Source organism: Streptomyces coffeae (genome assembly GCF_016741875.1).
GTDB classification, from domain to species: Bacteria; Actinomycetota; Actinomycetes; order Streptomycetales; family Streptomycetaceae; genus Streptomyces; species Streptomyces coffeae.
Window position 1 is genome coordinate 1 of the sequence record NZ_JAERRF010000032.1, and the last position, 56,165, is coordinate 56,165.

Genomic DNA, 56,165 nt, shown 5'->3' on the forward strand with positions numbered 1-56,165 from the left:
TGAAGCCTTCTACAACGCACACCGCCCGCACAGGGCCCTGAAGCAAACCGCCCCATGCCGCCCGCTACCCCCACCCCTCACGCAACAAGCCCAACTCGCCCACCTGGAAGTCAGCCGACGAGACCGACTCAGCGAACCCTCCACGCATACCAACACGCGGCCTGACCTGCACGGATAATTTATCGGCACCCACAATGTCTCGCTACGGCGCTACAGAGCCGACTACTGCGCTCACGCCCTGGGAGTGCCCCGTCTGCCGCCCGGCGCAAAGGGGCTTTACCCCGCCTTGGCGTGGCAAGCCTCAGGCGACCGGAGAGCCCGAGTGATCACTGGCCTGCGAAGACGGCCGCCCTGCGTCGCCAACGTGGTCGGGCCTCCCCTGTCGCATGGGGAGCACGAAGCCGTGCTCCCACCTCGAAAGGGGGTCGGGAGCCATCAAGGGGTTCTTATGCCTCTCGATGGCGAGGGCATTCATACCGGCAGGGCGACCTCGGCGGCCTACGGTTGACGACGGCCCGCGGCGGCGCGGTACCGCGCGGCAGATCGACCGGATCGGGTGACGGACGAATCGGACGGGGTTGACCCATCTGCGAGTTGGGAGCACGAGGGCTCCCAGAGGGCTCCCCATCGCTCCCAGTCCGGGAACGACAAAGGCCGCCCCCGCTACCCGCGGAAACGGCCTCCGACCTGCGAAAACGCTGGTCGGAACGACAGGATTTGAACCTGCGACCCCTTGACCCCCAGCAGCGCGGCAATTCTCATTGTTTGCTCCACTTTAAGACTCTCGGCAGACCTGGCACACCGTCAAGCTCCATACGACGCCATACGCAGCAATCGTCAAGCGCTACGGAGTGCACCATGTGCCATCTGGGACCAACCAGGTCGCAGCCCAGCGCAGCTGCCGAGCCTTCGAGCCAATTACGGAGCCGACTCCATCATAGGCACCCGCAACCTCACTTGAGCAGTGCAGAATGCCCGATCCCTTCCGGCGATGAACCCGGCCACACCATCACGCCCTCGACAGCACCGACTGGCCGGAAGATTCCACTCCGCAATGATCAAGAAGGTGCCGCGCTCTCCGCAAACCCAATCCAAAGGCTCCGTCCACTGCAGCGGTGACTGAAGCAGTCAACCCCCATTACGCTGCCTTTGGGAATAGGAGTCGCACGGTTTCCCACCTGGGATCATCGTTTGGTTGTCCACAGTCCTCCGCAGGCCACGAGAGGAGATGGTGTCCGGGTGCCTCGCCGCGAAAACTACATGACGCCTGGCGACGAAACACCCCGTACGCTCCCGCCAGAGATCGCTGAGTCCGAGTCAGTCATGGCGCTCATCGAGCGGGGAAAGGCTGAGGGACAGATCGCCGGCGACGACGTACGCCGGGCCTTCGAGGCTGACCAGATTCCGCCGACCCAGTGGAAAGACATACTGCGCAGCCTCAACCAGGTCCTCGACGAGGAGGGTGTGATGCTGATGGTCAGTGCCGCAGAGGCACCCCAGCGCACTCGCAAGAGTGTCGCAGCGAAGAGCCCGGCGAAGCACACCCCCACCAAGACCGCTACGGCTGAGAAGGACACCACATCCACCCAAACCTCGCACCTGGCTGAGGCCCCAGGCGTTACGGGCGACAAGGTCATCACTAGCCATAGCCACAAGACAGTCCCAGCCGAATTGTCTGACCTCAGCACCCACGAGGACACGCCTGCCGCCTCATTGGCGCTATCGACAGGCCTCGAGTGGATCTTTCGTGAATTGGGGCCTCCCCCTGGCAAGCCGCTACACAAGAACGACTCCAAGACCGGAGGGGGTGGAAATCAGCCATGACTGATCAAGCATCGCAGCAGCCAGACAGCCTCGAGATCGCGCTCCAGTGGGCAGAGCTTCCTCCCGAGCATCTCAAGATCGCATTGCAGGCACTCGAACCGGAACTTGCCAGACAACACCAGCTCAGGCTATTACGAGCTCAGTTGGAAGCCCAAGAGGCGAAGGAACGAAGGAGTCACCTCTTGTACCTCGGCGGGCTGGTCGGCGGCTTCTTCATCGTCGTAGCAATGCTCACCGGTGCCGTGATCGTCGGCACCAAGGGCCTGCCATGGCTTTCAGCGATGCTTGCAGGGCCAAGCGTACTTTCGCTAGCCGGGCTATTCGTGTTACGCCGGACCGAGTCCGATTCGGCCCGGCACGTCGCAGCCGCACATGGTGCTGCCCTCGACACTGCTTCACAGCCTGGGGCTGGCAGCAACAGTGGGCTCGTGTAGTGACTCCGCCGTAGTTACGTTCGCGGTGGGACCAGACCAGTGATATCGCCCTGAGCCATCCGACCAGGAGCTATCAGGGGCCGCCGTCCAGCCGGGTCACGACCCGCCGTAGCGGCGCGCGGGCCGGCCGTGCCGGACCAGCACGGTGACGGTGGCCGCCAGGAACAGGAGCTGGGTGGCCGTTCGTGGACCGAGCTGGTCCCACCAGGGGACGTCGCCGCCGGCCGCGTACACGTTGGCAGGGAACATCACGACCAGCAGCAGGCCGAGCACGGCAGCCGACGCCCGGGTCGTCTTCGACCACAGCAGCCCGATGGCGCATGTGAGTTCGGCGATGCCGCTCAGGGTGACGAGCAGCCCGGGGAAGGGAAGGGCCGGCGGCACCATCGCTATGAGCTGCTCGCGCATCCCGATGAAGTGCGCGCCGCCGGTGAGGGCGAACATGGCGGCCAGGCCGCCGCGCAAGGCGACGGCCGGGCGGCGGAGCCGTGCAGCTCCGAGCGCCCCGACGAGCAGCAGCAGGCCGGTGATGGCGGCGAGGGTGAGGAGGGGTTCCACGGATGGCCTCCCGTCTCAGCCGGACTCACCGGTCACCGCGGCGGCCGACCTGCCAACCGTCTCCGGGTCGATCTGCTGGATCTGGACGACGACTCCGTCCGGGTCGGTGACGCGGATGCTGCGGCCGAAGTCCTCGTCGACGAGGTCGTAGGCGTAGCCGGTGCGTTCGAGCCGCAGCGCGACCTCCTCCAGCGGCTCATCCGTCGTGAAGCCGAGTTCGGCGGTGCCGGGCGGGCGCCCCTTCGACACCGCCGCGTCGTGGATGCCGACGGCGCCCGCGGCAGCGGTCAGCCGGACCCAGACAGCTGCGCCAGGCTCCTGCCGGACGTCGAGCCCCAGCCCGGCGTAGAAGTGCCTCGACGCCTCGACGTCGGCCACATACCTGATGGGAAGAACGGTCAGCATGGTGTACCTCGCTCTGATGTCTCCGAGTGGTGCGGACAGCGTCCCGCGGGGCGCCCTGGTGGGCGTTGTACATTCGCCGGGAGCGACGCGATCCGCCGACCGGAGGGGGCAAGATGACGCAATCCGTCATGCTCGACGCGTTGGACCGTCGCCTGGTCCACGCGCTTCAGCTGGACGGACGGGCGCCGTTCAGCAGGATCGCCGCCGTGCTCGGGGTGCCGGAGCGCACCGTGACGCGCCGCTACCACCGGCTGCGGTCGGCCATGGTCGTCCGGGTCGTGGGACTTGTCGACAGCTCGCGCATCGGCATGCTCGACTGGTTCGTCCGCGTCGACTGCGCACCCGACGCGGTGGACGCGCTGATTGCCGTCCTCGCCCACCGAGATGACACCTCGTGGGTCGCGGCGCTCGCCGGTGGAAGCCGTCTGGCCTGCATGGTCCGTACTCCAGGGGCAGGGGCGGCCGGCGGGCGTCCGTTCTTCGAGCACCTCGCCCGTACCCCGGGGGTGAGGGACATGGAGGCGAGCTGCGTCCTGCGGCCGGTAGCCGGGGTTGGAGGCTGGGCGGGCCGGACAAGCGCCCTGAGCAAGGCCGAGCAAGCCCGGCTGCGCCGGCTGGCGGCATTGGATGACCGGGAGGTGCGGCAGGAGGCCGCCGGCGAGCCGGTCGACAGGGGCGGGCCGGTCGATTGGGACGAGGCCGACTTCCGGCTGGTGGGCGAGCTGGCCAGGGACGGCCGGGCGGACGTGCGACGGCTGGCAGCCGCCACCGGGTGGTCGGCCTCGACCGTGCGCCGGCGCATCGCACGGCTGCGCGCCACCCGAATGCTGCACTTCGAGGTGGACGTGGACCCCGCCCACTTCGGCTCCCCCATCGAGGCGTTGCTGTGGTTGGAGGTGGCGCCGTCGGCGCTGGGCACGGTGGCCGATGCGTTGTCCCACCACGCGCCGGTCGCCTTCGCCGCCGTCACCACGGGTCCGGCATCCGTCTTCGCCATGGTTCAGTGCCGCGACACCGGCGTGCTGTACGACTACCTCGCCCGCGAGCTGAGCGGTCTGCCGGGCATCGGCCGCACGGAGACAGCCCTCGTGCAGCACCGCACCAAGCGGGCGGGCCCCCTGCTCATGCCGACCCCGCCAGCAGGGCGCGCACGAAGAGCCTGAAGCCCCTACGGAGCCTGAAGTGGCCGGTACTCCCTCTGAGTCGCGTCACCACACAGCGCAGCGCATTGCTTTCTCCCTCCAGGGCCCGCCCCGCAATTCACCCCAGACCGTCGAAGTCAGCGTCCGTGCTGCGGCCCCCTGCCCACCGCCTCCACCAACGGCCCCGCAGCGGATGCCTGCGGTTGCCAGCCCAGCTGCACCTGCTGCAACTGACACCGAAGGACAGCCATGCCCCGCCGCATGCCCGCCCGCGTCCGCACCGCCTACGGAGATGGCCGCAACCCGCCTCGCCGTACAGCCCGCCGACCGCTGGCACCACCTGAGCCGGTCACACATCCTCTCCCAGCCCTGGCCTTCGCCGTCAGTGCTGCGGGTCGAGTGGCTGGACCCGCCGAAGCGGCGCTACGTACGCGGCACAGGGCGAGTTGAGGAGCTGAGTGGCCGTGCTGCGGCAGCTGGGCAGGGAGGCGTTGGAGCGCCGGGGGACAACGCAGCCGCCGTTATCTCGAGGTTGAGCCTGCCCCTCGCCCAGATACTGCCGGGAGGCGGTGTTGAGGGCGACGTAACAGGTACTCCGCTCCTCGGCTTCTCCGCTGGCACCGCGACCTCTTACGCCGCCGCCACGCCAACGCCTCCCGCCCCAAACGGCCAGGACGACCACCCACCCACCGCAGCATCCAAACCCTCATCCTGCGCATGGGACGAGAAAACCCGAGCTGGGGATACAGAAGGATCCACGGCGAACTCGCCACCCTCGGGGTCAAATTAGCCCCCTCCGCGGTATGGGAGATCCTCCAGCGCAACGGCATCGATCCCGCACCCCAGCGCGACCGCCAGACCTGGACCACCTTCCTCCGCGGCCAAGCACACGCAATTCTTGCAGGCCGGCCTGTGATGCAAGGCGAGCCGCGCTCGAGCCGGGCCCGCCGCTTCCTCTCCCTGCATCCAGTCGAGTGGCCTGCCCGCGGCGAGTGCGAACGGATGCCAGGGCCCGGCAGTTCGCCTGGTTACCGTGCGTGCATGAATCCGGAGCAAACTCGTCTCGCCTTGGTCCTCAATGGGGGAGTCAGCCTCGCGGTTTGGATGGGGGGAGTGACGCACGAGTTGGACCTGTTGAGGAGGGCATCCCGCGGTCTCCAATCCGGCCAGCCGGAATCTGTCGCGAAAGCCGATCAGGTGTGCTTCGACCTCTGGCAACAGGTTATGCACCGAGCTCACACACACGTCCTTGTGGATGTCATCGCAGGCACGTCCGCAGGCGGTCTGAATGGCTCGCTGTTTGCCGCCGCCATCGGCCGGGGAACGGCACTGCCCAATTTGCGGAAGACCTGGCAGGATGCGGCGGCGCTTACGGACGACCGGCTGCTTGGGGCCCCGCCGTACAACAGCGTCCTCGACGGACGGTACTTCGAGCACGAGATTGGGAAGATCCTGCGTGGGATGGCCGGGAGCCCGTGTGCGGCCGAGCCGGTGACTCTCTTCGTCACCGCGACCGCGCTCGACGGCCTTCCGGAGTACCTGCGGGACGGCTTCGGCGGCCGGTTCGAGGTCGCCGACCACCGCCGGATCTACAAGTTCCAGCACGACCCGCATGCCGTGGTTTTCCGGAAGACCGGAGCCGAGTGCGATGTGTGGAAACCGCAAAGCGCCGGCCGCAGAGACTTCCTCGACGACCAGGTTCTGGAGCGGCTGCAGCTGGCGGCCCGTGCCTCCGCCGGCTTCCCGGTGGCCTTTGCGCCTGTGGACGAGTCGCCGCTGCTGCAGCAGAGAGTGCGGCCCGCCCCGGAGATCCCGAGCCGGAGGCGGGACCGGGCTAGCTGGATCGTCGACGGCGGGCTGCTGAACAATGCCCCTTTCGGGCCGGTTTTGGAGGCCATCGGGGACCGGCGTGTGGACGGGCCCGTGCGGCGCGTCGTCGTCTACATCGTGCCGTCAGCCGGGGTCACCCAGCGACATGTCGAGAGCAAGCTGCCCTGCAAGGCGACCGAGTGGCCGTCGGTGCTTGGCACAGCCATCAGCTACCCACGGGAGGCCGACTTCCGCTCCGGGGCAGCCGAGCTGCTGGAGCGGATGAACCGGCAGTCGTTCGACCGCCATCTGGAGATCTTCATCCGCCAGGTCGAACCGCCGAAGGACCAGGACGATCGCGAGGAGGACCTGGGCAGGCTCGCCGAATCCCTGTTCCGCGAGTACCGGAGAAGCCGGATCAGAGGCGCCGTATGGAAGGTACGGCAGCTGCGCGAGGAGGGACGCGGCGTACGCTCCCTGGTGGTCATCCCGCACGAAGACGTCGCCTCAATCCTCGGCAACGGCCCACGGCCCGCATGGGTGCCTGAATCCGCTGACGCCCTGAACACGCCGAAATGTGAGCCGTGGGTGTGGGGCGGCAGCGCGGCCGAGCGCCTGATGTGGACCCTCGTCAGCGACATCGAGCGAAGGCTCAGGGCTAGCGCCGCAGGGCCAGACTCCCCGCCATGTGCATCGAACGAGGAGGAGGCCGAAAGCCGCCGACGGAAGCAGTCGGCCCTGACCGGTGCTCTGGGCGAACTGAGTTCGTGCGTCAGAATTGTGCGATCTGTGCAGGACACCGTCTTCGGCCTGATCCGCAACGCGGCCGAGATCCGCGGCGATCCAGACGAACGCCTCGGTCCAGAGCACGGGCCCACCACTCTGCTGAACACGATTTACCAGGACCTCGGGCTCTCGGACGTCCTGGGCGAGCAAGTACGCAAGTCCATTGAGGCCTACAACAGCGCCGTCCATACGGCCGACGACGCCGGAGCAGAGCGCCGGATCGTGACAACGCTGCGCTCTTGCCTCATCGCGGAGGTCGCAGCGCAGGCCTTCGCCTCCCGTGAGGAACTGACAGAGCACACACCACAATTCGAGTTCCTGCGGCTGGGCCCCGACGACCATAGCCCCCTGTTTCCGCTGGACAAGTACGCGCCCCTCGGCGAACGCAAGCTCTACGGCATCCGGCTCAACCACTTCGGTGCCTTCGTGAAGCCCGAGTGGCGCGCCTCCGACTTCACATGGGGACGGCTCGACGCCTCGCACCACCTGCTGCGGCTGTTCATCTCGGACCACCAGCAACGGCAGCTCATCGAGACAGAGATGCACGAGGCCATTCTCCAAGCCGAGATCGGAAAGGAGCAGATGCGCCGCAATCTCGACGAGCTGGCCGAGCCCAAGGAATCCGAGCTGTTCAAGAACTACTTGGACACGAAGACCGGACGACACACGACCGGCAGGGTGGTAGAAGCGGTGCTGCGCATCCTGGTGGGTAAGGGGTCCCCGGTCAGCGGCGCCAAGGCCGAGGCCGGCAAGGTCATGTTCCGGCGAGCCTTCGGGCGCCGGGTCGAAGCATGGCAGTGGTTGGGGCCTTCCCGGCTGGTCTGCTCACCGGCGCGATGGCTGTGGTGGCGGCGGGTCAGGAAGGACCCGGCGATGACCATGCGGACGACGCTGTGGGCAGCCATTATGGCCTTCGTCTCGGCAATAGGCGGTGCCTTCGGACTGTCTGTCCTGGTCCGCTACTTCTGGAAGGATTCTTGGAGCTGGGCTATCCAGCTGGTCACGGCCGCAGCGGGCATGGCTGTACTCCTCCTCATGGAATTCGCCTTCACCTCCCTCTGCTGCTGGATCGCCAAGCGCGCCCAGCCGCGGACCACATCCGCGTCCTCGACCGACGATGAGTCCACCTCGCAGCCAGAGGATGCCGCCACCACAGCGTGACCTCGCCTCGCGAGCAGCGGTCATCGGCGGGTGTGGTTGAGGCGGTTGAACTTGGTCGTCGCGGCATCAAGGCTGACACCGAATCAGCCGTTAGGGCGCGCCTTGCGGATGCGTACTCCAGGCCGTAGGGGCGCTCCTGTTCGTCGTCTGGCGTTGTGGTTACCGGGACTCTTACAGAAAGCCCCGGCGTTCACGCCGGGGATGAATGCATCTCAGGACTGCTCTGACCTGCACTCTAGAGTGGGCGTTTTTGCTGCTCGATGTACTGACGGACGATCGCCAATGGTGCTCCACCGCACGATGCGGAGAAGTACGAGGGCGACCACAGGTGTCCGTGCATGATGGCGGGGTTGATGCGGCCGGTGAACTCCTGGCGTATCCGGCGGGCGGAGACGCCCTTGAGGCTGTTGACCAGCTTGGAGACGGCGACCTTGGGCGGGTAGTTGCTTCACACCCGCTTCCGGCGCTTGCCAAGGACAGGACCTTCGACCGCATGCTCCAGACCGCGCGGGCGCAGGCGGACACCACAGGCGACATCGACGGGTTGGTCTCGGTCGACTCCGCCGTCGTGCTGGCCCACCAGCATGCCGCCGGGGCCCGGAAAGGGGGCTCTGCAGCCAGGCGATCGGCCGGTCCAGAGCGGACTGACCAGCAAGATCCATCTGGTTGTCCATACGCACAGGGGAGCTTCCGGCTTGTGCCGCAGCGGAATGGCTGGACGCCAAGCCTTGCCCTCAGGGGCAACGTCAACAGGTGTGCAGGGAATAGACGCGCCGGAAAGCGGCTGATGACCGGCGAGCCGACGCGGCCGGGGAATCCGGCTGGGCTATTCAGGAAGCAGTTCTGCGGCGCGGTCGGCGACCTCCTGATGCAGGGCGTCGCGCACGGCCCGTACGGCGGGATGGGTGACCGCTTCCCGCCGCACGGCCAGCGTAATCGGCAGTCGGATGTCGACCTCATCGGTCAGCAGCCGCCGCAGCTGGGCCCGATGGGCGAGGAAGGCCGGCAGCACACCGATGCCGGCCCCCACGCAGGTGGCTTCGAGCTGAGCGAAGACGTTGGTGGAGGAGAACGCGGGAGTGACTCCCGGCAGGTGGCGTTCGATGTCCAGGTCGCCGACCTGGAGCATCGACTCGATGTAGAAGATCAGCGCGTGTTCCCGCAGGTCGGCGAGGGTCTCGGGGGATCCGCACCGGGCGAGGTAAGCGTCGCTGGCGTACAGCCCCAGTGCGTAGTCGGTGAGGTGCTCGGTGACCAGTCGGCTCCCCGGCGTCCTGCCGATGGCCAGGGCGAGATCGAAGCCGGACGGGTGCAGGGTCAACTGCCGCGTCGCCGTGATGAGCTCAGTCTGCAGCCCGGGATGGCGTCGGCGTACCCGGGCCAGGGCGGGCGTGGCGAAGACGGTGCCGAAGCCGTCCGGGGCGTTCACCCGCACGGTGCCGTGAAGCGACGGCGTGTCCTGACCGGACACCGCGTCGACGACGCGGGATAGGGCGTCCTCGATCGCGCGTGCGCTCTCCGAGACGGCCTTACCGGCGTCCGTCAGGGCCCAGCCCTCGGAGCCGCGCTCCATCAGCCGGAGGCCGAGGCTCTTCTCCAGCGCGGTGATGCGGCGGGACACGGTGGTGTGGTCCACGCCGAGCGCATCGGCCGCGGCCACCAGACGCCCCGTACGAGCGACCGCGAGCAGGTAGCGAAGATCGTCCGCGCGGAGCCTGCGCGGATCAAGCCTGCTGTGGTCCGCCTGCGGAGGTGGGGCCGGATCCTCGGCTGGGCGGGAATCGGGGTGCACGGAACCACCGTATCTGCATTTCTGCACATCACGTCTGCACCATTGGCGATTGAACGCACAACCTCCCGGGCGTCACAGTCGAAAAGCCCCCGGCCGGAGCACCCAGCCACCCCTTCCTCCCACCGTTGAGAGGTTCTCCATGGTTGCCAGTCTGTCCCTGCCACGGATCATGCACGTCGGCCGCGGAGCCGCCGACGAGTTGGGCGACGTCATCACGGGACTGGGGCTGAGCCGCCCGCTCCTTGTGACGGACGCGTTCCTGGTCGGGACGGGTGCGGCGGAACACCTGAAGGCAACGCTCCAGAAGTCCGGACTGCACCCGCACCTGTTCTCCGACACCGTGCCCGACCCGACGACCGACTCCCTGGCCTCGGGCCTGAAGGCGTTGCACGACCACCGGGCGGACTCGGTGATCGGCTTCGGCGGCGGCAGCCCGATGGACACCGCCAAAGCCCTCGCCCTGCTCGGAGTACAGGGCGGTCGCATGCGCGACTACAAGGCCCCGCGGGTGAACCTCGGGCCCGCGCTCCCGGTGATCGCGGTCCCCACCACCGCCGGCAGCGGATCGGAAGCAACCCAGTTCACCGTCATCACCGACAGCGCCACGGACGAGAAGATGCTCTGCACGGGCCCGGCGTTCCTGCCGCTCGCCGCCGTGATCGACGCCGAACTGACCATGTCGATGCCGCCCCGGCTGACCGCCGACACCGGCATCGACGCACTCACCCACGCCGTCGAGGCGTACGTGAGCCGTAAGGGCAACCCCTTCTCCGACAGCCTCGCCCTCACCGCGATCGGCACCATCGGCCGCCACCTCCGCCCCGCCTACGCCGACGGCGGTGACGCCCAGGCCCGCGAGGCCCTGATGCTCGCCGCGACCCAAGCCGGCATCGCGTTCTCCAACTCCAGCGTCGCCCTCGTGCACGGCATGAGCCGCCCGATCGGCGCCCACTTCCACATCGCCCACGGCTTGTCGAACGCCATGCTCTTCCCCGCGGTGACCGCCTTCTCGGTGCACGCGGCGCCCGGCCGGTACGCCGACTGCGCCCGCGCCCTGGGAGCCGCGACCACCGCGGACGTCGACACCGTGGCCGCCGACAAGCTGGTCGACGCACTCGACGGCCTGTGCCGCGACCTGGCCGTACCCACGCCCCGCGACTACGGAATCGATCAGGAGGCGTGGAACCGCCTGACGCCCCTCATGGCCGAGCAGGCCCTCGCATCCGGCTCACCCGCCAACAACCCCGTCGTACCCACCGCCGACGAAATCCAGGAACTCTACTCCCGGATCTACGCCTGATTCCCCGCCGCCTCAAGGAGCCGCGATGACCACGACAGCAAACGCCCCCGCACACATCGACCACTACATCGGCGGCCGCCTCGACGACCGCGGCGCCACGCACCGCAGTGAGGTGTACGACCCCGCCATCGGTGGTCACCACGGCGGCGACCTGCTCATCGGTAACCGTCCTGGGCCGCCGGACCGCGCCATGTCACGCAGGCCTGCGATGAGGTGCTCGGCGAACCGCGCCCGCCAGCGGCCCACTGCATGCGGTGTCGAACCGAGCTGAGCGGCCACGCCCTTGTTCGTCGCCGAATTCCTGACTCAGAAGACCAAGGGTTGTCCCGCAACTGATCTTGGCATGAAGGTGGTTGGTCAGGGCTGGATCCTGGGGACCACTGAGGCGCCCCGCCGCCACGGTCACGTCGTTCTCGTGGACTGTCCCGGTTTGAGACTTGGTGTCCAAGGTGGCCCAGGGCGCGACGGGTGGCGGGCGGATCCGCCTGGGGAAATGAACGGCAGAGTCAGCCTGCTACGGTGCGCCGATGTCAGCGATCAAGAAGTTCCAAGTCACCTTTGACTGCGCAGAACCTGAGCGCCTCGCTCGTTTCTGGTGCGAGGTGTTGGGGTACGTCATACCGCCGCCACCGGAGGGGTTCACCACCTGGGACGATTTCAACCGCACCCTGCCTCCTGAGAAGCAGGGTTCATGGTTCGCCTGCAGTGATCCCTCAGGCGTGGGCCCGCGCCTGTACTTCCAGCGCGTTCCCGAAGGCAAGATCGTCAAGAATCGGGTGCATCTCGACGTCCGGGCCGGCACCGGGCTCGTGGGGGACGAGCGCCTCGCCACGCTCGAAGCCGAGTGCGCACGACTGGTCGCGCTCGGTGCGACCCACGTGCGAACACTGTATGCCGATGAGGAAAACGAGTCGTGCATCCCGATGCTGGACATCGAGGGCAACGAGTTCTGTATCGACTGAGCACTCTCCGAGCCGGGGAGGTGGGAAGCCGCCTCCCTTGGGCCTCTCTGGTCTCGTATAGGGAGGGAGTTACCCCGTGAGGGCGAGGTTGTGCAGTCGGGCGATACCGAGCATGGCGGTGTGAACGCCGTCGCCTTTCAGGCGGCAGTCACGAAGGATCTTCCAGGTCTTCATCCGGGCGAAGGCGTGCTCGACGCGGGCGCGGACCTGCTTGTGGGACCGGTTGTGTTCCTCTTTCCAGTCCGGGAGTTCTTCGCCCTTGCGGCGACGGTGCGGAATGACCAGTCCGGTGCCCTGATAGCCGCCGTCGGCGATGGTCAATGTGTTGCCGACGGCGGCCTTGGCGCCGGACTCTTCCCAGCCGCGGGAGTCGTGCCGGTTGCCCGGCACGGTCGAGTCGAGAACTTCAGGCGACTGCGATCTCAGCCAGCGCGGTAACAGGCGCGCGCCGTGTCCAACATCCATGGACGGACCATGCCAGCAGCCACCGACAACGGGCCCGAGCCCCTTTGGCAAGACCAAGTGCTCGGCCACGACGCATGCACCACCACAGGCCCACCGGCTCCTTCAGCCACCCCCCCAGCCTCACCAGACAGCACCACCACCAGCAGCAGCAACGGCCAACAATCCGTCTCGCCGAACCCCGCACATAGGGGGAAGCCCTGACGGGCAGCGCTGGCTCATCGCCTCGAACGGGGCTCGCCGCTCAGCAATGGCCAGCCACCGCCGCAGGCGAGTCGTGATCGCAGGCGTACCGTGGATGGCGCGGCGCCTGAAGGGAGGCCATGAGTGAGCACAAAAGATCTCCCCGCCCCGGCCAGCAGATTGACCGCAGGCGACGACGAGCTCGACCACATCTACTGCTGCGACCCCAACCGCGGCCTCTGCGGCGCCGATCTTTCCGACGTCACCGACATCGTGGGCGACTGGGACGACGAAAACGATCCTTGCATCGTGTGCGCCGACCTCGAGCGGGTCGGCGCGCGATGCTGCCCCACCTGCACCAAATCACGCAGGTGATCACGCACGGGCGCACCCGCGCGTGCCAGTGTGCCCCGGCCTCCCGCCTGCCGAGCGGGCGTACCGCTGTGCGGTTGTGCGGCGTAGTGGAAACCGAGCGAGCCTCTCGGTTCGCAGTCGAACGGGAACCCTCGCAAGGGTCCCGCGGGTTCGAGAGGTAGCTGACCGAAACCGGGCACGCGGAGCCGCCTGAGCTGGCAGCCTGTACGGCGTGTACTCGCTCCGTTACCCGCCTCACGTAGAGGCCGTCTGGGACTCCCGCCCCGGCGACGCCAGGGTCGAATTCGACCGCGCACTCGCCGCCGTGTGCGAAGACCCTTTCGCGACCACCACGCCCCACCAGGCCGACGGCGACATCAAGCGGCTCCTCATCCTCGACCACACGCGAGCTGTACTGGTCGTCTTCAAACAGCCGCAGCGGGTACGCATCCTCGACCTGAAGTACCTCCGGTGAGCGAACTAGCCCCCGACCTGCCGTGGTCGGGGGCTTCAGCGTCATCTCAAGGCTCTTCACCGTCGGCAACTCCGGCGGCGCGTCAAGCGTCACCGCCGGGGACCCGGTACGTGAAGCGGCAAGGCCGAAGATCTTCCTCCGCTGGCTCCCAGTTCCGTAGATGCCTCACTTCTCCGCCGCTCGCCTTGTACGGGTCGATACGCGTATCGACCGCGATGTCGCTGACGACGTACAGGTCCACGGTGTTGGCCGGGTTGCGGGCATGCTCAACCTCGTTGATGGTCAGCTCCACGCTCGTGGGCGCGCCGGTCGTGCCCTTCACCTCCACATGCCGTTCCTCGCCCTTGCGGGTGCGGCGCAGGTCATACGGCATAACGCTCCACTGTCCAGCCCTGCGCTTGATAGTGGGCGACCGCCATGTCCTCCGCGTGCAGCTCGATCGCCTTGCGCTTCTTCGGGTCGGAGATGAAGCCGACGCCCCGCTTGGTCGCGCGGGCATCCGCCGCCTTGTGCTGGCTTGGCGGCACCTCGCCCAACTTGACCCGAGGGAAGGCGGCAGCCAGTGCTCGGGCGTCCTCTGTGGTCGCAGCGAGCCTGCGAAGAGGCGCGTAGGAGTGAGCTTCGTCAACCACCACTAGGTGAGGCAGGCGAGCCTCGAGGCATAACCGTCTAGCGATCAGTCCCGCCGCCACTGTCTTACCAATCCCGACGCGGAACTGCTCAACGAGCACAACGGTCGTTCCCCACGGCCGAAGCGACTGCGCCAACCCTCCACACCACCCGCCCGAGTCGAAAACTTCAGGCGACTGCGATCTCAGCCAGCGGGGTAACAGGCGCGCACCGTATCCAACATCCATGGACGGACCATGCCAGCAGCCACCGACAACGGGCCCGAGCCCCCTGGCATGACCAAGCGCTCGGCCGTGACGCATGCGTCACCGCAGCTCCACCGGCACCTGCCCAGCCGTCCCCAGCCTCACCACCATGCGGGGGGGTACTCCTCGAACTCCACATCCCGCTACCAGTAAAGATCGTCCCGGACGGGCAGCGCTGGCTCATCGCCTCGGACGGGCGCGCCGTCAACTGGGGCAGACGACTTGATAGCTCAACGCTTCCGGACGATGCTGGTGAGGCTGAGGATGAAGAAGACACCGAGAGCCCAGATGGCGACGCCAAGAATTCGACCCAGCACCTGGAACCCGGGGTGAACCGAGCAGCCGTTCTGCACAGAATTTTCGAACAGCGGGAGAGCGTAGTTCAGGCCGACAGCGATTTCGGCTAGTGTCCCGCAGCTCTTGCTCGAACTGGCATATGCGGCACCCTCCCAGAAAATGCTTACGCTTGGGATGATGCAAAGTACGGCAATGGGTATCAGGGAATACCAAAGCAATCTATGAGGTTTATAGCCGTACTTGCCCGCGACATTAGTGATCTTCTGCCATCGCAGTGCCCAGCCACTCAGGCCTATCTCGCCTTTTCGGTCAATTTCATCGTCGCCTCTGGCGAGGAGGATTTCACGAGCATCCACCTCGCGGCCGGCTGTCTGGTACGCTTCGGCGAGTTGCTGATACGGCTGGGCGGAATATTTAGGGGTTTTATCCTTGTCCCTTAGCCTACCCCTCCAATCCTTTCGATTCATGCCGTCTGGCGTTCCAGCGTAGGTCAGCCCTGCTAGATTCGCTTCTCCTCCAGGGTCTTCCAAAGTCAAGGTGCCGCCGACCCTAAGGTCGCTCGCATTCAATACGAGGCCGCCGGTTCGATTGATAAGCGTGAAACTCGAGCAGTCCAACGGGCCGGTGATGTTTCCTTCGTTGAGGTTGACAGTGCCGTCGTTTCCAGAACCTTCCGCTTCGAATCCCTTCCGAATAAACACGTGGCCGTTTACGTGTATGCAGTCGGCGTTGAGCGCTGGTCCGGCATGGCTGCGCAGTATGGCGCCGTCGCATTCGAGTCCGCCCACAAGAGCCCCACGCAGGGATACGGAATTTTGTTCACTGTGTCCTTCTTCGCGAGGGTGAGGCTTGTAGTCTTTCAGTAGGACGCTTCCTTCGACCCACACGCCGTCTGCCTGGAGGGCGGGGCCCGAGCCGTTGTCGAACTGCGCGGCGCAACAGGACGCTCTGGCCGCATCGAAGTCCATCAGCATGCAACGCTGGCCCGATACCGTCGTTCGTAAGCTTCGCTCCATAGCACTCCAGCTTGTAGATCTGGGCGTTGCAGAGATCGACCGCACTGTCGGAGGAGTGAACTTCAACGCGAGACTGGAAGAGGTCCACTTTGTGCGCCATCAACTGATTGGCGTCTATGCAACCGGCCACCTCGCAGTCTTTAACAACGAGGTCACGAACGCGAGCGTCACGTGCAAGCAAACCTTGGGGGAGTTCGCAGTCGGACAGCTCGATTACCGAATCGTCTAGCGGAAGGTGGGCGAGGTCGAGCCGACCTTCGATCTGCGCACCACTTAGTCGCACAACGACAGGGCCAGCGTCCGGCCGTCCTGCTGTCAAACGGCCGATGATGTTGCGGAGCACTTGCGCGCGGACGACGGGTCTCCTGCCCTGCCTCCTCGGGAGGTCGAGCTGCTCTCCTCGCTTCGCCTTGTGAAGCAGCCGTCTCTCGTCATAATTCATTCGGATCATTACTCCAGTACAGCCCCACACTTGCGGCTACACATCCCCTAAATGGGGGTGCCAGGGTTAGCGCCCCTTGAAGCGTCGCTGCGGGGCGTCGCGCTGCCGACCACCACGACGGGCTCGTGGCCAGCCCCCTGCACGTGGGGCTAAGCGAGCCCGGCAGCGCCAGTTGCAGCGCCCACCACCCCACCGGCAGCAACGACCGACCCACCCGCCCCTGCGCCGAGACTGCGTCCGGCTACAAGACCGGTACGCAACCGGCAATGGGCACTGGGCGCTCCTCGAACCCCGCATCCCACTACCAGTGAAGATCGTCCCGGACGGGCAGCGCTTGTTCATCGCTGGAGACGGCCGAGCCATCAAGTCGGGCACAGGGCTCCCGCCAGACCCGAACCGCCGCATCCGGCGCGCCCTCGTCTGCCCAGCCCGGCCACGACCCTGCAGCCTGCCGCCGGTACGTAGTTGAATCGGAGAACCGCGGCAGGAAGTAGCTGGCGTGCAGGCCACAAAGCCCAGCGCTACGGTAGGTGAGTGAGACTCGGGGGTTCCAAAACCGGGAGCTACCCATGGCGTACACCGACATAGACATCCTGCAAGAAGAAGCCGACCAGTCCCGAATTCTCCGTTCAACTGTCGACTACACCATCGGAGCCCAAAGCATCCAGGCCACCAGCGAGGCGTACCGCCACGCCTGGAGCCGGCGAACGAATGGCCTGCAGATCTTCACGCTGACCGGCTGGCCCGCGATGCGGCCCGACTCCAAGGTGTGGATGACCGTCACAGAAGCAAAAGTGCTCGGCGACGCCACCGCCGGAGCCCACCTCGGAGACGCCGTCTTCACGATCCACAACATCGTTCCCCAGAGTGGGCAGATCCAATTCCGCGCCAATATCGCGTTCGGTCAACCCCTTCCGGTCATCACAGACTTCTGGGTCATCCACTTCACCTGACGCGACACAGAAACGGCGGGCGGAACGGAGCAGGCCGTAAGCCGCCGAACCCGCCAACGCGAACGCCCCCACCCGACGGTGGGGGCGCTCCTCCGCGGCTCTACTGGGAGTCTCCCCACGTAGATCAGGCTGTGCCCACGTACCCGTCCCGGCCGGCGTGCTCGTCGAGTTCGGACTGCCAGCCCTCAGGCCGCTACACGAGCGGACCGAGCGGCTGCGCTCACCAAGGCCAACGTCACGAAGGCCGCCCTCGGCGCATACGCGCATGAGCGCCAGATTCCCGTCGGTTTTCACTCCTCGAGAAGCGCTCCGGCCAGATGCGTGGCCAAAGTCTCGGCCATGGGTCGCACACCCATCGAACGTGGGAGAACGTGGTCGTCGTAGTCGCCGTCCTCGATAGACTCCGCGTTGTTGAACAGGACAGGCACGTCGGGGTCAAGCATGGTGACAAACCAAGACATGAACTCGGCCGCGTCCAAAGCTGTGTAACCGTAAAGACTTAGCCCGTGGCGAGGATTGTAAGCCCCATGTCGTTCGGCCCCGTTGCTGAAGGTCATGGCGAACTCAACTTCCGTGCCAGTGCTGACTTCGCTCGCAGTCAAGTTGGTTGTGCAGTTGGGCCACCGGTCCTCGGATTCCTGGGCGAAGCGTTCAGGCGTAACCTGCCACTGCTCACCTTCAACTGGGGCGAAATAGTAGTTCGTGATGACGAGTGCGGCTTCATCGGGAGTCATTGATCGCTCTCTCTTCAGTCGTTCTAACCGGGGTGGTACCGGACGCTACCTGGCACTCCCTGTTTTCCCATCAGGTATTGCCAATACGCCATGGTGTCCGGGCCGTTCGTGATGACTTCGAGGCCTTTGACCTTGCTTCCATCAGCATTTATCGCGCGACCGTAGTCCCTGATCTCACGGTTATCGCCCCCATGGTTGCTAATTTCCCATGGCTTCTTAACGTTGTCGGGAAGTTGGAGCTTTTCCAGTGTGCGCGGCGATTCGCACGAGTTCGGGTTTTTGACGTACTTGGCGTCGAGGGCGTACCCGTCTTCCGGCCGCAATCCATCCGCTTGCTGGACCTTCTTCTTTCCTCCGTTGGGTGGCAAGGGCAGATCGTACTCAGGATAGCCCGCGGTATCGGCCTGGTAGCGGTTGGCCGGGTCCTTCTCGGTCCGATTGTTGGCGAAGTCGTGTCGATGGAGGCCAGACATCCATTTACGGAAGCGGGCCTGCTCCTCTGCGCTCAATCTCTTCGCGCCGGGCTCCGGCGGGAGCGGACCCTTGGGGTTCACGCCGGGGCGCGGCGGTTTTGGCTTCAGATGGTCAGGTCGCTCGTAGAAGGCTAGTAAGACGCTACTCGGACCTGGAATCCCCCGGCGCCTTCGCCGCCACCGGGATCGAAGGCATCGGCACGCGTAGGGGAGGCGCCGGGAAGATGGGCGGGAGGCCCGGGTCCCAGGGAGCTGAAGGTTCTGGCAACTTCGCCCTACGCCCCGAGCCGTCGAGTATGCCGGGGATGCGCCCCAACCCGTTGATCTTCGTGTCGCCGCAGACTGCCTCGTTGAGACCGTGGTCGTTGTCGTTGTTCCGCACGCCATCGCCGAGGGACATGCCCCCCGCCATCCAATCGGCATTGGCATCCTCCACATGCCCCGCATAGGCGTCGCAGGAATCCGCTATCTCATGGCATGCCGTCGCGAGGTTCGCCAATAGCGCCTCGTCCTGGGTGGTTTCGGCGGGGCGGTCACCCCTGCCTATGAAAATGTCGAAGTAGGAGAGAAAACCCGTGACGGCTTGCCCAGCCCAGTCCCTGACCAGTATCTGCTGGCCAGTCTGTGCACTGATCCGCGTGTCGTCCAGCAGCTCCCCCGCCTTACGCCAAGCCTTCCCCGCCTCCTTAGCCTTGCCAGAGTTTCCGCGCGGCCCCGACGTGTTGAAGTCGTCCCACCAGCTCTCTTTAGCAACGACTTCTGGGAGGTCATCCTCGCTGCCGGTCGGATCGCACCGGCTGTTCGAAGCCGGACTTCTGAGCATGTCAATGGCTTCGTCTGGCGAGAACTTGTCCAGCATCGATGCTGCGACCTTGCTATCTGTCCGAAGGAAGTCGAAGGCCATCTGCATTACATTGGCGGACAGGTTGCCCATGCTGTACGTGGAGAAGGCCATCTGAAACACGGCTTCACGGGCGGCGCTCTGGTACAACTTCGCGAAGTTTCGTCCACCTTCGTCATCGCCGGCCATGCCTTCGGAAGTTTCCAACGCCACTACCAAGGCGTTGAGGACCTCGACAAGAAAGTTCTTGTGCTTACTGAAACCGCCGGAAATGCCCACTAACTGATCTGATTTGACGTGCACGTCTGCCACTTGCTGCTCCTCCCCCAGAGCCCAACCCAAACCCGAACAGCCTATCGACAGCAACTCTTCGACTACCAGTGCGACTTGTCGTGCCGACAGGTCCGTATCGACGCCGACGGTTGATTGCGGCTCACACCTGACCTTCGACCAACTCGTCGACTGCGCATCCTCGACCTTGGAGCCAGAGCGGGAAGCGTCGGGAGGTGACCAGCCGGACCGCGCAAACAGTGAAGCCCCCGCCCGCAGGCGGGAGCCTCGTCGTCTTACGCCGCGGGAGAGCCGCTCCCGGCACAGGTGCCCTGCGATTGATCACCGTTCGGCTGGTGCATCGGAGTCGGCTCACCAGCCTGCGCACTGGTAGAACATCCGCACACAGGACAGTTGGCCTCGAGTAACGCCGGGTCTAACCTCACCGGACGGACCACGGTCGAAAGCACGCACCAGCCGCACCGTGGAACGCAGTAGCGACCGGATGCCTGCCGTGCCCAGCACCGCCCGCCGCACCGCACGGTCCTCTGCCGTCATCGCCCGCAGCGCAGGGTTCACGTGCGGGTCACGGAAATGCTGGCGAAGATCCAGCACCAGGTGTGCCTCGGGAGCGGGGGAATGGCCGTAGCCGAACGAGACGATCTCGACCCTCATGCGCGGGCCCCATGCAGCTTGGCGACCTCGCGGCGGATCCGCTCCGCATGCGCCACCAGCTGGTCGGCGAACGCGGCGCCGCAGAGGCCGGCAGGCTCGCCACCTCCCCGTCGTCCGTCCCCTCCAAAGACAGATACGCCGCACGCCCCGCCTCGTCCGAAGCGAAAGGCCACTGGACCAGGCGTGCGATCAGCACGCGCTCCGCGGCCCCGCTCACCGGAACCGGCAGCGAGATCGGCGCACCTTCGTGCGAGAAGTCGTCCAAGCTGATCACGTTCTCGGCAGCATGGTCGACGACGCACCACGCAGGGCACTCGACCGCGACCCGCTGACCCCGATACAGGGCCGCAACCAGGCGATTGGACGGGGGAGAGGTGACCGTGGGGGCCGGGCAAACCGGCGCCGTGAGGCCGCCCGCTTGGCCGCCGAGGCGAAGCGCGCCGAACGGCGCCTGCGCCCGAGGTCGGCGAGGCCTAACGGCCGGCTCTGGTGGGTGCCGCCGCGCGCGGCCTCGGGGCCAGTGCCGCGCGCAGCGCCGGGGTGAGGCTGTGACGGATCTCGGACGGGGTGAGGGCGGCGGGGGTGGGGAGGGGGTTGAGGTAGCGGGTGTAGATGAGGCCGCCGAGGATGGTCACCACGGCCGTGGCGCGGGCGGTCGCGTCCCGGCCGCCGAGAAATTCAACAAGCCGGGCCAGCAGCTCGCGTTCCAGGTATTCGCGGATCACCTCGGCGGCCTCGTTGCTCTGGGTGGTGAGCTGCTGGAAGCCGGCGTCCTCCCACAGGTCGGTCACCGCGTCGATCAGGCGGTCGGGGAGGGTGGCCGGGTCGCCGCCGAGGACGTCGTCCACCGCCAGCGCATTGGCGCACTGGAACTGCATCACGTCTCCGAACAGGCCCTTCTTCGAGCCGAAGTGGTACGCGATCAGCGCCGGGTCGACCCCGGCGGCCCCGGCCACCGCGCGCAGGGTGGTGCTCCGGTAGCCGTGCTCCAGGAACAGCGAACGGGCCGCCGAGACGATCGACTCGCGGGTCGGCGGGTTGCCGCGGGGGCGGCCTCGGCTGCGGGCGGGGGCAGGGGCGGCGTTATTCATCAGCGTTGAGCCTGCGTTTGGCGAGCAGCACAGTCAAGGGCGTTCCGGGAACCACACGAAGGGATGACCCGACACCATGCGTATCGCAGTCTTCGGCGCCAACGGACCGACCGGCCGCCGCCTCACCGACCAGGCCCTGGCCGCCGGCCACGAGGTCGTCGCCGTGACCCGCAGACCCGGCTCCCTGCCCGCGCGGCCCGGCCTTGCCGTGGCCGACGCCGACGCCACCGACCCGGCGGCTGTCGACGCCGCGATCGGCGGGACGGACGCCGTCCTCTCCGCGCTGGGCGCGCGCTTCAGCAAGGAGACCATCACCACGTACTCGGCGAGCGCCACCGTCATCACCGGGGCCATGGCCCGCCACGGCATCAAGCGGCTGCTCGTCGTCAGCTCCAGCATCGCCGACCCGAACTGGCGCCCTACCGGCGCGCACTTCTTCAACCATGTGCTCGACCCGCTGGTGAACCGACGTCTCGGCCGCACCCTCCACGAGGACATGCGCCGCATGGAGGCCGTGGTCCGTCAGACGGGCCTCGACTGGACCTTCGTCCGGCCCTCGGGCCTCTTCGAGCACCCCGTCGTCACGGACTACCACACCGCCGAGACCAGTGCCGACGGCGTCTTCACCGCCCGTGCCGACCTCGCCGCGAGCATGCTGCGCGAACTGGCGGAGCGGCGGTATGTCCGTACGGCCATGGGCGTCATCACCACGGCCGTGAAGCCGAACATCGCCAAGCTGATCTGGGACGAGGGCGTGAAGAAGAAGTGAGCCGCCCGGCCTTCCAGCTCCCGGCCGTCGCACGAGCATTCCTCACCCTTGCGCACACGGCCACCCTCACCACCCTCCGCCCCGACGGCACCCCACACGTCACGCCCGTCCGCTTCACCTTCGACGCGGCCACCGGCCTGGTCCGGGTGACCACCCGGGCGGGGGCCCGCAAGGCCCGGAACGTGGAGACAGGCGGCCCGGCGGCCCGTGTCGCGCTCTGTCAGGCGGACGGCTTCCGCTGGATCACACTCGAAGGCCGGGCCGCCGTCACCGATGCCCCCGCGCGCCTGGCCGAGGCGGTCCGCCGCTACACCGTCCGCTACCGCGCGGACCCGCCCACCCCGCTGGACCTGGTCGTCGTCGAGATCGCCGTCGACCGCGTCCTGAGCCTCAACCTCTGAATCCCCCGTATCGAAAGCGAGGTGACACCGCCATGCCCACCCTCCCCGTCCTCGATTCCGCCCTCTACTACCGCGAGTCCGGCGACCCCGACGGGCTGCCCTTCGTCTTCCTCCACGGCAACCCCACCTCTTCCCACCTGTGGCGGAACGTCCTGCCGGGGGTGGCCGCGCCCGGCCGCCGCCTTCTGGCCCCCAACCTCATCGGCATGGGCGACTCCGGCAAGCCCGACCTCGCCTACTCCTTCGACGACCACGCCCGCTACCTCGACGCGTGGTTCGACGCCCTCGGCCTTACCGAGGCCGTCCTCGTCGGCCACGACTGGGGCGGCGCGCTCGCCTTCGACCGCGCCGCCCGCCCGCCTCCCGGGCACCGTCCGCGGCCTCGCCTTCACCGAGACCATCATCAAGCCGCTGGTCGGCGACGAATTCCCTGCAGCCGGGCGGAAGTTGTTCACCCTCCTACGCACCCCCGGGGTGGGCGAGGAGATGATCCTGGAGAAGTCGCTGTTCATCGAGGGGCTCCCGGACACACTCGCCACCCCGCTCGACCCTGCCGACCTGGAGGTCTACCGCCACCCCTTCCCGACCCAGCCCTCCCAGTGGCGCGCCATCAAGGCCACCGCCAAGCAGGCGGGCCTCCCGCAGAAGAAGCTCGGCCCGCACTCCCTCAAGCACGGTACGATCACCCACGCGTACGACCGGCCCGGCGCCCGCCCGGAGAAAACCCAGCACTGGGCCGATCACAAGGACCCGCGGAGCGACGCAGTGGTACAACCAGTGCCGCGGCGCGCTCGAGGGAAGCCCGGCGTACGACGCGGCTGCGTCCATGGCCGAGGAGCTGGAGGCCCCGTAGCGATGCTGTTCGACCCCGAGCGTCCCGCCCCACCAGACGGGATGAAGCACCGCACCGCCCACGGTTACATCATCGCCGGACCTGACGACCGCGGATGCTGCGTGATCCACGAAATGTGGGTCGCCCCTGGGAAGCGCGGCACCGGCGAAGGGCGCGCTCTGGTGGAGTCCGTCCGTACGTGGGCGCGTACTTAGGGACTGTGGCCGCTCGTGGTCCACTGCTCGCCCGGCAATGAAAGTGGCCGGGCCTTTTCTACGAGGCCCTTGGCATGCGGGCTGTCGCCATCGTCTACCAGGACGACCTGGACGGTCGTCCCGCCCGCAGCCCTTCCCGATCACGGTAGCGCGAACGGTCTGCCGTGCGGCCTACTCAGCCCTTGTCTGCCCAGTAGTCGGCCAGCATCTCGCCAGGCCAGGCGGGCTCGTGGATTCGGCCGCGCGGGCCCATCTTTTGAAAGTACGGAGACAGGTCGTAGATCTTCGTGCCGACCACGGCGTCCAGGTCGGTCACGTGCAATCTGAGCCCGTCGACCTTGAGCAGCCGCCGGAAGCTCTGCGCGAGCTGGTTGGGGCGCCGGTGGTTGCGATGGGCGAACGTGCCCGTTGCCGGCCACTGCGGGTTTCCGCGCGGGCGCGCCCACCGGAAACGGCCGGGGCCTGATCGGCCTGCGCGAGCGCCTCGCCGTCTACGACGGAACCCTGAACACCAGGCGACGCCTGATCCCCCGGCCGTACATCCGGGAGCCGATCACCTCGCCGGAGAACAGCGCGGCCTTTGTCCACTCGGACGGATCACCAGCGGGGACGACGTCCACGTGTCCGTTGAAGACGAGCGACTTTCCCGTTCCCCTGCCACTGATGCGTCCGACTGCGTTGCAGCGACCCTCTTCGACCGCGAAGACGTCCACCGAGGCGCCGGCGCGGGAGTAGAGGTCGGCGAGCATCGCGGTGGCTTCGCTCTCCCGGCCGACGTGGTCCTTGTACTCGACGCCGGGATATTTCGGGTTCACGGACGGGATCCGGACCAGTTCTTGCAGGCTCGCCGTCATCGACTCTCGCAGACCGTCGAGGACGGCGAGCAGGCAGTTCAGCTGGGAGTCCTTCTCTACGGAGCTCATAACGCTTCCATGGCGCGCTGGGAGGTGGAATGCCCGCGGCGGCCTCCCGATCGCCAGGTCACAGCCGCCACCCGGGATGAAACAGGACGTATGATTATGGCGTCAATGGCTGATGCGGAATGTTCGTTACGTCCACGCGGACTGGCCTGGGAGATAGGGACTGGCCTGGGAGATACTGTGGCGATGCCGATGGAAACGACTGTTGCCGACCGCCTCCGGGCAGTGTTGCCCGACCTCCCGGCGGCCGAACGCCGCGTGGCCCGCGTGCTGCTCAACAATTATCCGGTCGCCGGTCTCGAGACGGTTGCGCGCGTGGCCAAGAAGTCAGGCACCAGTGGCCCGACCGTCCTGCGCTTGGCCACGCGTCTCGGCATGAGCGGCTACTCCGAGCTGCAACAAGCATTGCGCGACGAGCTGGAGGTACGAGAACGCTCGCCGCTGATGGCCTACGGGGCGCAGCGTCCGCACGACGAGGACATCCAGGCGACCGCGGCGGCCCTGCTCGGCCAAGCGGTGACGGCCTCGGTGACCGCGGTCGAGCGGGCCGATTTCGATCACGCCGTCAAGCTGCTGGTGGCTCCTAAAGCGCGCCTCTTCGTCACAGGAGGACGCTTCAGCGGTGTTGCCGCCGAGTACCTCGTCGCCCACCTTCAGCAGTTGCGTCCAGGGGTCAGCGTCGTGCGCTCGCCCGATTTCGTTCCCACGCTGCTCGACCTGGGCCGCCGGGACGTGGTCGTCGCCTTCGACCTCCGTCGCTACCAGGCCGACGTCGTCGGCTTCGGCCGGTCTGCAGCCGACCGCGGGGCGAAGGTCATCCTGATCACCGATCCCTGGATGTCGCCGCTGTCCAGGCAGGCAGAGGTAGTCCTGTCCGCCGAGGTGTCCGCTCCCAGCCCCTTTGACTCGCTGGTGCCGTGCATGGCCCTGGTCGAGACACTGGTCGCCGGGATCGTCGACGTCCTGGGCGACGAGCCGCGTCGGCGCATTGCCGCCTACGACGAGTCCTGGGCTCGGCAGTTCGGAACAATCGCGTCTCACGAGGCACAGGAAGCGCCGGAGCAGCAGGAGGCGTAGGCCGGTTGGTCCGGTTCATACGGAGTCGCCGTTGTCCTGCACCTGGTGCCGGCCTATGTGTGCCGCAAACCCCGGAATGCCACCGTGCAGATGAGGCCGAGCATGAGCCACGCGGCGACGGCGTACGGGAAGACGTTGTACGGGGAATCGGGCACAGGGTAGACGTTGGTGAACAGCGTGTAGCCGATGAGGCACATACCAGCCACCGGGAGGAGCACTTCCGCCGTCCGGGCGCGCCGGGGCCTGGAGAAGAACAGGTACTTCATTGCCCCTACGAGGCAGATTCCGTAGGCGAGCAGCAGGATCAACGATCCGATGGTGGCGCTCCAGAAGAAGACATCGGTGGCACTGCCCGTAGCGAACAGCCTCGTCATGACGATCGCGAGCGCGAGACAACCAAGATCGCGGAGAGCGCCCGCCGCGGCACACCGCCTCGGTCGCTGATCTCGCCGAGGCGTTGACTGAAGAGTCCGTCCCTGCCCATGGCAAACAACAGCCGTGAGGCGCCGACGGAGCAGGCGATGCCGGATCCGAACGCGCTGATCGCGCCCCGAGGATGACCACATCGCCCAGCCAGGTGCCGATGTAGCTATCGGCGAGATCGCCGACTAGTGACGAAGATCCGGTGAACTGGGCGATTCCGTGGGCTCCGATTCCGAACCCGAGCGTCTCAGCGGTGTCACGAAGACGAAGAAGACTCCAGCGATGACGACGCTCCCCCAGCAGCGCGAGCGGGATGTTCCGCCGTGGATTACGCGTCTCCTCCCCCAGCGTGGAAGCCGCTTCGAAGCCGGCGAATGACAGGAAGCCGAACGTGGTCGCGGAGAAGACAGCGGAGGCGCTGACACCGTCTGGGATGGTGAACACCGAGAGCGTGATGTGCTGGCCCGCCGGCGCATGGCCGGAAGCGATCTCGAACAGGATCGTCGTGCCGACGATGACGATGAGCGCGACGGTGATGAACTCGACCGTGAGCAGCACACGCGAGGCCGCCTTCGCGGGACGTGAGGACAACCAGGCCACTGCGACGAACGCGACCGCTGTCGGCACAAGCCAGTTGGCATGTGTCCACACTCCGCTCCGGTGGAGGAAGGCTGTGAGGAACAACGAAGGCTCCGGCCACGGTCATGACCGCGAACGCCAGGTTGGAACGGCGGAACCGACCCGCTCCGCCGACGCCTGAGGGTTGAGATTGGCCGCCGTGCTGGGCGCCAGGAGCGCCACCGACAGGGCGAGGGCACCCCACAGCGACAGGCTGCGGTGCAGGCCAGGGGCTCGGCGGACGGGAGGATCCGGGCTTGATCGCCTCCCCTTTCTTCTCTCCATCCAACGCCGTGCCGGGCGGATCGCACTAAGGAATGCCTATTCCGAATACACGTATTGCGTTGCAGTCGTATCAGGTGTTACGTTACCCGCAGATGTCCTGGGACGAACCCCCGTCCAGGCGAGGATCACAGCTCAGGCAGTAGCCAAGCCCCCGACATCGGGACGAAGCCCCACGTCCCACCTCCGCTTTCCGGCATCGCACGGGCAAACCGAAGCAGGGCACGTCATGAGCCAGCCAGCCGTAATCACGAGGAACAGCACAGATACCTCGCGACGCGAAGACGCAGAGCGACTCTTTCCGCTACCGCACACTCCTGCAGCTCTCGCCACGGTGCGCCGGCATGCCCGGAGCGTCCTGACCGGCTGGGGCCTGCTCCAGGAAAACGTCGATGACGCCGTCCTGGTGCTCTCAGAACTCATCAACAACGCCGTCACGCACGCACTCCCTCCGGCGTACCTGCGCCTCTCGCACCATCGCACCCGCGTGGGCGGCACCCTCAGCATCGAAGTAGTCGACGCGGGCCCCGCGGCCACGCTCCAAGCCGACCCCCGGCACTCGGAAGAACACGGCCGCGGGATCACGATCGTCACCGCCCTATGCGCCCGTCACGGCACCCGCCCCCACCCTGGTGGCGCTACCTGGTGGGCGGAACTCCACACCCCGTGATTGCGTCGGCGGCTGCCGCGATCGCCTCACCGGCACAACGGACTCCACGGTGCGGGGCCCGTTCCACCGGGTCGAATCCCCGCCCCGCGCGCCGGACGCCGAACTCTCCGCGGACCGCAACGGCGAGCACCGGTGACCGACGGGTATGGATCACCATCCGGCGTATCGCTCCGCTACAGCGGGGTCGACGGTACCCGCAGCGGCGTCGCTGATGGCGTGGGCCAGCAGTTCGACGGCGTGATCGATTTCGGCGTCACTGATGATCAGGGGCGGAGTGATTTCCACGACGTTGCCGCCGACGTAGAAGGCCACGGCGCCAAGCTCCCAGAGGCGGTAGACGGTCAAGGCGGCCAGGTCCGGGCTGCGCTCCCGAGTGGTTGGGTCGCGGACCAGGTCAATCCCGATGGCCAGGCCGCGGCCGCGGATATCGCCGACCACCGGCAGCCCCGCGCACGCCTTCTGAAGTCCTGCCATGAGACGGTCGCCGGCCTCGGCGGCCCGGTCGGCCAGTTGCTCGGTGGTAAGTACGCGGAGCACCGCGCGGGCTGCCGCGGTGCAGACCGGGTTTCCGGCTGTGGTCAGCAGAGCGGAGGCCACAGGCTGGTCGAGCACCCAGGCCGGCCCGACCGTGGCCGACATGGGCAGACCGCCACCGAGTGCCTTGCCGAAGGTGACCAGGTCGGGAGTGATGCCGTCATGGGCGAAGGCGTGCAGCAGCCCGGTGCGGCCCAGCCCGACCTTCACCTCGTCGCAGATCAGCAGGGCCGCGGAAGCGGAGCACGCGGTCGCGAGCTCGCGCAGGAACCCGTCCGGTGGCACCACGATTCCACCGTCAGACAGCATGGGTTCCACGATGACGCAGGCGATCCGGCCACTGGACAGCGCCTCGGTGACCGCGGCCAGGCTCTGCTGGACAGTGGTGCCCCGGTACGGATCGGGGTAAGGGGCGAACAGGATCGATGGGTCATGCCCCACGTTGCCGGCGTCCAGGTGCACGCCGGAGGCACGCATGGCTACGCCGAACCCGCCGTGGTAGCCGTGCTCGAATGCGAGCACCGTCGGTTTGCCGGTGGCGTGCCGGGCGCAGCGGATCGCGACATCATTGGCGTCGCTGCCGGAGTGTCCGAAATAGACCCTGCGCTCGCCATCTCCCGGCACCAGCGCGAGCAGGTCCTCGGCCAGCCCGATCGAGTCCGGGTGCACTGCCGACAGCGTGCCCGCACCGGGAGGATTGGCCAGCGCCGCGGCGACCGCCGACGCGACCGCCGGATGGCCGTGCCCCAGCGCCACCGCGGACCATGTCGCCGACAGGTCCAGCAGTCGCCGACCGCCGGGCTCGGTGAGCCAGCAACCCCGCCCGGTCTGCACGGCCAGATCGAGGCGGTCAATGCTTGATTGCGTTACATTTGGCAGATCCAGTTGGTCTGTGGCGCTGCGTAAGAGCCTTCTGACGCCGCGAAAGAGCCCACGATCCAGGAGCGCCGGGCGCACGCCCGACCCGTGAACGACGCGTGGGTATCGCGCCGTCGTGCTCCGGCGCAGGGCACCGCGTCTGCCCCTCGCGGGCGCGGTGCCCTGTGCCGGCGGGCCTCATCTGTCCGCTTTTCCGGACCAAGGAAACGATCAACGGTCGCATCACGGCGCTGCGCGGTCTGCGGGCTCAGGCTGAGGCTGGGGGCGAGGCTCAAGGCCCTGTACGGCTCGGCGGTATGTCGGTGCCTGTAGTGGCGTCAGGCCCGTCGGATCGACACCGCCCGGCCCCTGGCCGGGCCGCACCAAGTCCGGAGAAGACTCGGGGGTCCGGGGGCAACCCCTGAGACGCCACCCGGAGGACAACCCTGACCACGTCCCGGTGCCTTCCCTGATTCCCGTCTCACGCGGTTGTGGCCCGGTTGGCTCGCTGTCACGTTCGACCAGGGGGCAACCCCGTGATCCATCGTGTAAGACCAAGGAAAGGACTTCATGCAACCGCTCTTCAGGGCGCTCACCGGAGTGCTCACCGTTGGAGTACTCGCCGGAGCGTCGGCCCCGGCCGTGGAGGCGGCGAATGCCGGCCCTCCCGGCAGAAATCCGACGACACAGAATGCCATCGACTGGAAACCGTGCCCCCAGGACGCCGCAGCGGAATGCGGGACCCTGCGCCTGCCCGTCGACTGGGCACGTCCGTCGGCTGAGAAGTTCGATCTCGCGGTGGCCCGCCGCAAGGCGACCGATCCGGATCGCCGGGTCGGTGTGCTGCTGGTCAACCCGGGTGGACCGGGCGATTCGGGGGTGGACTTCGCCGTACGGCGTGCCACCTCACACTTCAGCGCGGACGTTCAGGAGAGGTTCGACATCGTCGGGTTCGACCCACGGGGTGTCGGAGGCAGTCAACCGGTCAAGTGCTCAACGGAGTTGCTGGACCAAGCGCCGTCGGCCTACCCTCGCGACCAGGCGGATTTCGATCAACTCGCCGCGTACAACCGGGCATTACGCCAGGACTGCCGACGGCACAGCGGTCCGGTCTTCGACCACGCCGACACTCTGAGCGTCGTCCGGGACATGGACGCGATCCGCAGGGCGCTGGGCGAGAAGCAGATCAACTACTTCGGCCACTCCTATGGCACGCTGATCGGCGAGCAGTACGCGGAGCAGTACGGCGATCGGATCCGGACCATGGCCCTCACCGCGAACATCGACCACAGCCTCGGCGCCCGGGAGTTCCTCGTCTCCTCGGCGGCCACAGCGGAGGACTCGTTCAACCAGTTCGTGAAGTGGTGTGAGTCCACCAGTTCGTGCGCCCTGCACGGCCGGGACGTCACCGCCGTATGGGACGACCTGCTCGCCAGGGCGGACCGAGGGGAGATACACGATCCGGAGAGCCCTGATCAGGTTCTCACCGCGAACGCGATCGCACTCGAGGCCTTCAAGAAGTTCTACGGCCCGGACTGGGACGAGCTGGCCACATATGTGGCCGGCCTCGACGCGCAGGAACAGGAACCGAAGGATCGGCGCCCCACTCAGCAGCCTCAACCGCGGGCACCGCAGGGAGCAGAGGAGCAGACGCGCGCGGAACCGTTCTCCGCCGTGTTCTGCCAGGACTGGCGGTTCCGGCCGAAGAACTACCGGGAGTACGCCAGTCTGACCGAAGCCGAACTACGGGCCGCACCGCACCTACGCGGCTCACCACGCGTACACGCGGCGGTGGCCGGATGCGTCGGCTGGCCGAACAAGGTGAACAACCCGCAGCACCGCCTGCGCATCACCGAGGCACCCAAGATCCTCATGCTGCATTCGCTGCACGATCCGGCGAACAACTACGCGTGGGCGACCAATGTGCACCGGCAGACGCGCAGGACGACCGTCCTGCTGCCGTACGAGGGCGCGGGACACAGTGTTTACGGCCGCAGTGACTGCACACGCGACGCCGTGGACGACTACCTCACGGAGCGGAAACTCCCGAGCGCCGGGAGCCGCTGTACCCCCGCCGCGAAGAACTGATCGCAGAGGGATAACACACCGGCCGATGACGGAGGATCCCGTCCAGGGTGCGCCGCACATGGGCGGCGTCCTCGGAGATGTAGATGTCGTTGGTGATCACGGCAGGGGTCCGGCCGCGTCCGATCAGCACCGGGACGAGCGCCTCGATCAGCGCGGTCTCGCCCGAGCCGACCGGCCCGGCGATACCGACGCGCAGCATGCCGTCCTTGGGACGCTGCACGAACTCGCCGTGGTCGTGGTGGTGGGAGCCTCGGACCTGCGTGGGGTCGTGCATCCTGATCCTTGTCCAGAGTGGTGTCTTCGCGGTGGCGGGCAGGGTCAAACCCCTAGCTCGCGAACAGGCGGGCTTCGGCGCGCTCGTGGCGGCCGGCCATGACGTCGGCCATGGGGACGCATCCGCCGATGTCGGCCAACTCCCTGTCGAGCGCGGCCGCCGCGGTCTCCTCGATCACGGGAGCGGCCCGGTGCAGGACTGCCTGGGCCCGGCGGTGGTCGGTGAGTCTCAGCCGCAGGGCCGCCCCCACGAAGCTGGCGGCGAAGGCGAACAGCTCGCAGGTGACGGCCTGCCGTGCGGTGAGGCCGTTGGCCGCGTGGACGACGCCGGCGACGACCGGCTGGCAGCCGCGCACCGCGCCGTCCCGGTACAGCGTGCGGTACCGCTCGATCTGCGGTGTGCCGTAGACCTCGCCGGCCAGGTCGAGTAGTTGCCTTCCGGTGCGGACGGCAGCCTGCCGGGCCTCGCGGCCCAGCTTGGTGGCGTACAGGCGCCGTTCCACGGCCACCACCTCGTCCCAGTCGTCCGCGCTCACCGCGCGGTGGGTGAGCGCGAGTGCGGTGGCGTCGGCCGGGCCCGCGCTGTGGCGGAGCAGGTCGTGGAGGAGTGCGGGCAGGCTGCGCGGGGTGACCGCACGGGCCTGCTGAAAGCCCTCCAGGCCGTGGGAGAGGGTGTAGTAGCCGCTGGGGAAGGCCGAGTCGGTGAGCTGGAGCCCGGTCAGCAGCGCCGAGATCGGCATCGGGTCGTTCACACCGGGGTTTCCGTTCCTGCCGGGTGGCCGTCGGGCGCCCTGGGCGCCCGACGGACCGTCGTGGGGGTGTCAGACGATGTAGAAGAGCTGGTTGAGCGGGAGGCGCTCGGCCGGCTCGATGGTGGCGGGCTCGCCGTCGACGGTGACCTTGTAGGTCTCCGGGTCCACCTCGATGCGCGGCAGCGCGTCGTTGCGGACCATGTGCTGCTTGCCGACGGTCCGGCAGCGCCGCACGGGCTCGATCCGCCGCCCGAGGCCCAGTTCGCCGGGGACGCCGGCGGCGATGGACGCCTGGGACATGAAGGTGACCGCGGTGCGCTGCCGGGCGCGGCCGTGGGCGCCGAACATCGGCCGGTAGTAGACCGGTTGGGGCGTCGGCAGGGAGGCGTTGGGGTCACCCATCAGGGCCCAGTTGACCATGCCGCCCTTGATGATCAGCTTGGGCTTGGCGGCGAAGGAGTTGATCGGCCAGAGCACGATGTCGGCGAGCTTGCCGGGCGCCAGCGAGCCGATCACATCGGAGGCGCCCACCGCGATCGCCGGGTTGATGGTGAGCTTGGCCAGGTAGCGCAGCACGCGCGCGTTGTCGTTGCGGGAGCTGTCCTCGGCGAGCGCACCGCGCATCTCCTTGCAGTGGTGCGCGGTCTGGAAGGCGCGGGCGAAGGTCTCGCCGACGCGGCCCATGGCCTGGGAGTCGGAGGAGAAGATGCTGATCACGCCGAGGTCGTGCAGTACCGTCTCGGCCGCGATGGTCTCGGCGCGCACCCGGCTGTCGGCGAAGGAGACGTCCTCGGGGATGTTGCGGGACAGGTGGTGGCAGACCATCACCATGTCCAGCAGCTCGTCCACCGAGTTGATGGTGTACGGCAGGGTGGGGTTGGTGGAGGCCGGCAGGACGTTGGGCTCGCCGGAGACCCGCATGATGTCGGGGGCGTGACCCCCGCCCGCACCCTCGGTGTGGAAGGTGTGGATGGTCCGGCCGTCGATCGCGGACAGGGTGTCCTCGAAGAAGCCGCCCTCGTTGAGGGTGTCGGTGTGGATGGCGAGCTGGATGTCGTGCTCGTCGGCGACCCGCAGCGCGTTGTCGATGGCGGCGGGGGTGGCGCCCCAGTCCTCGTGCACCTTCAGACCGGCCACACCCGCCTGGACCTGCTCGCGCAGCGCCTCGGGCAGGCTGCCGTTGCCCTTGCCGAGCAGACCCACGTTGACCGGCAGATCCTCGACGGCTTCCAGCATCCGGTGGATGTTCCACGGGCCGGGGGTGCAGGTGGTGCCGTTGCTGCCGTCGGTCGGCCCGGTGCCGCCGCCGAAGAAGCTGGTGATGCCGTTGGACAGGCCCTCCTGGGCCTGCTGGGGCGAGATGAAGTGGATATGGGTGTCGACACCGCCGGCGGTCGCGATCAGGTGCTCGCCGGAGATCACCTCGGTGCCGGGGCCGATGACCAGCTTGGGGTCCACGCCGTTCTGCACGTGCGGGTTGCCGGCCTTGCCCACCCCGACGATCAGTCCGTCCCGGACACCGATGTCGCCCTTGACGACGCCCAGCACCGGGTCGAGGACCACCACGTTGGTGATCACCAGGTCCAGTGCGCCCTCGCGGTTGAGCGCGGCGGGGTCCTGGGCCATGCCGTCCCGGATGGCCTTGCCGCCGCCGTAGACGGCCTCGTCGCCGTAGGAGCCGGCGTTGTGGTCGTACTCGACCTCGACGATCAGGTTGGTGTCGGCGAGGTGGAACCGGTCGCCCGCGGTGGGGCCGAACAGATCCGTGTACTGCTTGCGCGGGATGATCGCCATCAGGCGTCGGCCCCCTCGTTCTCGATGTCGGCGATGCCGCCGGTGTCGGCGAATCCCAGCTGTTCGGCGCGGCGCAGCGCGGCGCGCCGGGTGTCGTCGGCGTTCAGGCCGCCGCCCACGAGCCCGGCGAAGCCGACGAGCCGCCGGGTTCCGCCGAAAGCACACAGCTCCACCTCACGGGTGTCGCCGGGCTCGAAACGCACGGCGGTGCCGGAGGGGATGTCCAGGTGCATCCCGTACGCGGCCTCGCGGTCGAACCGCAGCGCGCGGTTGACCTCGAAGAAGTGGTAATGCGAGCCGATCTGGACAGCACGGTCACCGGTGTTGGTCACCGTCAGACCGACCTTGGCCCGGCCGGAGTTGATCTCCACGGGACCGTCCCCGTAGAGGTAGTGGGCTCCACCCGACATCGTTGTCTCCTCGGTGTTTCAGCGGTGCTTCAGGCGCTGATCGGGTCGTGGCAGGTGACCAGCTTCGTCCCGTCCACGAACGCCGTCTCGACCTGGAGGACGGTGAGCATCTCGCGCACCCCGGGCATGACGTCGTCGGCGGAGACGACCTTGCGGCCCAACTCCATGCACTCGGCCACGGTGTGGCCGTCGCGGGCGGCCTCCAGGACGGCCTCGGTGATCAGCGCGGCCGCTTCGCTGTAGTTGAGCTTGGTGCCCCGGGCCCTGCGGCGGCGGGCCAGGTCCGCCACCACGTAGACATGGAGCTTGTCGATTTCCCGCGGTGCGAGGTTCATGGCGTCACTTCGCTTTCTCGAACGAGATACCGGGCCGGTCCAGCGCTGGAGCGGCCGCGAGGAAGAGCCAGGTCGTCACGACGAACGGCCAGGTGAAGGGCGATCCGCCGGAGGGCTGGTCGAAGGCCTGCCAGGCGGCGGTGAAGGGGACCGAGGCCACAGCGGCGAGTGTGGCGTACCCGGCGGTCCACGGAGTGAGGGTCAGGAAGGTCGCGGCCAGCGCGATGGCGACGAGCACCGCGTTGTAGCCGTAGAGCCCCTCGGTGATCCGGTCGGCGGGCAGGCCCATGGCGCAGGCGGTCAGGATCGCGACGACGCTGCCGCAGGCGGCGGCGACGGCGGCGATACGGGAGGCGACGAGCACTCCGAGGAGCAGGATCAGGCCCGCGTACCACGTGTCGAGGAAGAAGACCTGACCGATGTTGTTACAGAAGGCGTGCCCGAGTTCCGCGGCCGACAGGGTGGTTGCCCCGGCGGTGGGGATCGGCGGCGCCGCCGCGGCCGGGGCGGTCGGCAGCGCGATCGCCAGCGCCCCGGCGACCAGGCAGAACGGGGCCGTCAGCGCGGGCAGCCCGATGCGACCCAACAGGCGGCCGGCCGCCGCGCCCAGCACCGAGCAGACCACTGCGGCGATGACGGCGAGCACCGCGGTCCGCCACGAGGCGCCGAGCCGGACCACGATGGCAATGCTGGTCAGGCAACCGCAGTAGCCCTCCAGCCCTTTGGCCAGACCGTCCCGGTCGGCGCCCAGCACAGCTGCCGCCACGGTGGACGCTGCCGCGCCGAGCAGACCGTACACACCGATCCGCCAACTGCCCGCGAACAGCGCAACGGTGAAGAACAACCCGGTCCACGGGCTCGCGCTGAGTGCGACTTGTGCGATGCCTCGCAGCTGTATCTGTCCGACATGGGCCGGAGCCCAGCCCCTAGGCTGCGCCACCTGTCCTGCTGCAGGCATGCCTTCTCCCTGGTAGAGGACACGTCACATGCACCAACATCCCCTGGTCCAAGAGGTGTTTGTGGTGATCACTTCTTGATCGGAACACTACGCCCGGCCAGGGAGGGGAAAGTGTCGCAACGACTTGCGGTCGATCAGATGCGGAAAGGCATCACTGCTGATGGTGAGGGTGCACGAGCGGGCGGGGGTGCCGGGGACTTGGCTTTGGTGGGGAAGTGTTGAGGAGTCCCTGAAACCGGCATGACGAAATGTTGACCAAGGTGGGTGGAAACCATGGCCGCACGTCCCGGATCTGACCACCTGTGATGAACCTCGGCCGTCTCCACCTGGTGAGATGTTCACGAGTTTCAACAACGCTGGGCGCTGTCCTGGCAACCCTGTCGAGTTGCGGATCCGCGCTGTCCAGGCCGAGCTCAATCGGACGGCGTGACCGAGGACCACACGCCGAACCACTGCTCGGCGCCGTAGGCCTCGAATCGTTCTACCTCGATGAACCCCAGCTTCGCCGCCAGGCGCATCGAGCGGACGTTGGCGGTCTGGGTGGCGAGCACGACTGGTTCGCCGGGAAGCGCGCCGGCGAACCAGTCGAGTGCCGCGGCGCACGCCTCGGCGGCGAATCCGCGTCCCCACGCCTCCGGCAGGAACAGGTAGCCGAGCTCGGCCTTCCCGGCAGCCTGACGAAGGTGCCCCGTTTCTCTGGTGAGCGTGATGTGGCCGATCATCGCTCCGTCGAGATCGACTATGAAAAGACCGGGGCGCCGGCTGGGTGCCTCGGGCATCTCCCGCTCGAGTTCGTCACGCGGTCGAGGGCCACCGAGGTAGGTGCCCACCTCTGGCGAGGCCAGCAGCTCGATGACCGCCGCACGGTCCCGGGCTTCGGGCTCACGGAGCACGAGCCTCTCGGTCCTGATCGGCGCAGGTGGCCAGGCGACGGGTCCGAGCTCAGTCATGCCGGCCAGCTCATCAGCAGGCTCGGCAGCGATCAAGACTCGCCGGCCGATCAACTCACCGGCCCGAGCCCCACGCTCACCACCGGAGCCGGTACAAGCCACGCCTGCCAGGGACGAGATGCCTCCGTTCTCGTGAACATCGACTTCGGCAACGGCCGGCCGCCTCCCGAAGTGCCTGACCGCTGTCATCCCATCGAGACTCACAGGCGGTCAGCCTGCTCTCGCCCATGCGCCGGATGGCCGCGCCGGCGTCTGATATCCGGACAGCAGGACCAGCGGCCCTGCGGAGTGGGCGAAGTCGAAGGACCGTTCCAGCTCCGGGAAGATGCTGGTGAGCAGGGCTCTCATGCGGTTGATGGTCCTGGTGCGTTCGGCTGAGAGGCCGTTGCGGTGGGCCAGGATCGGCGTGAGTTCCTTCGTCAGCCTGGGGGCGTCGGCACAGGGACTGTCTGCCGTCGGAGGCAGCGGGCGAACTCGGCAATGATGTAGGAGTCCTTCAAGTCGGTCTTGCCCTGGCCACTGAAGCTCTTCTTGAAGGCCGCGAACGTCGGGCCGGTGACGTACCGCGGGTTCTGACCATGGTTAGCCAGGACGCCCAAGAGCAGAGATGCCGGACCGTCAACGAGATCGAGAGCCCAGGTCACGTGGCCCGACATGCCCATGGCCGCACCGAATGCGGCCAGAATGGGGCTGTCCCGCGCGTGGTGCGGCGTAGGACGTACGGGGTTCGCTGGCTGTGTGAGATATCCCTCTCCCATCGTCGTGGCACTGGTGGCTTGAGGAGGTTGACCATGTAGTGATGACCTCCTCGCCCCGCCCGCCGCACGTTGGTGGCCGACCGGATCCGATAGACGGGACTACCGCGCTCGGTGGAGAGTCCGCTCCCGCCCGCGGGTACCTGCTGGACAACGCGCGCGCCGAGGCGGGCGAGCGATTCGTTTGGCTGGCCGAGCTGTTCGACGGTGTGACGCGCGGGCACTTCGATCGACTGGGGGTCAGGGCTGGCTCGCGCTGCTGGGAAGTGGGGGCCGGTGGCCCCAGTATCCCGGAGGCGCTCGCGGCGGCCGTCGGTCCGACCGGGCACGTGCTGGCCACGGACATCGCCCCGTCGTGGCTGAAGACAGGCGACGGGTACGAGGTGCGCCAGCACGACGTCGCCGCTGACCCGCCCCCGGAGCCGGGGACGTTCGATCTGGTGCACGCCCGGCTCGTGCTAGTCCATGTACCCGACCGGGCTCGGGCGTTGGCCACGATGGCGGCAGCGCTACGGCCCGGCGGCTGGCTGCTGGTCGAGGACGCCGATACCGCTCTGCAGCCACTGGCATGCCTGGACGACAGCGGCCCTGCGCAGCGGCGGGCCAACCGGCTGCGCGACGCGGTCCGGGAGCTGCTGACGCGCCGCGGCGCGGACCTGCGCTACGGCCGGACACTGCCGCGGGCATTGCGTGAGGCCGGCTTGGTAGATGTCGCCGCAGGGGGCGCTTTCCCGGTCGGCGGGCTGGCCTGCGACCGGCTGGAGGCGGCGACCATCCGGCACGTGCGCGGCGAGCTGCTCGCGGCCGGCCTGGCCGACGACGCCGAGATCGACGCGCACCTGGCCGCCATCCACGCGGGCAAACTCGACCTGACACTCGCGCCGCTGATTTCGGCCTGGGGACGCCGTCCAGCCGAGCACCCGCCGGCACTCGGTTAGGTGCGGGTCCAGGCGTTGTCCGTTCCCGTCGTGATCCGCTGCTGCCTGGGCGGCTGGTGCCCGCGGAATCGACGGTGCGCCGACTGCTGGCCCGCGTCGACGGCGACGCACTGGATCGAGCAGTCGGCCACTGGCTGGCTGACCGCCGCCCGAAGGCGGCCGGCCCCACTGGCCTGCGCGGAGTGTCGGTGGACGGCAAGAGCCTGCGCGGCGCCACCAAGGCAACCGGCCGCAAGATCCACCTGCTCGCCGCCGTGGAGCACACCACCGGCCTGGTCCTGGCCCAGATGGACGTCAGTGAGAAGACCAACGAGATCACCTGCTTCCAGCCCCTGCTGGACACCGTCGCCGACCTGGCCGTAATGGTCATCACCGCCGACGCGATGCACACCCAGCGCAAGCACGCCGCCTACCTGCTGAGCCGCAAGGCCCACTACATCGTGATCGTCAAGGGCAACCAGAACCACCTGCGCCGACAGCTGACGTCCCTGCCCTGGAAGGACATCCCGCTGCTGGGCCGCACCAAACAGACCAGCCACGGACGATCCGAGATCCGCCGCATCAAGGTCCCCGCACCATGGCCACCTGGCGCAACCTCGCCATCGGCGCCCTGAAATTGAACGGCACCACCAACATCGCCGCAGCCCTCCGCCGCAACGCCCGCGACCCACGCCGCCCACTTGCCCTACTCGGACGCGCGTGATCACAAAACGCACATCACACGACTACGCCGAAGCCCTGCCCCGGAAGGCCGGCCGACGGAGTCGTTCGGAGCCCTTTGATGGGCAGGATCGCAGCTCTTAATTAGCAGCGAGGGCAAGCAGCGACGCCGGTGTCCCGGTGTTGCAACTCATGCCCGATCGAGCTCACTTAAAGGTTACGGGCCTTTGACAGCGAACGTTTCTTCCGTTGATGCGGGGGCTGCGGGCCGCAGCCCCCGAGCGAATCGGGTGGGCTACCTCGGGGTGATCGTGACCCTGTAGGTGGCTCCGGCCCTGCCGTGGGTTCTCACAGTGACGGTCTGGCCGTGGTCGTCCCAACTGGCCTTGCTGCCTTGGATATCGACGCGGTAGCCGCCTGGGTAGGTGTCCCTGGGCACGGTGATCCGGGTGGGCCCCTCTGCGTTGTCGCGGGTGCGGAAGGTGAGCGTGTAGGTGCGTGCAGCCGGGTCGTACGCGAACGTGAGCGGGTCGCCCGCGACGGCCCGCGCGTACGGCTGGACGAGCAGCTGGGCGTTGGGCTTCGCGGCGCCCGTCTGGTCGAGGAAGCAGTAGCCGCCGCCCCGGCACCACTGCCACCACATCCAGCCACTGGAGAAGCGGTCCAGGGAGGCCGTCATGTCGGTGACGAACTGGCTTGCGTGCGGAACGTAGGGGTTGCCGCCCCACTCCCCCACGATCACCGGCATGCGGTTACGGGTCGGGTAGTCGCTGATCGCGGCCTCGTAGGCGGGGATGAAGGTGCCGTTGGGGTCGTAGTCGGCGCCGGTTTCCATCGCGGTCTCGTAGAAGTGCGGCGCGTAGCCGGCGTGCGGGTCGTCGATGTGGCCCAACTGGGTTGGGACGCCGACACCGACGATGACGGTTGGTTCGACGAATACCCACGACCTGTGGTCGACCAGGCGGATCGCCTGGGCAAGGCGGTTCCACAGCTCGGTGAGCTCGGTGGCCTCGAAGCGGGCCGCGGCGGCGGGGAGGTCTTCGCCTTCGCGGAACTTCGCGAACGGCTCATTCATCAGGTCGTAGCCGAGCAGCGCCGGGTGCCTGCCCAGGGCGGAGGCGACCGTCATCCACATGCGAGCGTGCGCGGCGCGGAGGTCGGCGTCCTTGTACAGGTGGTCAAAGGCGGTCTGTACAGATGGCTCGAAGTACTCGGAGAACCAGTCGTCGGGTATCGGCCAGAACGGCAACCCCTCGTCGCGGGTGGCCCAGTCGGGGACGCCGCGGGAGCCGAAGTGGGGGCCGTATACGTCCTGGTGGGCGTCGAGGATGACCTTGATGTGGTAGCGGTTGGCCCAGTCGAGGATGCGGCGCATCTTGGTGAGGTAGCCGCGGTCGTAGTGCCCGGGGGTGGGTTCGAGGTCGTCCCAGAAGAACGCGAGGCGGGCGAGGTTGAAGCCCCGGGCGGCCATGTCTTTGAGGTCGCTCTCGTGGATGTCGGCGAACGCGTTGGGGCCTCGGCTGCTCTTGTCTGCGAGGTTGAAGCCGCGCCACTGGAGCGCGCGGCCTTGGCCGTCGGCGATGAAGGTGCGGTCACCGACCGTGACCCGGTCGGGGGCGCGGTCAGGGTGGGCCTGGGCCTGCGCGGGGAGGACGCCGAGCAGGAGGGCGGCCACGGCGAGGGCGGCGGGCGCGACGCGGGAGGTCAAGCGCATGCAGGAGCCCCTTTCGAGGATGGCTGCTTGGGCGGCGTGCTACTGGCCGGTCGGATGCTACTGGCGGGTGGGTTAAGTTCACAGGTATGCGCGGGAGTTGGCGGGGCTTCCTACTTCAAGGGCTTCCCCGGCGTCATCGCCTGGGCCTTCCTCGAGGCCTTCGCTGGAGGCTTCCTCGGGCCGGAGTTCCTTTGACCGCAGAGCCGAGATGCCGGCCTCCCGCCGGCGCGCATGCCAGGCATCGGCGGACTTGCGGGAGACCCGTAACCGCCGCGCGACCTTCGGTGGCGCCACTCCTTGTGCGAGTAACTCAGCGGCCTGGAAGCGCACTTGCTCCCGCTGAGCCGCTGCTTCGCAGTCAGACCGCCTCCATCGGGAGACCGCAACCGGGATACACCCACCAGCGAGATCACCATCACCTCGAACCGAAAAACTCAAGTTGGGTGTCTTGCCGAAAAGCCCCGGGTCATTGTGGCCTGAAGGCCCACCTCTTCCGGCTCTGCCTCGGTGAATCCGGGCTGGTACCGGCTGCTCGGCCATGCCCGACCGCATCGAAGCAGCCTGCATGCCAAGGACCGCATCCGGGCGTCCGGGCGCTTCAGCACAGTTGCCGAGCGCAGCGGCGCTCCCGGAGGAGCACTCGAGCGGTGGCCAACACGGCTGGCCGGGCGGGGGTATGGAGAAGCGCGGGGCCCTTGGCGGCCGCTGCCGTGGCCGTGAGGCGCTCGATTTCAATCATGGCGCGGAACAGTGGACGGCCCTCGGGCGGGGCGAGGTCCACCAGGTGTCGGCTGGCGGCCAGGCACTGGCGGGCCTGCTCGGTGAGGTGCGCGAGAAGACTCCGGGTGCCGGTGGTGTCCCGGGCGTTTTCCAGGTCGGCACGGGTGACGCCGTGCGCGTCGAGCGTCTTCCGCACAAGATTGAGGCGCCCGTCCGCGAGGTCTTCGGACAGGTCGTTGGCGAAGTCCAGGCGCTGGCTGCCGTCGATGTACGTGCGGCACGCCTCGCGGTAACCCGCCGGAACGTCCTTGCCGCTGATCAGACCCGCGATCAGCATGAATGCGGGTAGCGTGTAGTGATCGAGGTAGCGTTGGTAGTCCGCTTCGGTGGCGAAGCCGGTGAACTCCAGTTCCATGGCGGCAGCTTCGAGGAAGTCCTCAACGCGGCTACGGAGCCCAGGGTGAGCTGAGACGGTGTGCAGCAGCGGCCGGATGGCCGGATGATCACTTTCGCCGCCGGCCAGACCTTCACGGACCTCCTTCGCCCACTCAGCGTAGACCGCGGCACGCTCCGCCTCGGGACCGCTGTCGAGGAGAGTGTCGGTGCGATGCATGAAGCCGGTCGCCGCGATCACGTGCGGCAGCAGCGGCAGAGGCAGGAGCAAGCGCGCCGCGATGTAGGAGCTGCGTCGGTACCCCGCGACCAGTTTCCGCTGGCGGGTGTAGTCAGCACGCAGCCTCGGATCGCTGATCCCCGCGGCGTCCAGTGCCCTGCCCCACAGGCCCATGGCCGTCCCTCCCGGTCCCCGAGTCCCACCACGGCAGTCAGCGGCCTCCGGCGCGCCGTGGCGCTGCCGGACCGGTGGAAGACTCCCTTGTGCATCCAGCCGGTGGCGGTCTTGGCCCGCGGTGAAGGAGCCGTTCGCCTTGCCGTCGTTGCGGTAGAGGTTACCGGGACTCTTGCAGAAAGCCCCGGCGTTCACGCCGGGGACGAATGCATCTCAGGACTGCTCTGACGTGGATGTTAGAGCGGGCGTTTTTGCTGCTCGATGTACTGGCGGACGATCGCCAATGGTGCTCCGCCGCACGATGCGGAGAAGTGCGAGGGTGACCACAGGTGTCCGTGCATGATGGCGGGGTTGTTGCGGCCGGTGAACTCCTGGCGTATCCGGCGGGCGGGACCGCCCTTGAGGCTGTTGACCAGCTTGGAGACGGCGACCTTGGGCGGGTAGTTGATCAGGAGATGGACGTGATCGCGTTCGCCGTTGAACTCCTTCAGCTCCGCTTCGAAGTCCTCGCACACCTTGCGTATGATCTCTTCGCAGCGTGTCAGCATCTCGTCGTTGAAGACTCCACGTCGGTACTTCGTCACGAAGACCAAGTGCACATGCATCGCCGAAACAACATGTCTGCCCCGCCTGTAATCGTTCTGCCCATCCACGAGACCAATCGTAGTAGGGTCTTGGTTGTGCAACTCCGCTACAACTACCGGGCCTACCCGGACGCCTCCCAGCGCCGTGCGCTGGCGAATGCGTTCGGCTGCGCCCGCGTGGTGTGGAACGACTGCCTGCGCGACCGGAAGGAAGCGCACGCGGCCGGGCTGCCGTATGTGAAGTCGGCCGAGCTGTCCCGGCTTCGCATCACCCAGGCCAAACGCACCGAGGAACGGGCCTGGCTCGCCGATGTGTCGGCGGTCGCCCTGCAACAGTCCCTGCGGGACCTCGACACCGCCTACAAGAACTTCTTCGACAGCCTCAAGGGCAAGCGCCAGGGCCGCAAGACCGGCCCTCCCCGCTACAAATCGAAGAAAGGCCAAGGGATCGAAGAACCGGGCCAAGGCCCGCATCAAGGTCGCACGCCAGCACGCCAAGGTGGCGGACCGGCGCCGGGACTGGCACCACAAGGCATCCACACAGATCATTCGCGACAACCAAGCGGTGTACGTGGAAGACCTCGCGGTGTCCGGCCTCGGCCGCACCCGGCTCGCCAAGTCCGTGCATGATGCGGGATGATCCGCGTTCGTCGGCATGCTGGAGTACAAGGCGGTCAAGCACGGCCGCACCTTCGCCACGGTGGACCGGGCCTTCCCGTCCTCTCAGGTCTGCTCGGCCTGCGGATTCCGGGACGGCCCCAAGCCCCTGCACATCCGAAAGTGGACGTGCGGCGAGTGCGGCACCATGCACGACCGCGACCACAACGCAAGCCGCAACGTCCTCTTCGAAGGACGCCGCATCGTCGCCGCCGGACGGGCGGAGACGCTAAACGCCTCGTGGAGCGCCGGTAAGACCAGGACGAAAGTCCCGGCACAGCGCGTTGAAGCAGGAAGCCCCCGGAAGGGTCAGACGACCCAGGCCGGAATCCCTGGACTTCAGGCCAGGGAGCACGTCAACGCTGGTGCCCGCACGACCAGGTCGCTCTTCCGGTCACCGGCGATGTCATCGACACCGACGAAGGCCGACTCACCCCGGCCACCAAGTAACCCACAGCACCCGCGGATCAACGGTCAAAGTTGGCGCAGGTCCCGGCTGCGGCTGTTGAACAGGGCGCAGCGGGCGGATTGACGACGCGTGTGGTACCCGCACGCATGGTCCCCGGGAAGTGAGGAGGTTCGCCGTGGTGGGCATTCAGTGACGTCGACGGCGGTGCTCGGCCCGGCCGGTTCCCTGCTGGGCATCCCGCTGGGCATGGCGCTGGGCATGGCGGGCTACCAGCTGGTGGTACCGCGGAGTGCGGATGCGGTGGACATCGTCCTGCCCTCGTACATGACGGACCTCCGGCCGGCCCCGGCCCCGGCCGGCCCCGGCCCCGGCCGGCCTGGCCCTGGCGGGTCTGGTGATCGCGGCCCTGGGCGCCCTCATCCCGGCGCGAAGCGCGGCACGGCTGACGATCGCGGAGGTGCTGCACCGCGTACGGGGTTCGACCGGAACAGCGCGGTCGGCCCGCGCCCGTCCTCATCCGTGAGCCTCTTCACCCAGGCCGGTTCGGCGAGCCCGCTGAAGCAGCAGTTCTCCCCGGTCTGAAGCCCGCCGTCGATTCGCGAACAACGGTTTGCCGATACTGATCCGTCGGGCAGACTGGCGGGGTGTCAGACATTCTGGGTGCCCCGTCCATGACGGGACCGCGCCTGCCCTCCCTCGGCGGGCCGGGCACCGCGGCGGTCCTCACCAACGGGCTTCCCCATGCCTTTCCTGTCATGCGCCCTGGGCACGCGTCCCGCGGTCATGAGGAGTAAGGTCCGACGCTGGCTGAGCGCGCAGGAACCGGAGGGGAGTCCGGCGCAGGCATCGCTCGTGTCCGTGGTCTCCCCCTCCTCCCGTTCCGTCGTCGGCGGAGGTGTGTACCTCGGCGAACGGCGTGTTCTCACCTGTTCCCACGTGGTCAACGACGCCCTGGGCCGGAATGCCTTCGCCCAGGAGGCACCGGAGGGGATGCCGGTGCGGCTGGCCTTTCCTTGCCGGGCCGGCGCCGAGGACGAGACGTTCAGCGCCCGTCCGGTGGTCTGGATACCCGCGCGCCGGCCCGGTCCGGGGTCACGCCCGGCAGGCAACGGCGACCTGACGTGGTCCGGTGACCTGGCCGTGCTCGAACTGGCCGACGACCCGCCCCCGGACGTTCGCCCCATGCGATGGGCGGCTCTGGCCGAGGGCCAGGACGTGCGTGCCTGGTACGGCAGCGGCCTCCCCTTCACTTACGCCGACGGCTCGGTGCGGCTGCATGCCGGCTCGCTGGCGTACATAGACTCCGAACTCCGCGGGGCGGCCATGGGCCCCGGATACAGCGGCGGTCCCTTATGGTGCGACGAGGAACAAGCCGCGGTCGGCATCGTCCTCGGCGTCCTGGAACCTCCGGCCGGCGGCTTCGATTCCGGGCACGTCGTCCGCAGGACGGTCGCCCTTCCCTGGCAGGCACTGGAGGCCGAACTCAGCCACGCCCGCCTCCCCCGGAACGCCCCCGCATCTTCGCACCGCGTGCTCGACATCACGGTCGACCCGGCCGATCTGCACGCCATCACCGCGGTGCTCTCCGAGGTGCTCGGTGATCCCCAGGTGCGCGCCGCCCATGCCCAACGGCTGGCCGAGGAGCTCGGGCTGCCCGTGACACCCGCGACCGTCCCGAGCGTCGACGAGGTGGTGGACGTGCTGGTGACCAGGCACCGTGCCGTCGCCGTCCTGGCCGAGGGACTGGCCAAGACCGAGCCCGACGCGACGCTCAAGCTGCTCTCGCTCGGCCGGGCCGCTCTCATCCCCGGCATGCTGTCGGTTCGTGAACACCGGTGGCTGTTCGATCTGCTGCCAGGGGAGGCCCCCTCACGCCTGGCCGCGGCCGCGCGGGCAGCCCTTCCCGACTCCATCCTCTTCCAGACGGCCGACCTGCCGTCACCCCTTGACGAGTCCGAAGACCAGAGCACCGAGCAGCTCGTCGAGGCCCTGGAGGAGTACTGGGGCGACAGCGCGCCCGTACCCGATGGCACACCGCGCGTACCGGCGCTGCTGCGGGCCGTGGAGTACCTGGCGGCCACATGCGAGGCCAAGGTCACGCGGAAGATGCAGGACTGGTGCGAGGCGGTGGCGAAACGGCTCGGCGTGGCGCAGGCGGCGTTGCAGGAGCGAAGGGATGATGCCACTGCCTGGGCGGGCCGCCGTCGCGCCCACCACGCCGCGGCTCAGCCGCGGCTCACCGTCCAGCTCACCCGCTGCGCACCCGGCACCTATCGATGCGCCTCCTGGTACCACCCGGGCAGCGTGAACGACGAGGTCGACCGCCAGGTCCTGGCTGACGACGATCCGCGGACACCGGCCGAGCTCACCCGCCTGCTGCACACCATCCTGGTGCGGGAAACGGCTGCGGCCGAGCGGAGCGCGGTACCGGTCATCGAAGTTCTGCTGGACGCCGACGATCTGGACGAGCCGGTCGAGCGGTGGGCCAACGAGGCCGAGGACGCCGAGGAATACGAAATCCCTCTGGTCCTGGGCGCGGAATACGCGGTGGTTGTCAGATGCCCCGAGCTGCGGCGCCAGGCCGAGCGACTTCACAGCTGGCGGGCCCGGTGGGCCCAGCTCGACCGCGGCGGACTGCTCCGGCTCGATCAGCAGCATGCTACGAGCCTTCAGGTGTACGGGCTGCTCAAGGCGGATCTGAACGTGGCACGAGTGATCATCGACTGCCATTCCCAGCACCGTGCGGCGCTCAGGGCCGTATGTCTGGTGCTCGGTGTACCGGTGGTGATGTGGGACCGGGATGCTCCGGGCGGGCCGCGGAGCGACCAGTTGGCGGCGCTGATGCTCAACGGGCCCGTCCGGGGACTTCCGCATCGGGTGCGTCGGCAACGCGCCCGCGCGCTGGGCGAGGCGGACGCCGGATCGCCGGCGCCGGCTCTCATCTGGGACGACGCGACACGTCTGCCTCCGCTGCCCTATTGGAGCGATCCGACCTGCGAGGAGTCGACCACATGACGGGACCGACACGCCCGGACGCCGACCGCGGCTGGCAGCTCTTCCACGGCGACGGGCAGCCACGGCAGGTGACCATGCCCGAGCCGCCCCCTTGGCGGCGGTTCGGGCTGTACGACACCGACCCGCCGACGCATACGGCGGCCTCCGACCCGTACCGCCCGTACCTCATCGACCAACCGCAGATCGATGTCGTCAACGCGGCCCTGCATCTGCGACGTCCGCTCCTCGTCACGGGCCACCCCGGCACCGGCAAGTCCTCCCTCGCCTACGCGATCGCGCACGAGATGTCGCTGGGCCGGGTCTTGCGCTGGCCGATCAGCAGCCGGTCCACGCTGGCGGACGCGCTCTACCAGTACGACGCGGTAGGCCGACTACGGGAGAGCACGCTCAGCCAGAACGAGGGCACCCCGCCCTCGGACATCGGGCACTTCATCCGCCTCGGCCCCCTGGGCACGGCCCTGGTGCCGAGCGACCATCCCCGGGTGCTGCTCATCGACGAACTCGACAAAGGCGACGTCGACCTCCCCAATGATCTGCTCACCGTCTTCGAGGAGGGCGAGTTCGAGATCCCCGAACTCGCCCGGCTCCCCGAGGGCCAGGACCGGACCCTGGTACACACCGCGCGTCGCGGTGCTCCGGTGCCGGTGACCGGCGGCCTGATCCGCTGTCGGCAATTCCCCATCGTCGTCATCACCAGCAACGGGGAGCGCGAGTTCCCACCGGCGTTTCTGCGTCGGTGCCTGCGCCTTGACCTGCCCGACCCCAGTGAACAGCGGCTCCGAGCCATTGTCGCCGCACACCTCGGCGACGACGCTCTGCCCCGGGTCGACGATCTGGTGCGGACCTTCCTGGCGCGCCGTGCTCCGGGGGAACTGGCCACCGACCAGCTCCTCAACGCCGCCTATCTCCGTCTCAGCGGAGTGGACCTCGACGCGGAAGGTCTCCTGGAGGCGGTCCTCCACCAGTTGGGCGGAGCGGTGTAGGCATGCCGGAGCGAGTCCTGCGGATTCTGCGACATCTCGGCGGAGAGCTCACCGCCGAGGAACTGGTCGATGTGCTGTGGCTGGCCGACCGCGTCCCCGCCGGGGAAGGTGCGCCGCTCGCCCTGGCACTCGAACGACTGTCCCATCCCTCCGCCGCCGACGGCCCGGACCCAGCCGGCGACCACCGGGTGTCCGAGCGGGACGCCTCGCATCCGTCCGGGCATGAACCGGCCCACGGGCAGCCGCCATCCGCCGAAGTGCACGCGGCCCCCGGACGCCCCGAACCCGCACCCGGCTCCGACGCCCCGCCCGAAGGCGCCGACGACACCACTGACGCCGAGGCCCCCGAGGACACCCCGCCATCAGACGGCCCGCCACCGGATCCGCGGCCCTCACCGGAGCCCGCGCGGGCCCTGCCGATCCGGGTGCCGTATCTGCGCTCTCTGTCCACCTCCCTGGTGACGGCGCGGGCGCTGCGCCCGCTGAAGCAGTACCGGCCCGATCCAGGCCGTGCCGAGGTCGACGAAACCGCCACGGTCACACAGATCGCCCACACCGGCATCGTCGACCTCGTGACGCGTCCGCTGCCCGAACGGTGGCTCGACCTCGCCCTCGTCGTCGACGACGGCCCTTCCATGCTTCTCTGGCAGCAGCTGTGCAGCGAATTACGGGCGTTGTTCGAACGGCTGGGCGCCTTCCGCCGGATCCATGTCAAGGGCTTGCGGCTGCGGACCGGCCAGCAACCGATGCTGACCACGCACCCGTTCGGCAGAGCTCAGGACCTGATCCGGCCCGGTGTCCTCGCGGACCCGTCAGGGCGCACGATGGTCCTCGTCGTCTCCGACGGGGCCGGGCCCGGATGGCATGGGGATGCCATGCGGCCACTGCTGGCGCGTTGGGCCGCCCATGGCCCCACCGCCGTCGTCCACGCGCTCCCACCGCGCATGTGGCGCGGGTCGGGGCTGTCCGCCCGACGCTGGTCGGTCCGCTCGCCGCATCCGGGGGCGGCCAACACGGCGTGGCGCATCCGCGACACCCTGCTGCCACCCGAACTCAGTTCCTTCCACGGCACCGCCGTCCCGGTTCTCGAGCCCACCCCCCGAGAGCTGGCCGCATGGGTTCGGATGACCGTGTCCACCGGGGCCAGTACGGTACTGCCGCTGTGGGACGCCACCGCGAGCGCCCTCGACGAACCGGACGGCGGCACGCCCCCGGAGAAGGAGGCGCGGCAGGCGTCGCCGGGCCGACTCGCCGCCTCCGACGGCAGCCGCGCGGTGCGCCAGTTCCGCCGCATCGCCTCGCCCGACGCCTACCGTCTCGCGGCTCACCTGGCGGCCATCTCTCCCCTCACGGTCCCGGTCATGTCCCTGGTGGTGAAGGCCGTCCCCTGGCCTGCCACCACCGCCCACCTGGCTGAGGTCTTTCTCGGCGGACTGATGCACATCGCCGAGACGGAGCCGCACGCACAGGCGGACCTCGGCTCCGGGAGCTTCCGCCACGGACACCGTGTCTTCTCCTTCTCCGACGAGGCCCGGGACGTCCTGCTGGACGCCGTACCGACAGCACAGGTCATCGAGACCACTCGCCGGGTCTCCCGGCAGATCACCCAACTGGCCGGGCGCTCCCCCGACTTCCCGGCCTGGCTCAACCGCCCCGATGGCACGGATCCGCTGCCCGAGCACACGCAGGGGTTCGCCTGGCTCGGGGCGGCCATGCTGCGACGCCTCGGGCTCACGGGACTGTCCACCCCGGAGTGGGGCGAGGCGCCGCCCGTGCCCGAGGAGGCCCAGCAGTCCACGCTGAACTCCATCTACCCCAAGGTGCCGTTCGTCGGATACTCGCCCGCCCCACCGCGCAGGGCACTGCCCCTGGAGCTCCCCTACACGGACTCCTACGGGATCGCGAACTACGCGCTGAGCGGCCGCGCCCCCGGCCGAGGTCCGAACCCCGTCTATCTCGGCCGGAGCGAGGAGGGGGTGAAAGCGGCCGTACGCGTCGCGAACCGGGAGCTGACACGCACTGAGGTGGTGGCGCTGAGTCGCCTGAGCCACGACTGTCTGCCGTCGCTTCTGGACTACGACGCGACCGGCGGCCCTCATGGCGGCAGATGGACCGCCGTCTCACTGGTCAGCACCACCTCCGGAGATCGCGCTCCCGATCTGGCCGAGTTGGTCAGGACCACCGGCCCCCTGGGTGTCGAAGCAGCCCTCTGCCTGGGACAACGGCTCGCCGGGGCGCTGCTGCACAGCCACAGCGCAGGCGTCGTCCACGGACGGCTGGCCCCAGACCGCATTCTCGTCACCGAGAGCCATCCCGTCATCGTGGGGTGGCAACAGGCGACCGTCGATGGACAATCGCCCGGTGGGGACACGGCGGCGCGGACGGAGGCCGACGACCTCCGGGCTCTGGCCGCCCTCGTGATCTACGCCGCGTACGGCCCCGAGCGGACCTGGCAGTCGTTCAGCGACTTCGTGGAGACCGTTTCGGCCCAGCCGTGGAACCTGCCGGAGTGGTCGAACGAGGTGGTGGACTCCGCCCTCCGCATGGTGGTCAGGACCTGCCTGTACGGCGAATCCGGCGCCGTCCCCACCGCCGTGCCCGTTCTGTCACTTCTCCGTGACCGTCTCCCGCGCGACACCGCCTCGCGCCGCTTCAGCACATGGTTGTCACCGCTCGCGGTGAACATGCTCGACGGCGCCGTCGTCCACCGGACCGCACCGAGCGTCGTCGGGCAGGTGAAGGACGCGGGCCACGGCGCGCAGGTGCCCCTGTCGGGCGGGCGCCCGGAGCCCGAAGCGCGCTTGACGATCCCCCCGCACCCCGGCGGGCAGAACGTGTCCAAGTGGCTGCGGCTGCCCGGCACTGTGCCCCCGCCGAGCGGCAGGCGGGGGCGTTTGCGCCGCCCCAGGCCGGAGCCGGTGTTGGGCCCTGGCGATCGCCGAGCCCCCGCCGGGTGCGTGGTGGTGATCGGCCCTCACCGCTTCTCCGGGCGCAGCACGGTGGCCGTACAGCTTGCCTCCGCCCTGGCCGCCCGCACGTCGAGAAGGAAGGGGCCGCCGGTCGTGATGCTGCCCGTCGACGAGCGGATGGGGGTCTTCGGATATCGCCTGTCGTCCTCGCCTGCCACGCCCGTCTCCTGTGTGGTCGGCCCGGTCCCCGGCCAGGTTCCGCCCTCGGCAGGGCGGTGGGTCACTCTCACCGACTCCAGCGGCGCGCACTTCCTGTACGCGCAGGCGCCCGAGCAGAAGACAGTCCGGTACAACCTCGGCCTGTACCGAAGGGGATTGGACTGGGTGAGGGCCCTCGGCACCACGGTCGTCGACGCCGCGGGCTCTTTCATCCCGCCCGACACATCGCTGAGGGCCCTGTTGGGCGCTGTCGACCACTTGGTCATGGCGACAACACCGCGGGAGGAGCATCTCGAGGCGGCTCGAAACCAACTGGACTGGCTGGCCAAGCACGGTTATCTCGGCCTTGTCGGCAGAGCCACAGCCGTGCTCTCGGACCTCGACGGCACACGGGGCACCGGTCCGGCGCCAGGAGATGTGGTCTCCCGGCTGGGCATGGTTCGCCATGTCCGGTGTATCCCCCATGACCCGGCACTGCGGGACCGGGGGCCGGTCGACCACGCCGACCTGGCACCGGACACCCGGCGGGCGTTCGACATGCTGGCACGCGATCTTCTCGGCTGACGTACGCCGCCGAGGCCCCTCGCCCCGTCGGCTCTCCGGACCGGGGCGGTTCAGCCGTCGGCCCTGTGCCGTGATCGCTCGGTCAGTGGTGACCCGCGTACCTGTCCGCGCGGAGGCACCCTCAGAAACAGGACACGCCCCCTAGCCGACCACGTCGTCAGCGCCACGGGGCATCCTGGCGTGACCGTGGTGCCTGCGGCGGGATGATGCCTGCTTGGTGTTCCCTTTGCCCGCATGACCTTCGCCTGGTGTGACCTTTGCCTGGCGGAGCCCACGGTTCGTCTGCGCTTCATTCAGTTCCAGCCGAGCGCCCCTAGTGTTGCGGCGCACCCCCACCCCCCTTGCGTCCGTCACTCCTGTCCGGAGGACAGTTATGACCACCGTCAAGGCTCCCCATGTCAAGCGGCGCCCCCTCGCCGCACTGGCCGGAGCTCTCGCCCTCACAGCCACGACGATTGGCCTGTGGGCCGGCGTGGGCTCCACCGCTCAGGCCGCCGCTCTCCCGACCCCCGACCACGTGGTGGTCGTGGTGATGGAGAACCATTCCTACTCGCAGGTGATCGGCAGCTCCAGCGCCCCGTACATCAACAACACCCTCAAGGCGGGTGGCGCCAACCTCACCCAGTCCTACGGCCTCACCCACCCCAGCGAGCCGAACTACTACATGCTGTTCTCGGGCTCCAACCAGGGCCGCACCGACGACAGCTGCGTCCCCGTCGGTTCCCTCTCGGCTCCCAACCTCGCCTCCGAGCTGAGCGCCGCCGGGAAGACCTGGGCGAGCTACAACGAGTCGCTGCCCAGCCAGGGTTCGACGGTCTGCAGCAACGGCAAGTACGCTCAGAAGCACAACCCGTGGTTCGGCTTCTCCAATGTGCCGGTCAGCAGCGCGATGACCATGGCGCAGTTCCCGACCGACTACACAACCCTGCCCAAGGTCTCCTTCGTCGTACCGAACCTGTGCAGTGACATGCACGACTGCTCGGTCTCCACGGGCGACACCTGGATCCAGAACAACCTGGGGGCGTACGCCACCTGGGCCAAGACCCACAACAGCATCCTCGCTGTCACCTTCGACGAGGACAACAAGCTGTCCGGCAACCGCATCCCCACCGTCTTCTACGGGGAGCACGTCGCGCCCGGCAGCTCCAGCGCCACCACCTACAACCACTACAACGTGCTGCGCACCCTGGAGGACCTGGCCGGTCTGACCACGCACGCGGGCAACGCCGCCACGGCGTCCGACATCACCGGCATCTGGAACTGACGCCGGTGTATCTCGCGGAGTCCCGCAGCACCAAGGCCACCGTCGTCCCGGACACCCGTCCGGGGCGGCGGCCGGCCGCCGTGCCCGGCACCGTGCTGGCCCTGGGTACGGTCAGCCTCATCACGGACATCTCCTCGGAGATGGTCACGGCCGTCCTGCCGCTCTACGTCATCGCGGGCCTCGGCCTGTCGCCGCTCGGGTTCGGGTCGCTGGACGGCATCAACAACGGCGTCGGCGCTCTGGTCCGTCTGGCCGGCGGTCACCTCGCCGACCGGGGAGGCCGCCGGCACAAGGTCGTGGCGGGTGTCGGCTACGGCCTGTCGGCGGTGTGCAAACCGCTGCTGCTGCTCGCCCACACCCTCCCCTTGATCAGCGCCGTGCTCGCGGCCGACCGCACCGGCAAGGGCCTGCGCACCGCCCCCCGGGACGCGATGATCTCGCTGGCCACCGAACCCGAGCACCGGGGACGGGCGTTCGGGGTGCACCGCGCCATGGACACCACCGGCGCGCTGCTCGGCCCGCTCGCCGCCTTCGCCGTGCTGCGCGCCACCGTCGACGGCTACGACGCGGTCTTCGCGGTCAGCGGCTGCGTCGCCACGCTCGGCGTCCTGGTGCTGGTGCTCTTCGTGCCCCGCCACGTCGTCGCCCCCACCGGTGCCGTCCCCGTGCCCGAGCCGGCCCGGCCGACGCTGCGCGACGCACTCGGCCTGCTTCGCCGCCCCGAGCTGCGCCGACTCACCGCATGCGCGGCTCTGCTGGGACTGACCACCGTCAGCGACTCCTTCCTCTATCTGCTGCTCCAGCGCGAAGAGAGCCTGCCCGCCCAGCTGTTCCCGCTGCTGCCGCTGGGCACCGCCGCCGTCTTCCTGCTACTCGCCGTCCCGCTCGGCGCACTGGCCGACCGCATCAGCCGCCGCCGGCTGTTCCTGGCCGGCCACGGCGCCCTCCTGCTCGGCTACGGCCTGGTGCTCTCCCCGTGGCGCGGTGTCCCGGCCATCGTCGCCGTCCTCGTGCTGCACGGCACCTTCTACGCAGCCACCGACGGAGTCCTCGCGGCCGCCACCGCCGGGGTCGTCCCGGCACAGCACCAGGGTGCCGGGCAGGCGCTGGTGGGCACCGGTCAGGCGCTGGCACGGTTCGCCTGCTCGATCGCCTTCGGCGCGGCCTGGAGCCTGTGGGGCGGGCGGACCGCGCTCACCATCACCGCCTCCGCACTGGCCATCAGCGCCCTCGTGGTCTCCTTCGTCCTCCGTTCCGCCGATGAGGTGCCCTCATGACCAGAACCACCCGCCTGGTGACCCTGCTGGTCGCCGTTCTGCTGCTGGGGAGCGTCGGTACCGTGGCGGTGCTGCACGCCGCCCACCGGTCGGCCATGCGTGACCAGCAGCAAGCGAACGGCCCGACCGTGCGGGCCGGTACCGTCTCGCTCCGCTCGACAGCCGGCCGCCCGCTCCTGGTGCGCAACCTGGCCTGGGGCCCGCACCGGGACGAGATCACCACCGTGCCCGCCGACCATCCGCAGGGGCCGCGCACCGCATCGGGCGTCAAGTGCCTGCGTTTCCACGCGGCAGCCGGTACCGGCATCTGCCTGCAGTCCGTACGCGGCGCACTGCAGGACACCTACCGAGCGGTGGTACTCGACGCGCACCTGCACGAACGGCACCACTTCCCGGCAGCAGGCATACCCACCCGGGCCCGGGTCTCGCCCTCCGGCCACCTGGTCGCCTGGACGGTCTTCGTCAGCGGGGACTCCTACGCCGGCACGAACTTCTCCACCCGCACGGCCATCGTCGACACCCGCACATGGAAGATGGACAACAACCTGGAGACGTTCGACGTCATCAAGGACGGCCGGCCCTACCACGCCGCGGACATCAACATCTGGGGTGTCACCTTCGCCGACGACACCCACTTCTACGCCACGCTTGCCACCAGCAGGCAGACCTACCTCGTCAGGGGCGACTTCGCCACACGCACCCTTACCACCGTGCACCGCAACGTCGAATGCCCCTCCCTCTCGCCCGACGGCACCCGGATCGCCTACAAGAAACGCGTCAAGGGAGCCTCACCCGACGCCCCGTGGCGGCTGTACGTCCTCGACCTGCGCACGATGACGGAGTCCGCGACCGCCGAGCGGCGCAACATCGACGACCAGGCACTGTGGGCCGACGGCTCCACCCTCCTCTATGCCCTCCCCGGCGACTACGGCTCAGACCTATGGACCGTCCCCGCCGACGGTACCGGCACGGCCCACCGACTCATGACCTCCGCCGTCGCCCCAGCCTATCCACGGTGAGGAGCCGGGAGAGCGCAGATACATCGGCAACACCACTGCCGTGACCGACGACACCAAGCGCCGGCAGACAGCAGGCACCGCCCCCTCTTCCCTGCGGCCGATCGGTCCGGGGCCATACGCGCGGATCCGGATCACCAGTCCGCCGGCGGCGGGGCGGGCCCCGGGAAGCCGGAACGACCTGCGGTGGGCGCGGCCGAGGGGATGGTGTGGCCGGACTCCGCAGTGACGGCAAGGCCCGGTCAGATGCCTACGGCAGCGGCCTCACCCCCCGTCAGGGCAACCAGCTCCTCGAAGGTGCTGCGGAACATGGCGTGCGGCAGCCCGGCGCCGGCCCACACCTGCGGATAGTCGGCCAGCGCGGTGTCCACCAGGGTCCGCAGCGGCGCGGGATGGCCGATGGGAGCCACCCCGCCCACCTCCTGCCCCGTGGCCTGGAGGACGAACTCCGGGGCGGCGCGCCGTACCTTGCGCACCCCGACGAGGCTCGCTGCCTTTTTCAGGTCCACACGGTGGCCGCCGCTGGCCACGATGAGCAGCGGCGTGCCGTCGGCCTCGAAGATGAGGCTGTTGGCGATGGCGCCGACCGGGCAGGACAGCTGCTCGGCGGCGGCAGCCGCGGTGGGCGCCGGGCTGGGCAGCTCGGTAATGCCACCGGGGTGGCCGTGCAGGGTCAGGGCCGTGCGGACAAGGTCCAGGACTGTCGTCACAGGTGCTCCAGTCGTAGGGATGGTTTGCTTCCCGGCAACGGGGCCACAAAGGTCAGCGGCGGTCGGGCACTCGAGCGGGCTAGCACACGACGAGGGTTGCACGAGTCTCGCCGTGAAGGCTCTCGTAGGAGTGAGGGCAGTCCGCAGTGAACGAGACAAGTCACCGGCGCGGAGATGCACCCGTCGGGCAGACTTCACTCCAGGACACGCTCGGAGGTAGCGCAATGGATTCGACCTCGGCCGCCGTGACCGGCGCTGCCGCTTTCACCTGGTTCGGCATGGTGGTCGCCATCTCCTTTATGGAGGCGCCACTGAAGTTCCGCGCGCCTGGTATCACCGTCCCTCTCGGCCTGGGCATCGGTCGGCTGGTCTTCCGCGCGCTGAATGTGGCCGAGACCGCCCTGGCCCTCACCGTCGTGGTCGCGGTGGCGGCAGGCTCGCCTCCGGTGCGGTTGGCGGTGCTCACTGGCGTGGTCGTGGTGCTGCTGGCCGCACAGCTGACCGCGATCCG

General features: G+C 68.3%; 53 protein-coding genes and 9 pseudogenes (1 of these 62 running past the window's edge). 28 read left to right on the forward strand and 34 right to left on the reverse strand.

The features are described 5' to 3' along the window. Positions 1 to 1,260 precede the first annotated feature (1,260 nt). Together JK363_RS34675 and JK363_RS34680 are read left to right on the forward strand one after the other, a co-directional pair. A pseudogene (locus JK363_RS34675) lies at positions 1,261 to 1,594 on the forward strand (RNA polymerase sigma factor region1.1 domain-containing protein); the annotation flags it as partial. Positions 1,595 to 1,820: 226 nt separating this feature from the next. Next, positions 1,821 to 2,258, forward strand: coding sequence for a hypothetical protein (locus JK363_RS34680; protein ID WP_201881443.1), 438 nt, complete (start codon positions 1,821 to 1,823; stop codon positions 2,256 to 2,258). A 96-nt stretch (positions 2,259 to 2,354) separates the two neighbouring features. Here the strand turns inward: JK363_RS34680 and JK363_RS34685 are convergent, their stop codons facing one another. Both JK363_RS34685 and JK363_RS34690 read right to left on the reverse strand, forming a co-directional pair. Next, complete coding sequence (locus JK363_RS34685; protein ID WP_201881445.1) at positions 2,355 to 2,816, reverse strand: DoxX family protein; 462 nt, start codon at positions 2,814 to 2,816, stop codon at positions 2,355 to 2,357. 15 nt (positions 2,817 to 2,831) lie between these two features. Further along, positions 2,832 to 3,221: a VOC family protein gene (locus tag JK363_RS34690; protein WP_201881447.1), complete on the reverse strand. Its 390-nt coding sequence runs from the start codon at positions 3,219 to 3,221 to the stop codon at positions 2,832 to 2,834. Positions 3,222 to 3,334: 113 nt separating this feature from the next. Here JK363_RS34690 and JK363_RS34695 point away from each other — a divergent pair, with 113 nt between their 5' ends. Continuing rightward, positions 3,335 to 4,384 (forward strand): Lrp/AsnC family transcriptional regulator, encoded by a 1,050-nt coding sequence (locus tag JK363_RS34695; protein WP_201881449.1) that lies wholly within the window; start codon positions 3,335 to 3,337, stop codon positions 4,382 to 4,384. A 1,020-nt stretch (positions 4,385 to 5,404) separates the two neighbouring features. Then, positions 5,405 to 8,119, forward strand: a complete 2,715-nt coding sequence (locus tag JK363_RS34700; protein ID WP_201881450.1) for a DUF3376 domain-containing protein — start codon at positions 5,405 to 5,407, stop codon at positions 8,117 to 8,119. A gap of 235 nt (positions 8,120 to 8,354) precedes the next feature. Here JK363_RS34700 and tnpA (JK363_RS34705) read toward each other — a convergent pair. Then, positions 8,355 to 8,561: pseudogene (tnpA, locus tag JK363_RS34705) on the reverse strand (IS200/IS605 family transposase); the annotation flags it as partial. A gap of 384 nt (positions 8,562 to 8,945) precedes the next feature. After that, entirely contained in the window at positions 8,946 to 9,911 is a 966-nt protein-coding gene (locus JK363_RS34710) for a LysR family transcriptional regulator (protein WP_201881451.1), read from the reverse strand. A 139-nt stretch (positions 9,912 to 10,050) separates the two neighbouring features. Here JK363_RS34710 and JK363_RS34715 point away from each other — a divergent pair, with 139 nt between their 5' ends. The 3 genes from JK363_RS34715 (at position 10,051) to JK363_RS34725 (ending at position 12,173) form a co-directional block, all read left to right on the forward strand. Further along, a complete protein-coding gene (locus JK363_RS34715; protein WP_201881452.1) occupies positions 10,051 to 11,211 on the forward strand; it encodes an iron-containing alcohol dehydrogenase in 1,161 nt (386 codons plus the stop codon). Between the two features lie 25 nt (positions 11,212 to 11,236). Beyond that, on the forward strand, positions 11,237 to 11,482 hold the full coding sequence (locus tag JK363_RS34720) for a hypothetical protein (protein WP_201881453.1): 246 nt from the start codon (positions 11,237 to 11,239) through the stop codon (positions 11,480 to 11,482). 256 nt (positions 11,483 to 11,738) lie between these two features. Further along, positions 11,739 to 12,173: a VOC family protein gene (locus JK363_RS34725; protein ID WP_201881454.1), complete on the forward strand. Its 435-nt coding sequence runs from the start codon at positions 11,739 to 11,741 to the stop codon at positions 12,171 to 12,173. Between the two features lie 69 nt (positions 12,174 to 12,242). On the opposite strand, the pseudogene JK363_RS34730 reads toward JK363_RS34725, so the two are convergent. Continuing rightward, positions 12,243 to 12,560, reverse strand: a pseudogene (locus JK363_RS34730) (transposase); the annotation flags it as partial. 402 nt (positions 12,561 to 12,962) lie between these two features. Between JK363_RS34730 and JK363_RS34735 the strand changes: the two are divergent. Together JK363_RS34735 and JK363_RS34740 are read left to right on the forward strand one after the other, a co-directional pair. Next, positions 12,963 to 13,193 (forward strand): hypothetical protein, encoded by a 231-nt coding sequence (locus JK363_RS34735; RefSeq protein ID WP_201881455.1) that lies wholly within the window; start codon positions 12,963 to 12,965, stop codon positions 13,191 to 13,193. 211 nt (positions 13,194 to 13,404) lie between these two features. After that, the gene (locus JK363_RS34740; protein WP_201881456.1) at positions 13,405 to 13,647 is read left to right on the forward strand and encodes a hypothetical protein; all 243 of its coding nucleotides are present in this window, start codon (positions 13,405 to 13,407) and stop codon (positions 13,645 to 13,647) included. An 82-nt stretch (positions 13,648 to 13,729) separates the two neighbouring features. Here the strand turns inward: JK363_RS34740 and JK363_RS43130 are convergent, their stop codons facing one another. The 3 genes from JK363_RS43130 to JK363_RS34750 form a co-directional block, all read right to left on the reverse strand. Next, positions 13,730 to 14,020: a protein NO VEIN domain-containing protein gene (locus JK363_RS43130; protein ID WP_236076335.1), complete on the reverse strand. Its 291-nt coding sequence runs from the start codon at positions 14,018 to 14,020 to the stop codon at positions 13,730 to 13,732. Beyond that, positions 14,010 to 14,378, reverse strand: coding sequence for a hypothetical protein (locus JK363_RS43135; RefSeq protein WP_236076336.1), 369 nt, complete (start codon positions 14,376 to 14,378; stop codon positions 14,010 to 14,012). The genes JK363_RS43130 and JK363_RS43135 overlap by 11 nt, the downstream gene beginning before the upstream one ends. Before the next feature lie 374 nt (positions 14,379 to 14,752). Further along, positions 14,753 to 15,793 (reverse strand): hypothetical protein, encoded by a 1,041-nt coding sequence (locus JK363_RS34750; RefSeq protein ID WP_201881457.1) that lies wholly within the window; start codon positions 15,791 to 15,793, stop codon positions 14,753 to 14,755. 656 nt (positions 15,794 to 16,449) lie between these two features. Between JK363_RS34750 and JK363_RS44805 the strand changes: the two genes are divergently transcribed. After that, positions 16,450 to 16,746, forward strand: coding sequence for a DUF6083 domain-containing protein (locus tag JK363_RS44805; protein WP_372444912.1), 297 nt, complete (start codon positions 16,450 to 16,452; stop codon positions 16,744 to 16,746). A gap of 100 nt (positions 16,747 to 16,846) precedes the next feature. Further along, positions 16,847 to 17,230: a hypothetical protein gene (locus tag JK363_RS34755; protein WP_201881458.1), complete on the forward strand. Its 384-nt coding sequence runs from the start codon at positions 16,847 to 16,849 to the stop codon at positions 17,228 to 17,230. Positions 17,231 to 17,520: 290 nt separating this feature from the next. On the opposite strand, the gene JK363_RS34760 is transcribed toward JK363_RS34755, so the two are convergent. The 6 genes from JK363_RS34760 to JK363_RS34780 form a co-directional block, all read right to left on the reverse strand. Next, positions 17,521 to 17,964 carry a hypothetical protein gene (locus JK363_RS34760; protein ID WP_201881465.1) on the reverse strand — a complete coding sequence of 148 codons (444 nt, stop codon included), beginning with the start codon at positions 17,962 to 17,964 and terminating at the stop codon, positions 17,521 to 17,523. 23 nt (positions 17,965 to 17,987) lie between these two features. Continuing rightward, positions 17,988 to 18,473 (reverse strand): restriction endonuclease fold toxin-2 domain-containing protein, encoded by a 486-nt coding sequence (locus JK363_RS34765; protein WP_201881467.1) that lies wholly within the window; start codon positions 18,471 to 18,473, stop codon positions 17,988 to 17,990. Positions 18,474 to 18,579: 106 nt separating this feature from the next. Then, positions 18,580 to 19,590, reverse strand: coding sequence for a WXG100-like domain-containing protein (locus tag JK363_RS34770; RefSeq protein ID WP_201881469.1), 1,011 nt, complete (start codon positions 19,588 to 19,590; stop codon positions 18,580 to 18,582). Between the two features lie 330 nt (positions 19,591 to 19,920). After that, positions 19,921 to 20,223, reverse strand: coding sequence for a HEAT repeat domain-containing protein (locus tag JK363_RS34775; protein WP_201881472.1), 303 nt, complete (start codon positions 20,221 to 20,223; stop codon positions 19,921 to 19,923). After that, positions 20,135 to 20,578, reverse strand: coding sequence for a DUF6907 domain-containing protein (locus JK363_RS44810; protein ID WP_372444914.1), 444 nt, complete (start codon positions 20,576 to 20,578; stop codon positions 20,135 to 20,137). Before JK363_RS44810 ends, JK363_RS34775 begins: the two co-directional genes overlap by 89 nt. A 118-nt stretch (positions 20,579 to 20,696) precedes the next feature. Continuing rightward, positions 20,697 to 21,314, reverse strand: coding sequence for a TetR/AcrR family transcriptional regulator (locus tag JK363_RS34780; protein WP_201881474.1), 618 nt, complete (start codon positions 21,312 to 21,314; stop codon positions 20,697 to 20,699). Positions 21,315 to 21,390: 76 nt separating this feature from the next. On the opposite strand from JK363_RS34780, the gene JK363_RS34785 reads away from it, so the two are divergent. The 3 genes and pseudogenes from JK363_RS34785 to JK363_RS34795 form a co-directional block, all read left to right on the forward strand. Beyond that, positions 21,391 to 22,083, forward strand: coding sequence for an NAD(P)-dependent oxidoreductase (locus JK363_RS34785; RefSeq protein WP_201881476.1), 693 nt, complete (start codon positions 21,391 to 21,393; stop codon positions 22,081 to 22,083). Continuing rightward, entirely contained in the window at positions 22,080 to 22,484 is a 405-nt protein-coding gene (locus tag JK363_RS34790; protein ID WP_201881480.1) for a pyridoxamine 5'-phosphate oxidase family protein, read from the forward strand. The genes JK363_RS34785 and JK363_RS34790 overlap by 4 nt, the downstream gene beginning before the upstream one ends. Positions 22,485 to 22,516: 32 nt before the next feature. After that, positions 22,517 to 23,084: pseudogene (locus JK363_RS34795) on the forward strand (haloalkane dehalogenase); the annotation flags it as partial. A 622-nt stretch (positions 23,085 to 23,706) separates the two neighbouring features. Here the strand turns inward: JK363_RS34795 and JK363_RS34800 are convergent. Together JK363_RS34800 and JK363_RS34805 are read right to left on the reverse strand one after the other, a co-directional pair. Continuing rightward, positions 23,707 to 23,967 (reverse strand): annotated as a pseudogene (locus JK363_RS34800) (TrmO family methyltransferase domain-containing protein); the annotation flags it as partial. A 55-nt stretch (positions 23,968 to 24,022) separates the two neighbouring features. Beyond that, a complete protein-coding gene (locus JK363_RS34805; protein ID WP_201881482.1) occupies positions 24,023 to 24,454 on the reverse strand; it encodes a zinc-binding metallopeptidase family protein in 432 nt (143 codons plus the stop codon). 183 nt (positions 24,455 to 24,637) lie between these two features. Between JK363_RS34805 and JK363_RS34810 the strand changes: the two genes are divergently transcribed. Further along, positions 24,638 to 25,528 carry a MurR/RpiR family transcriptional regulator gene (locus JK363_RS34810; RefSeq protein ID WP_236076345.1) on the forward strand — a complete coding sequence of 297 codons (891 nt, stop codon included), beginning with the start codon at positions 24,638 to 24,640 and terminating at the stop codon, positions 25,526 to 25,528. Positions 25,529 to 25,581: 53 nt separating this feature from the next. Here JK363_RS34810 and JK363_RS34815 read toward each other — a convergent pair whose 3' ends face one another. The 3 genes and pseudogenes from JK363_RS34815 to JK363_RS44820 all read right to left on the reverse strand — a co-directional run. Next, entirely contained in the window at positions 25,582 to 25,902 is a 321-nt protein-coding gene (locus JK363_RS34815; RefSeq protein WP_201881600.1) for a hypothetical protein, read from the reverse strand. After that, on the reverse strand, positions 25,899 to 26,105 hold the full coding sequence (locus tag JK363_RS44815) for an APC family permease (RefSeq protein ID WP_201881586.1): 207 nt from the start codon (positions 26,103 to 26,105) through the stop codon (positions 25,899 to 25,901). The genes JK363_RS34815 and JK363_RS44815 overlap by 4 nt, the downstream gene beginning before the upstream one ends. 206 nt (positions 26,106 to 26,311) lie before the next feature. After that, a pseudogene (locus JK363_RS44820) lies at positions 26,312 to 26,602 on the reverse strand (APC family permease); the annotation flags it as partial. Positions 26,603 to 27,080: 478 nt separating this feature from the next. Between JK363_RS44820 and JK363_RS34830 the strand changes: the two are divergent. Then, positions 27,081 to 27,521: an ATP-binding protein gene (locus tag JK363_RS34830; protein ID WP_201881487.1), complete on the forward strand. Its 441-nt coding sequence runs from the start codon at positions 27,081 to 27,083 to the stop codon at positions 27,519 to 27,521. Between the two features lie 150 nt (positions 27,522 to 27,671). Here JK363_RS34830 and JK363_RS34835 read toward each other — a convergent pair whose 3' ends face one another. Beyond that, entirely contained in the window at positions 27,672 to 28,889 is a 1,218-nt protein-coding gene (locus JK363_RS34835; protein WP_201881489.1) for an aspartate aminotransferase family protein, read from the reverse strand. 594 nt (positions 28,890 to 29,483) lie between these two features. On the opposite strand from JK363_RS34835, the gene JK363_RS34840 reads away from it, so the two are divergent. Continuing rightward, on the forward strand, positions 29,484 to 31,001 hold the full coding sequence (locus tag JK363_RS34840; protein WP_215911571.1) for an alpha/beta fold hydrolase: 1,518 nt from the start codon (positions 29,484 to 29,486) through the stop codon (positions 30,999 to 31,001). Positions 31,002 to 31,032: 31 nt separating this feature from the next. Here JK363_RS34840 and JK363_RS34845 read toward each other — a convergent pair. From JK363_RS34845 to JK363_RS44825, 9 genes and pseudogenes are all read right to left on the reverse strand, one after another. Beyond that, positions 31,033 to 31,200: pseudogene (locus JK363_RS34845) on the reverse strand (GTP-binding protein); the annotation flags it as partial. Positions 31,201 to 31,327: 127 nt separating this feature from the next. Beyond that, positions 31,328 to 32,014 (reverse strand): urease accessory protein UreF, encoded by a 687-nt coding sequence (locus JK363_RS34850; protein WP_215911576.1) that lies wholly within the window; start codon positions 32,012 to 32,014, stop codon positions 31,328 to 31,330. A gap of 81 nt (positions 32,015 to 32,095) precedes the next feature. Beyond that, entirely contained in the window at positions 32,096 to 33,820 is a 1,725-nt protein-coding gene (gene ureC / locus JK363_RS34855) for an urease subunit alpha (RefSeq protein WP_201881494.1), read from the reverse strand. Then, the gene (locus JK363_RS34860; protein ID WP_201881500.1) at positions 33,820 to 34,230 is read right to left on the reverse strand and encodes an urease subunit beta; all 411 of its coding nucleotides are present in this window, start codon (positions 34,228 to 34,230) and stop codon (positions 33,820 to 33,822) included. Before JK363_RS34860 ends, ureC begins: the two co-directional genes overlap by 1 nt. 29 nt (positions 34,231 to 34,259) lie before the next feature. Beyond that, positions 34,260 to 34,565, reverse strand: coding sequence for an urease subunit gamma (locus JK363_RS34865; RefSeq protein WP_201881501.1), 306 nt, complete (start codon positions 34,563 to 34,565; stop codon positions 34,260 to 34,262). Positions 34,566 to 34,569: 4 nt separating this feature from the next. Next, a complete protein-coding gene (locus JK363_RS34870; protein ID WP_201881502.1) occupies positions 34,570 to 35,523 on the reverse strand; it encodes an urea transporter in 954 nt (317 codons plus the stop codon). 413 nt (positions 35,524 to 35,936) lie between these two features. Then, entirely contained in the window at positions 35,937 to 36,473 is a 537-nt protein-coding gene (locus JK363_RS34875; RefSeq protein WP_201881590.1) for a GNAT family N-acetyltransferase, read from the reverse strand. Between the two features lie 210 nt (positions 36,474 to 36,683). Continuing rightward, positions 36,684 to 36,821: a hypothetical protein gene (locus tag JK363_RS34880; protein WP_201881503.1), complete on the reverse strand. Its 138-nt coding sequence runs from the start codon at positions 36,819 to 36,821 to the stop codon at positions 36,684 to 36,686. Positions 36,822 to 36,892: 71 nt separating this feature from the next. Further along, on the reverse strand, positions 36,893 to 37,231 hold the full coding sequence (locus JK363_RS44825; RefSeq protein WP_372444913.1) for an IS110 family transposase: 339 nt from the start codon (positions 37,229 to 37,231) through the stop codon (positions 36,893 to 36,895). 41 nt (positions 37,232 to 37,272) lie between these two features. Here JK363_RS44825 and JK363_RS34890 point away from each other — a divergent pair, with 41 nt between their 5' ends. Together JK363_RS34890 and JK363_RS34895 are read left to right on the forward strand one after the other, a co-directional pair. Beyond that, positions 37,273 to 38,166 (forward strand): methyltransferase domain-containing protein, encoded by an 894-nt coding sequence (locus JK363_RS34890; RefSeq protein WP_201881513.1) that lies wholly within the window; start codon positions 37,273 to 37,275, stop codon positions 38,164 to 38,166. A 74-nt stretch (positions 38,167 to 38,240) separates the two neighbouring features. After that, complete coding sequence (locus JK363_RS34895; RefSeq protein ID WP_307821984.1) at positions 38,241 to 38,780, forward strand: ISAs1 family transposase; 540 nt, start codon at positions 38,241 to 38,243, stop codon at positions 38,778 to 38,780. A 341-nt stretch (positions 38,781 to 39,121) separates the two neighbouring features. Here JK363_RS34895 and JK363_RS34900 read toward each other — a convergent pair whose 3' ends face one another. The 4 genes and pseudogenes from JK363_RS34900 to tnpA (JK363_RS34915) form a co-directional block, all read right to left on the reverse strand. Then, complete coding sequence (locus JK363_RS34900) at positions 39,122 to 40,540, reverse strand: cellulase family glycosylhydrolase (RefSeq protein WP_201881514.1); 1,419 nt, start codon at positions 40,538 to 40,540, stop codon at positions 39,122 to 39,124. Between the two features lie 189 nt (positions 40,541 to 40,729). Next, positions 40,730 to 40,926: pseudogene (locus JK363_RS45070) on the reverse strand (helix-turn-helix domain-containing protein); the annotation flags it as partial. 212 nt (positions 40,927 to 41,138) lie between these two features. Further along, positions 41,139 to 42,047 (reverse strand): phytoene/squalene synthase family protein, encoded by a 909-nt coding sequence (locus tag JK363_RS34910; protein WP_201881515.1) that lies wholly within the window; start codon positions 42,045 to 42,047, stop codon positions 41,139 to 41,141. 236 nt (positions 42,048 to 42,283) lie between these two features. Continuing rightward, the gene (gene tnpA, locus JK363_RS34915; RefSeq protein WP_201881516.1) at positions 42,284 to 42,700 is read right to left on the reverse strand and encodes an IS200/IS605 family transposase; all 417 of its coding nucleotides are present in this window, start codon (positions 42,698 to 42,700) and stop codon (positions 42,284 to 42,286) included. 27 nt (positions 42,701 to 42,727) lie between these two features. Between tnpA (JK363_RS34915) and JK363_RS34920 the strand changes: the two are divergent. From JK363_RS34920 to JK363_RS34955, 8 genes and pseudogenes are all read left to right on the forward strand, one after another. Next, positions 42,728 to 43,628 (forward strand): annotated as a pseudogene (locus JK363_RS34920) (RNA-guided endonuclease InsQ/TnpB family protein); the annotation flags it as partial. A gap of 258 nt (positions 43,629 to 43,886) precedes the next feature. Continuing rightward, on the forward strand, positions 43,887 to 44,279 hold the full coding sequence (locus JK363_RS34925) for a hypothetical protein (RefSeq protein ID WP_201881517.1): 393 nt from the start codon (positions 43,887 to 43,889) through the stop codon (positions 44,277 to 44,279). Positions 44,280 to 44,549: 270 nt separating this feature from the next. Continuing rightward, complete coding sequence (locus tag JK363_RS34930; RefSeq protein ID WP_201881519.1) at positions 44,550 to 46,712, forward strand: VMAP-C domain-containing protein; 2,163 nt, start codon at positions 44,550 to 44,552, stop codon at positions 46,710 to 46,712. Continuing rightward, a complete protein-coding gene (locus JK363_RS34935) occupies positions 46,709 to 47,695 on the forward strand; it encodes an AAA family ATPase (protein WP_201881520.1) in 987 nt (328 codons plus the stop codon). Before JK363_RS34930 ends, JK363_RS34935 begins: the two co-directional genes overlap by 4 nt. A gap of 2 nt (positions 47,696 to 47,697) precedes the next feature. Further along, positions 47,698 to 51,387, forward strand: coding sequence for an SAV_2336 N-terminal domain-related protein (locus JK363_RS34940; RefSeq protein WP_201881521.1), 3,690 nt, complete (start codon positions 47,698 to 47,700; stop codon positions 51,385 to 51,387). Positions 51,388 to 51,760: 373 nt separating this feature from the next. Then, entirely contained in the window at positions 51,761 to 52,651 is an 891-nt protein-coding gene (locus tag JK363_RS34945; RefSeq protein ID WP_201881522.1) for an alkaline phosphatase family protein, read from the forward strand. Positions 52,652 to 52,656: 5 nt separating this feature from the next. Then, entirely contained in the window at positions 52,657 to 53,928 is a 1,272-nt protein-coding gene (locus JK363_RS34950) for an MFS transporter (RefSeq protein WP_201881523.1), read from the forward strand. Beyond that, on the forward strand, positions 53,925 to 54,947 hold the full coding sequence (locus JK363_RS34955; protein WP_201881524.1) for a TolB family protein: 1,023 nt from the start codon (positions 53,925 to 53,927) through the stop codon (positions 54,945 to 54,947). Before JK363_RS34950 ends, JK363_RS34955 begins: the two co-directional genes overlap by 4 nt. Before the next feature lie 239 nt (positions 54,948 to 55,186). On the opposite strand, the gene JK363_RS34960 is transcribed toward JK363_RS34955, so the two are convergent. Further along, positions 55,187 to 55,654 (reverse strand): YbaK/EbsC family protein, encoded by a 468-nt coding sequence (locus JK363_RS34960; protein WP_307821986.1) that lies wholly within the window; start codon positions 55,652 to 55,654, stop codon positions 55,187 to 55,189. 224 nt (positions 55,655 to 55,878) lie between these two features. On the opposite strand from JK363_RS34960, the gene JK363_RS34965 reads away from it, so the two are divergent. Continuing rightward, on the forward strand, positions 55,879 to 56,165 hold the 5' portion of the coding sequence (locus JK363_RS34965; protein WP_201881526.1) for a hypothetical protein. Its footprint extends 145 nt past the window's final position; the window shows 287 of its 432 coding nt (coding positions 1-287); it begins with the start codon at positions 55,879 to 55,881; the stop codon falls past the right edge of the window.

Bases quoted from the DNA above. Each gene is read 5' to 3' on its own strand.
- JK363_RS34850 (WP_215911576.1), bottom strand. From the start codon at position 32,014: ATGCCGATCTCGGCGCTGCTGACCGGGCTCCAGCTCACCGACTCGGCC.
- JK363_RS44825 (WP_372444913.1), bottom strand. From the start codon at position 37,231: ATGGGAGAGGGATATCTCACACAGCCAGCGAACCCCGTACGTCCTACG.
- JK363_RS34725 (WP_201881454.1), top strand. From the start codon at position 11,739: ATGTCAGCGATCAAGAAGTTCCAAGTCACCTTTGACTGCGCAGAACCT.
- JK363_RS34810 (WP_236076345.1), top strand. From the start codon at position 24,638: ATGCCGATGGAAACGACTGTTGCCGACCGCCTCCGGGCAGTGTTGCCC.
- JK363_RS43130 (WP_236076335.1), bottom strand. From the start codon at position 14,020: ATGCCGTATGACCTGCGCCGCACCCGCAAGGGCGAGGAACGGCATGTG.
- JK363_RS34775 (WP_201881472.1), bottom strand. From the start codon at position 20,223: ATGAGGGTCGAGATCGTCTCGTTCGGCTACGGCCATTCCCCCGCTCCC.
- JK363_RS34695 (WP_201881449.1), top strand. From the start codon at position 3,335: ATGACGCAATCCGTCATGCTCGACGCGTTGGACCGTCGCCTGGTCCAC.
- JK363_RS34890 (WP_201881513.1), top strand. From the start codon at position 37,273: ATGACCTCCTCGCCCCGCCCGCCGCACGTTGGTGGCCGACCGGATCCG.
- JK363_RS34940 (WP_201881521.1), top strand. From the start codon at position 47,698: ATGCCGGAGCGAGTCCTGCGGATTCTGCGACATCTCGGCGGAGAGCTC.
- ureC (WP_201881494.1), bottom strand. From the start codon at position 33,820: ATGGCGATCATCCCGCGCAAGCAGTACACGGATCTGTTCGGCCCCACC.
- JK363_RS34880 (WP_201881503.1), bottom strand. From the start codon at position 36,821: ATGAGAGCCCTGCTCACCAGCATCTTCCCGGAGCTGGAACGGTCCTTC.
- JK363_RS34860 (WP_201881500.1), bottom strand. From the start codon at position 34,230: ATGTCGGGTGGAGCCCACTACCTCTACGGGGACGGTCCCGTGGAGATC.
- JK363_RS34715 (WP_201881452.1), top strand. From the start codon at position 10,051: ATGGTTGCCAGTCTGTCCCTGCCACGGATCATGCACGTCGGCCGCGGA.
- JK363_RS34690 (WP_201881447.1), bottom strand. From the start codon at position 3,221: ATGCTGACCGTTCTTCCCATCAGGTATGTGGCCGACGTCGAGGCGTCG.
- JK363_RS34870 (WP_201881502.1), bottom strand. From the start codon at position 35,523: ATGCCTGCAGCAGGACAGGTGGCGCAGCCTAGGGGCTGGGCTCCGGCC.
- JK363_RS34755 (WP_201881458.1), top strand. From the start codon at position 16,847: ATGGCGTACACCGACATAGACATCCTGCAAGAAGAAGCCGACCAGTCC.
- JK363_RS34805 (WP_201881482.1), bottom strand. From the start codon at position 24,454: ATGAGCTCCGTAGAGAAGGACTCCCAGCTGAACTGCCTGCTCGCCGTC.
- JK363_RS34680 (WP_201881443.1), top strand. From the start codon at position 1,821: ATGACTGATCAAGCATCGCAGCAGCCAGACAGCCTCGAGATCGCGCTC.
- JK363_RS34900 (WP_201881514.1), bottom strand. From the start codon at position 40,540: ATGCGCTTGACCTCCCGCGTCGCGCCCGCCGCCCTCGCCGTGGCCGCC.
- JK363_RS34945 (WP_201881522.1), top strand. From the start codon at position 51,761: ATGACCACCGTCAAGGCTCCCCATGTCAAGCGGCGCCCCCTCGCCGCA.
- JK363_RS34700 (WP_201881450.1), top strand. From the start codon at position 5,405: ATGAATCCGGAGCAAACTCGTCTCGCCTTGGTCCTCAATGGGGGAGTC.
- JK363_RS34830 (WP_201881487.1), top strand. From the start codon at position 27,081: ATGAGCCAGCCAGCCGTAATCACGAGGAACAGCACAGATACCTCGCGA.
- JK363_RS34785 (WP_201881476.1), top strand. From the start codon at position 21,391: ATGCGTATCGCAGTCTTCGGCGCCAACGGACCGACCGGCCGCCGCCTC.
- JK363_RS34935 (WP_201881520.1), top strand. From the start codon at position 46,709: ATGACGGGACCGACACGCCCGGACGCCGACCGCGGCTGGCAGCTCTTC.
- JK363_RS34815 (WP_201881600.1), bottom strand. From the start codon at position 25,902: ATGACGAGGCTGTTCGCTACGGGCAGTGCCACCGATGTCTTCTTCTGG.
- JK363_RS34750 (WP_201881457.1), bottom strand. From the start codon at position 15,793: ATGCTGATGGACTTCGATGCGGCCAGAGCGTCCTGTTGCGCCGCGCAG.
- JK363_RS34760 (WP_201881465.1), bottom strand. From the start codon at position 17,964: ATGACTCCCGATGAAGCCGCACTCGTCATCACGAACTACTATTTCGCC.
- JK363_RS34910 (WP_201881515.1), bottom strand. From the start codon at position 42,047: ATGGGCCTGTGGGGCAGGGCACTGGACGCCGCGGGGATCAGCGATCCG.
- JK363_RS34840 (WP_215911571.1), top strand. From the start codon at position 29,484: ATGCAACCGCTCTTCAGGGCGCTCACCGGAGTGCTCACCGTTGGAGTA.
- JK363_RS34865 (WP_201881501.1), bottom strand. From the start codon at position 34,565: ATGAACCTCGCACCGCGGGAAATCGACAAGCTCCATGTCTACGTGGTG.
- JK363_RS34780 (WP_201881474.1), bottom strand. From the start codon at position 21,314: ATGAATAACGCCGCCCCTGCCCCCGCCCGCAGCCGAGGCCGCCCCCGC.
- JK363_RS34720 (WP_201881453.1), top strand. From the start codon at position 11,237: ATGACCACGACAGCAAACGCCCCCGCACACATCGACCACTACATCGGC.
- JK363_RS34875 (WP_201881590.1), bottom strand. From the start codon at position 36,473: ATGACTGAGCTCGGACCCGTCGCCTGGCCACCTGCGCCGATCAGGACC.
- JK363_RS34955 (WP_201881524.1), top strand. From the start codon at position 53,925: ATGACCAGAACCACCCGCCTGGTGACCCTGCTGGTCGCCGTTCTGCTG.